Source organism: Mycobacterium sp. NGS59, assembly GCF_059812345.1.
Genome location: NZ_JCALCN010000027.1, coordinates 1 through 55,511 on the forward strand (window position 1 = coordinate 1; position 55,511 = coordinate 55,511).

The 55,511-nt window shown below is 67.0% G+C and carries 62 protein-coding genes, 1 tRNA gene and 1 pseudogene (1 of these 64 running past the window's edge); 40 read left to right on the plus strand and 24 right to left on the minus strand.

Annotated elements, in window-relative coordinates; translation table 11 throughout:
* From AC5Y46_RS22185 to AC5Y46_RS22220, 8 genes are all read left to right on the plus strand, one after another.
* Positions 1-213, plus strand: a 213-nt coding sequence (locus AC5Y46_RS22185; protein ID WP_499993066.1) for a GatB/YqeY domain-containing protein, incomplete at its 5' end; no start/stop codon positions are given.
* Positions 214-247: 34 nt separating this feature from the next.
* Entirely contained in the window at positions 248-1,738 is a 1,491-nt protein-coding gene (locus AC5Y46_RS22190; protein WP_499993068.1) for an HNH endonuclease signature motif containing protein, read from the plus strand.
* 41 nt (positions 1,739-1,779) lie between these two features.
* Positions 1,780-2,766, plus strand: coding sequence for an LLM class F420-dependent oxidoreductase (locus AC5Y46_RS22195; protein WP_499943326.1), 987 nt, complete (start codon positions 1,780-1,782; stop codon positions 2,764-2,766).
* Between the two features lie 120 nt (positions 2,767-2,886).
* Entirely contained in the window at positions 2,887-3,789 is a 903-nt protein-coding gene (locus tag AC5Y46_RS22200; RefSeq protein WP_499943327.1) for an SRPBCC family protein, read from the plus strand.
* A gap of 3 nt (positions 3,790-3,792) precedes the next feature.
* Positions 3,793-4,962: a zinc-dependent alcohol dehydrogenase gene (locus tag AC5Y46_RS22205; RefSeq protein ID WP_499943328.1), complete on the plus strand. Its 1,170-nt coding sequence runs from the start codon at positions 3,793-3,795 to the stop codon at positions 4,960-4,962.
* A gap of 29 nt (positions 4,963-4,991) precedes the next feature.
* On the plus strand, positions 4,992-5,552 hold the full coding sequence (locus AC5Y46_RS22210) for a type 1 glutamine amidotransferase domain-containing protein (protein WP_499943329.1): 561 nt from the start codon (positions 4,992-4,994) through the stop codon (positions 5,550-5,552).
* A gap of 55 nt (positions 5,553-5,607) precedes the next feature.
* Complete coding sequence (locus AC5Y46_RS22215) at positions 5,608-6,300, plus strand: HemK2/MTQ2 family protein methyltransferase (protein WP_499943330.1); 693 nt, start codon at positions 5,608-5,610, stop codon at positions 6,298-6,300.
* Positions 6,297-6,512, plus strand: coding sequence for a CDGSH iron-sulfur domain-containing protein (locus tag AC5Y46_RS22220; protein ID WP_499943331.1), 216 nt, complete (start codon positions 6,297-6,299; stop codon positions 6,510-6,512). The genes AC5Y46_RS22215 and AC5Y46_RS22220 overlap by 4 nt, the downstream gene beginning before the upstream one ends.
* Here AC5Y46_RS22220 and AC5Y46_RS22225 read toward each other — a convergent pair.
* Genes AC5Y46_RS22225 through AC5Y46_RS22250 form a run of 6 tightly spaced genes read right to left on the minus strand, consistent with a single transcriptional unit; the run spans position 6,492 to position 12,060 of the window.
* Positions 6,492-7,502 carry an iron-containing redox enzyme family protein gene (locus tag AC5Y46_RS22225; RefSeq protein WP_499993073.1) on the minus strand — a complete coding sequence of 337 codons (1,011 nt, stop codon included), beginning with the start codon at positions 7,500-7,502 and terminating at the stop codon, positions 6,492-6,494. The genes AC5Y46_RS22220 and AC5Y46_RS22225 overlap by 21 nt on opposite strands.
* Before the next feature lie 26 nt (positions 7,503-7,528).
* Complete coding sequence (locus tag AC5Y46_RS22230) at positions 7,529-9,742, minus strand: SpoIIE family protein phosphatase (protein ID WP_499993074.1); 2,214 nt, start codon at positions 9,740-9,742, stop codon at positions 7,529-7,531.
* Entirely contained in the window at positions 9,739-10,365 is a 627-nt protein-coding gene (locus AC5Y46_RS22235) for a SpoIIE family protein phosphatase (RefSeq protein WP_499993077.1), read from the minus strand. The genes AC5Y46_RS22230 and AC5Y46_RS22235 overlap by 4 nt, the downstream gene beginning before the upstream one ends.
* Entirely contained in the window at positions 10,358-10,768 is a 411-nt protein-coding gene (locus AC5Y46_RS22240; protein ID WP_499993079.1) for an anti-sigma regulatory factor, read from the minus strand. The genes AC5Y46_RS22235 and AC5Y46_RS22240 overlap by 8 nt, the downstream gene beginning before the upstream one ends.
* Positions 10,758-11,147: an STAS domain-containing protein gene (locus tag AC5Y46_RS22245; protein ID WP_499943336.1), complete on the minus strand. Its 390-nt coding sequence runs from the start codon at positions 11,145-11,147 to the stop codon at positions 10,758-10,760. Before AC5Y46_RS22245 ends, AC5Y46_RS22240 begins: the two co-directional genes overlap by 11 nt.
* A gap of 31 nt (positions 11,148-11,178) precedes the next feature.
* Complete coding sequence (locus AC5Y46_RS22250) at positions 11,179-12,060, minus strand: STAS domain-containing protein (RefSeq protein ID WP_499943337.1); 882 nt, start codon at positions 12,058-12,060, stop codon at positions 11,179-11,181.
* A gap of 147 nt (positions 12,061-12,207) precedes the next feature.
* Here AC5Y46_RS22250 and AC5Y46_RS22255 point away from each other — a divergent pair, with 147 nt between their 5' ends.
* The 4 genes from AC5Y46_RS22255 (at position 12,208) to AC5Y46_RS22270 (ending at position 15,180) form a co-directional block, all read left to right on the plus strand.
* Entirely contained in the window at positions 12,208-12,576 is a 369-nt protein-coding gene (locus tag AC5Y46_RS22255; RefSeq protein ID WP_499943338.1) for an STAS domain-containing protein, read from the plus strand.
* Between the two features lie 294 nt (positions 12,577-12,870).
* Entirely contained in the window at positions 12,871-13,269 is a 399-nt protein-coding gene (locus AC5Y46_RS22260) for a heme-binding protein (protein WP_499993082.1), read from the plus strand.
* A 141-nt stretch (positions 13,270-13,410) separates the two neighbouring features.
* The gene (locus AC5Y46_RS22265; protein ID WP_499943340.1) at positions 13,411-14,466 is read left to right on the plus strand and encodes a DNA topoisomerase IB; all 1,056 of its coding nucleotides are present in this window, start codon (positions 13,411-13,413) and stop codon (positions 14,464-14,466) included.
* Between the two features lie 117 nt (positions 14,467-14,583).
* A complete protein-coding gene (locus tag AC5Y46_RS22270; protein WP_499943341.1) occupies positions 14,584-15,180 on the plus strand; it encodes a PAS and ANTAR domain-containing protein in 597 nt (198 codons plus the stop codon).
* 6 nt (positions 15,181-15,186) lie between these two features.
* Here AC5Y46_RS22270 and AC5Y46_RS22275 read toward each other — a convergent pair whose 3' ends face one another.
* From AC5Y46_RS22275 to mbp1, 6 genes are all read right to left on the minus strand, one after another.
* Positions 15,187-16,161, minus strand: coding sequence for a helix-turn-helix transcriptional regulator (locus AC5Y46_RS22275; RefSeq protein WP_499993084.1), 975 nt, complete (start codon positions 16,159-16,161; stop codon positions 15,187-15,189).
* 11 nt (positions 16,162-16,172) lie between these two features.
* The gene (locus tag AC5Y46_RS22280) at positions 16,173-17,336 is read right to left on the minus strand and encodes a glycosyltransferase (protein ID WP_499943343.1); all 1,164 of its coding nucleotides are present in this window, start codon (positions 17,334-17,336) and stop codon (positions 16,173-16,175) included.
* A 123-nt stretch (positions 17,337-17,459) separates the two neighbouring features.
* Positions 17,460-19,301 carry a CheR family methyltransferase gene (locus tag AC5Y46_RS22285; RefSeq protein ID WP_499993146.1) on the minus strand — a complete coding sequence of 614 codons (1,842 nt, stop codon included), beginning with the start codon at positions 19,299-19,301 and terminating at the stop codon, positions 17,460-17,462.
* A 51-nt stretch (positions 19,302-19,352) separates the two neighbouring features.
* The gene (locus tag AC5Y46_RS22290; protein WP_499993085.1) at positions 19,353-20,111 is read right to left on the minus strand and encodes an STAS domain-containing protein; all 759 of its coding nucleotides are present in this window, start codon (positions 20,109-20,111) and stop codon (positions 19,353-19,355) included.
* Entirely contained in the window at positions 20,104-21,123 is a 1,020-nt protein-coding gene (locus tag AC5Y46_RS22295; RefSeq protein WP_499993149.1) for a chemotaxis protein CheB, read from the minus strand. The genes AC5Y46_RS22290 and AC5Y46_RS22295 overlap by 8 nt, the downstream gene beginning before the upstream one ends.
* 82 nt (positions 21,124-21,205) lie before the next feature.
* A complete protein-coding gene (mbp1, locus tag AC5Y46_RS22300) occupies positions 21,206-21,442 on the minus strand; it encodes a microaggregate-binding protein 1 (RefSeq protein ID WP_499943346.1) in 237 nt (78 codons plus the stop codon).
* Between the two features lie 170 nt (positions 21,443-21,612).
* On the opposite strand from mbp1, the gene AC5Y46_RS22305 reads away from it, so the two are divergent.
* Complete coding sequence (locus AC5Y46_RS22305) at positions 21,613-21,870, plus strand: DUF7218 family protein (RefSeq protein ID WP_499993086.1); 258 nt, start codon at positions 21,613-21,615, stop codon at positions 21,868-21,870.
* 4 nt (positions 21,871-21,874) lie between these two features.
* On the opposite strand, the gene AC5Y46_RS22310 is transcribed toward AC5Y46_RS22305, so the two are convergent.
* Both AC5Y46_RS22310 and AC5Y46_RS22315 read right to left on the minus strand, forming a co-directional pair.
* Complete coding sequence (locus AC5Y46_RS22310) at positions 21,875-22,015, minus strand: hypothetical protein (RefSeq protein ID WP_499943347.1); 141 nt, start codon at positions 22,013-22,015, stop codon at positions 21,875-21,877.
* Between the two features lie 44 nt (positions 22,016-22,059).
* A complete protein-coding gene (locus AC5Y46_RS22315; protein ID WP_499993088.1) occupies positions 22,060-22,599 on the minus strand; it encodes a nucleotidyltransferase family protein in 540 nt (179 codons plus the stop codon).
* Positions 22,600-22,706: 107 nt separating this feature from the next.
* Here AC5Y46_RS22315 and AC5Y46_RS22320 point away from each other — a divergent pair, with 107 nt between their 5' ends.
* Positions 22,707-23,654, plus strand: a complete 948-nt coding sequence (locus AC5Y46_RS22320; RefSeq protein ID WP_499943349.1) for an acyl-CoA dehydrogenase family protein — start codon at positions 22,707-22,709, stop codon at positions 23,652-23,654.
* Between the two features lie 31 nt (positions 23,655-23,685).
* Positions 23,686-24,447: an endonuclease/exonuclease/phosphatase family protein gene (locus AC5Y46_RS22325; RefSeq protein WP_499943350.1), complete on the plus strand. Its 762-nt coding sequence runs from the start codon at positions 23,686-23,688 to the stop codon at positions 24,445-24,447.
* 22 nt (positions 24,448-24,469) lie between these two features.
* On the opposite strand, the gene AC5Y46_RS22330 is transcribed toward AC5Y46_RS22325, so the two are convergent.
* Complete coding sequence (locus AC5Y46_RS22330; protein ID WP_499943351.1) at positions 24,470-24,640, minus strand: hypothetical protein; 171 nt, start codon at positions 24,638-24,640, stop codon at positions 24,470-24,472.
* A gap of 23 nt (positions 24,641-24,663) precedes the next feature.
* Entirely contained in the window at positions 24,664-25,203 is a 540-nt protein-coding gene (locus AC5Y46_RS22335; RefSeq protein WP_499993090.1) for a cysteine hydrolase family protein, read from the minus strand.
* Between the two features lie 158 nt (positions 25,204-25,361).
* Here AC5Y46_RS22335 and AC5Y46_RS22340 point away from each other — a divergent pair, with 158 nt between their 5' ends.
* The 4 genes from AC5Y46_RS22340 to AC5Y46_RS22355 all read left to right on the plus strand — a co-directional run bounded on the left by AC5Y46_RS22340 (position 25,362) and on the right by AC5Y46_RS22355 (position 27,736).
* Positions 25,362-25,661, plus strand: a complete 300-nt coding sequence (locus AC5Y46_RS22340; protein WP_499943353.1) for a hypothetical protein — start codon at positions 25,362-25,364, stop codon at positions 25,659-25,661.
* 140 nt (positions 25,662-25,801) lie between these two features.
* Positions 25,802-26,098, plus strand: a complete 297-nt coding sequence (locus tag AC5Y46_RS22345; protein WP_499943354.1) for a DUF4193 domain-containing protein — start codon at positions 25,802-25,804, stop codon at positions 26,096-26,098.
* Positions 26,099-26,158: 60 nt separating this feature from the next.
* Positions 26,159-27,487, plus strand: coding sequence for a cytochrome P450 (locus AC5Y46_RS22350; protein ID WP_499993093.1), 1,329 nt, complete (start codon positions 26,159-26,161; stop codon positions 27,485-27,487).
* Positions 27,488-27,580: 93 nt separating this feature from the next.
* Positions 27,581-27,736: a hypothetical protein gene (locus AC5Y46_RS22355; RefSeq protein WP_499993095.1), complete on the plus strand. Its 156-nt coding sequence runs from the start codon at positions 27,581-27,583 to the stop codon at positions 27,734-27,736.
* 104 nt (positions 27,737-27,840) lie between these two features.
* On the opposite strand, the gene AC5Y46_RS22360 is transcribed toward AC5Y46_RS22355, so the two are convergent.
* The 4 genes from AC5Y46_RS22360 to ponA2 all read right to left on the minus strand — a co-directional run bounded on the left by AC5Y46_RS22360 (position 27,841) and on the right by ponA2 (position 32,517).
* A tRNA-Pro gene (locus AC5Y46_RS22360) sits at positions 27,841-27,914 on the minus strand.
* Positions 27,915-27,975: 61 nt separating this feature from the next.
* Positions 27,976-29,076, minus strand: coding sequence for an L-cysteine desulfhydrase Cds1 (gene cds1, locus AC5Y46_RS22365; protein WP_499993098.1), 1,101 nt, complete (start codon positions 29,074-29,076; stop codon positions 27,976-27,978).
* Positions 29,073-30,032 (minus strand): metallophosphoesterase, encoded by a 960-nt coding sequence (locus AC5Y46_RS22370; protein ID WP_499993100.1) that lies wholly within the window; start codon positions 30,030-30,032, stop codon positions 29,073-29,075. The genes cds1 and AC5Y46_RS22370 overlap by 4 nt, the downstream gene beginning before the upstream one ends.
* A 55-nt stretch (positions 30,033-30,087) precedes the next feature.
* A complete protein-coding gene (gene ponA2, locus AC5Y46_RS22375) occupies positions 30,088-32,517 on the minus strand; it encodes a transglycosylase/D,D-transpeptidase PonA2 (RefSeq protein WP_499943361.1) in 2,430 nt (809 codons plus the stop codon).
* Positions 32,518-32,878: 361 nt separating this feature from the next.
* On the opposite strand from ponA2, the gene AC5Y46_RS22380 reads away from it, so the two are divergent.
* Positions 32,879-33,229, plus strand: coding sequence for a WhiB family transcriptional regulator (locus tag AC5Y46_RS22380; protein WP_499993104.1), 351 nt, complete (start codon positions 32,879-32,881; stop codon positions 33,227-33,229).
* A gap of 473 nt (positions 33,230-33,702) precedes the next feature.
* Here AC5Y46_RS22380 and bagB read toward each other — a convergent pair whose 3' ends face one another.
* Together bagB and bagA are read right to left on the minus strand one after the other, a co-directional pair.
* The gene (gene bagB, locus AC5Y46_RS22385; protein ID WP_499943363.1) at positions 33,703-34,842 is read right to left on the minus strand and encodes an ATPase BagB; all 1,140 of its coding nucleotides are present in this window, start codon (positions 34,840-34,842) and stop codon (positions 33,703-33,705) included.
* A complete protein-coding gene (gene bagA / locus AC5Y46_RS22390; RefSeq protein WP_499993105.1) occupies positions 34,839-35,864 on the minus strand; it encodes an ATPase BagA in 1,026 nt (341 codons plus the stop codon). Before bagA ends, bagB begins: the two co-directional genes overlap by 4 nt.
* 52 nt (positions 35,865-35,916) lie before the next feature.
* Between bagA and sp36 the strand changes: the two genes are divergently transcribed.
* The 11 genes from sp36 to AC5Y46_RS22445 all read left to right on the plus strand — a co-directional run bounded on the left by sp36 (position 35,917) and on the right by AC5Y46_RS22445 (position 44,598).
* Positions 35,917-36,078: a Sp36 family protein gene (gene sp36 / locus AC5Y46_RS22395; protein WP_120794267.1), complete on the plus strand. Its 162-nt coding sequence runs from the start codon at positions 35,917-35,919 to the stop codon at positions 36,076-36,078.
* On the plus strand, positions 36,075-36,530 hold the full coding sequence (locus tag AC5Y46_RS22400; RefSeq protein ID WP_499993107.1) for a RidA family protein: 456 nt from the start codon (positions 36,075-36,077) through the stop codon (positions 36,528-36,530). Before sp36 ends, AC5Y46_RS22400 begins: the two co-directional genes overlap by 4 nt.
* A 5-nt stretch (positions 36,531-36,535) precedes the next feature.
* On the plus strand, positions 36,536-37,318 hold the full coding sequence (locus tag AC5Y46_RS22405; RefSeq protein WP_499993109.1) for an MBL fold metallo-hydrolase: 783 nt from the start codon (positions 36,536-36,538) through the stop codon (positions 37,316-37,318).
* Between the two features lie 213 nt (positions 37,319-37,531).
* Positions 37,532-38,872, plus strand: coding sequence for a DUF2254 domain-containing protein (locus AC5Y46_RS22410; protein WP_499993111.1), 1,341 nt, complete (start codon positions 37,532-37,534; stop codon positions 38,870-38,872).
* Positions 38,873-38,934: 62 nt separating this feature from the next.
* Entirely contained in the window at positions 38,935-41,241 is a 2,307-nt protein-coding gene (gene mbhE / locus AC5Y46_RS22415) for a hydrogen gas-evolving membrane-bound hydrogenase subunit E (protein WP_499993112.1), read from the plus strand.
* Positions 41,241-41,720: an MnhB domain-containing protein gene (locus tag AC5Y46_RS22420; RefSeq protein ID WP_499993114.1), complete on the plus strand. Its 480-nt coding sequence runs from the start codon at positions 41,241-41,243 to the stop codon at positions 41,718-41,720. The genes mbhE and AC5Y46_RS22420 overlap by 1 nt, the downstream gene beginning before the upstream one ends.
* Positions 41,717-42,103, plus strand: a complete 387-nt coding sequence (locus AC5Y46_RS22425) for a sodium:proton antiporter (RefSeq protein WP_499943370.1) — start codon at positions 41,717-41,719, stop codon at positions 42,101-42,103. Before AC5Y46_RS22420 ends, AC5Y46_RS22425 begins: the two co-directional genes overlap by 4 nt.
* A 10-nt stretch (positions 42,104-42,113) precedes the next feature.
* Positions 42,114-43,499 (plus strand): complex I subunit 5 family protein, encoded by a 1,386-nt coding sequence (locus tag AC5Y46_RS22430; protein WP_499993115.1) that lies wholly within the window; start codon positions 42,114-42,116, stop codon positions 43,497-43,499.
* Positions 43,500-44,000 (plus strand): Na+/H+ antiporter subunit E, encoded by a 501-nt coding sequence (locus tag AC5Y46_RS22435; RefSeq protein WP_499993117.1) that lies wholly within the window; start codon positions 43,500-43,502, stop codon positions 43,998-44,000.
* Positions 44,001-44,005: 5 nt separating this feature from the next.
* Positions 44,006-44,275 (plus strand): monovalent cation/H+ antiporter complex subunit F, encoded by a 270-nt coding sequence (locus AC5Y46_RS22440; RefSeq protein ID WP_499943373.1) that lies wholly within the window; start codon positions 44,006-44,008, stop codon positions 44,273-44,275.
* Entirely contained in the window at positions 44,272-44,598 is a 327-nt protein-coding gene (locus AC5Y46_RS22445) for a cation:proton antiporter (protein WP_499993119.1), read from the plus strand. Before AC5Y46_RS22440 ends, AC5Y46_RS22445 begins: the two co-directional genes overlap by 4 nt.
* Before the next feature lie 13 nt (positions 44,599-44,611).
* Here AC5Y46_RS22445 and AC5Y46_RS22450 read toward each other — a convergent pair whose 3' ends face one another.
* Positions 44,612-45,247, minus strand: coding sequence for a DedA family protein (locus tag AC5Y46_RS22450; protein ID WP_499993121.1), 636 nt, complete (start codon positions 45,245-45,247; stop codon positions 44,612-44,614).
* A gap of 15 nt (positions 45,248-45,262) precedes the next feature.
* Positions 45,263-46,489 (minus strand): TerC family protein, encoded by a 1,227-nt coding sequence (locus tag AC5Y46_RS22455; RefSeq protein WP_499993122.1) that lies wholly within the window; start codon positions 46,487-46,489, stop codon positions 45,263-45,265.
* A 166-nt stretch (positions 46,490-46,655) separates the two neighbouring features.
* On the opposite strand from AC5Y46_RS22455, the gene AC5Y46_RS22460 reads away from it, so the two are divergent.
* From AC5Y46_RS22460 to ureG, 9 genes and pseudogenes are all read left to right on the plus strand, one after another.
* Positions 46,656-47,168: a YflT domain-containing protein gene (locus AC5Y46_RS22460; protein ID WP_499943376.1), complete on the plus strand. Its 513-nt coding sequence runs from the start codon at positions 46,656-46,658 to the stop codon at positions 47,166-47,168.
* A 27-nt stretch (positions 47,169-47,195) separates the two neighbouring features.
* Positions 47,196-48,458: pseudogene (locus AC5Y46_RS22465) on the plus strand (amidohydrolase); the annotation flags it as partial.
* A gap of 69 nt (positions 48,459-48,527) precedes the next feature.
* Positions 48,528-50,900 (plus strand): glycoside hydrolase family 65 protein, encoded by a 2,373-nt coding sequence (locus AC5Y46_RS22470; RefSeq protein WP_499993152.1) that lies wholly within the window; start codon positions 48,528-48,530, stop codon positions 50,898-50,900.
* Positions 50,901-50,980: 80 nt separating this feature from the next.
* Entirely contained in the window at positions 50,981-51,283 is a 303-nt protein-coding gene (locus tag AC5Y46_RS22475; RefSeq protein ID WP_499943380.1) for an urease subunit gamma, read from the plus strand.
* Positions 51,284-51,300: 17 nt separating this feature from the next.
* Positions 51,301-51,891, plus strand: coding sequence for an urease subunit beta (gene ureB, locus AC5Y46_RS22480; RefSeq protein WP_499993125.1), 591 nt, complete (start codon positions 51,301-51,303; stop codon positions 51,889-51,891).
* Positions 51,884-53,593 (plus strand): urease subunit alpha, encoded by a 1,710-nt coding sequence (locus AC5Y46_RS22485; protein WP_499993127.1) that lies wholly within the window; start codon positions 51,884-51,886, stop codon positions 53,591-53,593. The genes ureB and AC5Y46_RS22485 overlap by 8 nt, the downstream gene beginning before the upstream one ends.
* A gap of 1 nt (position 53,594) precedes the next feature.
* Positions 53,595-54,269, plus strand: coding sequence for an urease accessory protein UreF (locus AC5Y46_RS22490; protein WP_499993130.1), 675 nt, complete (start codon positions 53,595-53,597; stop codon positions 54,267-54,269).
* 16 nt (positions 54,270-54,285) lie between these two features.
* On the plus strand, positions 54,286-55,134 hold the full coding sequence (locus AC5Y46_RS22495; RefSeq protein WP_499993133.1) for an urease accessory protein UreD: 849 nt from the start codon (positions 54,286-54,288) through the stop codon (positions 55,132-55,134).
* Positions 55,127-55,511, plus strand: the 5' portion of a protein-coding gene (gene ureG / locus AC5Y46_RS22500) for an urease accessory protein UreG (protein WP_499993135.1). The gene runs 317 nt beyond the window's last position; 385 of the gene's 702 nt are visible here — the first part of the coding sequence; the start codon lies at positions 55,127-55,129; its stop codon lies off the right edge, out of view. The genes AC5Y46_RS22495 and ureG overlap by 8 nt, the downstream gene beginning before the upstream one ends.

Sequence of the window (55,511 nt, forward strand, 5' to 3'; positions counted from 1 at the left end):
GAGGCCAGGATCATCGACGAATATCTGCCGACACCGCTCACCGATGCCGAGGTGGCCGATGTTGTCGACACCGCGATCGCGCAGGTGGCTGAGGACATCGGGCAGCGTCCCTCCATGAAGCAGATGGGCTTGGTGATGAAGGTCGCCACCGGCATCGCCGAGGGGAAGGCCGACGGATCCCGCCTGTCAGCGGCGGTCAAAGAGCGGCTCTGACGGGTTGTCACCGCCCCGTGGCATAATCGAAAGTATGTTCGATACAGCCGCGAACGACGAGTACTGGGAGGGCAGGCACCCCTCCACCACCGCGGTGTCGACCGGATTGATCGACGGGATCCGGGCGGACGCGGTGGCCGAGAACCGGGCGGCGGCCGCGCAACTGGTCAAGATCGGGGAGTTGTTCGCGCATCGGTTGTCGCGGTGTTCGGATACCGAGCAGTGGTGTGTCGACACGATGGACGCGGTGGCGGCGGAGGTGGCGGCCGCGTTGCGGATCGGTCATGGCCTGGCGATGAGTCAGTTGCACGTCGCTCGGGCGATGCGCGAGCGGCTGCCCAGGGTTGGCGAGGTGTTCTGCGCTGGCGACATCGACGGCTCGACGTTCCGCACGATCGTGTTCCGCACCGATCTGATCGAAGACCCGGAGGTGTTGGCCCGGGTCGATGAGTTGATCGCAGTCAACGTGACGCGCTGGCCTTCGCTGAGTCGCGGGCGGCTGGCGGGTCAGGTGGATCGGATCGTGGCGCGCGCGGACGCCGACGCGGTGCGCCGACGCAAGGAGCGCCGGCAGGGCCGGGAGGTGACGATCTGGGACGACTCCGAGGGCTTGTCGCACATCGAAGGCACCCTGTCGACTCCTGATGGGCATGCCCTGGACCGGTGTTTGACGGCGCTGGCGGCCACGGTGTGCCCACACGACCCGCGTACCGCGGCTCAGCGCCGTGCCGATGCGCTGGGAGCACTGGCGGCCCGGGCAGAGCGTCTGGGCTGTCGCTGCGAACGCCCGGACTGTACGGCCGGTGCCCGTGCGCCGGTGTCGCCGGTGGTGATTCACGTGATCGCCGAACAGGCCAGCCTGCACGGCAACGGCGGTGCGCCCGGCTCCGAGGTGGCAACCAACGGGTTGATAACTCCCGATCTGATTGCCGAGCTGGCCCGCTCGGCCAAGTTGGTGCCGCTGGCAAACCCCGGCTGGGCCGCACCCGAACCCCACTACACCCCGTCCAAAGCCCTGGCTGACTTCGTCCGCTGCCGGGACCTGACGTGCCGCTGGCCGGGTTGCGATGTGCCCGCGGCGCGCTGCGATTTGGAACACACGGTTCCCTACGCGGCGGGCGGACCCACGCACGCGGCGAATATCAAGTGCTATTGCCGTACGCATCATTTGATGAAGACGTTCTGGGGCTGGACTGAAAAGCAACTGGCCGACGGCACCCTGATCCTGACCTCCCCGGCCGGAGACACCTACGTCACCACCCCTGGCAGCGCGCTGCTGTTTCCGAGTCTGTGTGCCGCGGTCGGCGGCATGCCCGCCCCCGAAACCCCACCACCGGCCGACTACTGCGCCGAGCGCAGCGCGATGATGCCCAAGCGCCGCCGCACCCGCGCTCAGGACCGTGCCCAGCGCGTCAAGGCGGAACGTCGGCACAACCGTGCAGCCCGGATGACGCGGCGAGCCGAGCCCGTCAGCTCCAGCAGCCCCGCACCGCCCAGCCCCGAGGACGAGCCCCCACCGTTCTGACGCCGTCGTTTGCGTTCAGTGGCCAGGGGTATCCGAAAGGTATGGCACGGTTCGGCTATACCTTGATGACAGAGCAATGTGGCCCCAAAGACCTTGTGCGCGACGCGGTTTCGGCCGAGCAGCGAGGCTTCGACTTCGAAGTCTGCAGTGATCACTTCTCCCCGTGGCTGGCCACGCAGGGGCACGCCCCGAATGCGTGGGCGGTGTTGGGCGCGGTCGCGCACGCCACCGAGCGAGTGGACCTCTACTCCTATGTGACGTGCCCGACGATGCGGTATCACCCGGTCATCGTGGCGCAGCAGGCCGCGACCGTGCAGATCCTGGCCGACGGACGTTTCACGCTCGGCCTCGGTAGCGGCGAGAACCTCAACGAACACGTGGTCGGCAAAGGCTGGCCGACCATCGAACGCCGGCAGGACATGCTGCGCGAAGCCATCAAGATCATCCGCGAGTTGTTCGGCGGGCAACTCGTCGACTGGCGTGGCGATTATTTCCAGGTCGACTCCGCGCGCCTGTGGGACGTGCCCGACGTCCTGCCCGGCATCGCGGTCGCGCTCACCGGGGCGCGAGGTGTCGAGAAGCTCGGCAAGCTGGCCGACCACCTGGTAGCGGTGCAACCCGACAACGAGCTGGTCGACGCCTGGCACGTGGCGCGCCAGAGCGGCGGGTGGCCCGGTGCGGGCCGGGTGATCGGCCAGATACCGATCTGCTGGGATCCCGACCGCGACACCGCCGTCGAGCGTGCGCACGATCAGTTCCGCTGGTTCGCCGGCGGCTGGTCGGTCAACGCCGACCTGCCGACACCGGCAGGTTTCGCCGGCGCGACGCAGTTCGTCCGACCCGAAGACGTGGCCGACAGCATTGCGTGTGGTCCCGACCTGGATGCCATTGTCGAAGCCGTCAAGCCCTACTGGGAAGCCGGCTTCAGTGACATCGCGCTCATCCAGATCGGGGGCGAAACTCAGCAGCAATTCCTCGAACAAGCAGCCGAACCGCTCCTCGAGGCGTTGCGCGCGGCTTCCGCCTGAGCCGCGTGCGTGCAGGTTTGGGTGCTAACTGCCGGGGTATGGCTGCGATAGCGGGTCGGATCCGCTACCGGATCTGGACGAGGGGTTGTTGCGATGAGTGAGTCCGAGGCAAACACAACTATGACTCTGGTGAAAGGCCTCGGCGTAGCCAGCCTGGGACTGGGTCTTTCGGAGATTGTGGCGCCCGGCGGGGTCGCCGCGCTGGCCGGTGTCGATGAGACGCAACGCTCCCGCACCGTCATTCGCGCCCTGGGTCTGCGCGAATGCGCCCACGGCGCAGCGCTTTTGCTCGGTTCGGAGAAATTGGTGTGGACCCGGGTGGCCGGTGACGTGCTGGACGTCGCCGCGCTCGCTGTCGGTGTCGCGAAGCGCGGGCCGGGCCGACGCCGGCGTGGGCTCATTTCGGCTGCCGCACTTACGGTTATCGGCGGACTCGACCTCTACGCCGCGCTGCGCACCACCGGCGGCGCAGGACCGCGGCACGCCAGCGCGCAGCGGAACGAAACGTTGCGTGCGGCCGTGACCATTCAGCGGCCGCCGGACGACGTCTACAACTACTGGCGGGATCTGGAGAAGCTACCCAGCTTCATGCATCACCTGCAGTCCGTTGTCGTCGACGGAAACGGCCGGTCGCGCTGGACCGCCAACGCCCCTGTGGGACAACCTATTCGCTGGGACGCGCAGATTGTCGAGGACGAGCCCGGCAGGCGGATCGCGTGGCAGTCGTTGCCGGGCTCGGGAATTGCCAACAGCGGACGCGTCGAGTTCACCCCGGACAACACCGGCAAGGGCACCGAAGTCCGGGTCACCATCGGTTATCAGATCCCGGGCGGGGCCGTGGCGAAAGCGGCGGCGACCCTGCTGGGGGAGTCTCCCGACCAGCAGGTCAACGACGACCTGCGCCGCTTCAAGCAGATCATGGAAACCGGCCAGGTGATGCGTTCGGACGGCTCGCCGGACGGTGTAGTCGCCTTCCGGCAGATGCATCAGCAATCCGCGCAACCGGCAGGCCAAGGAGGCTGAACGATGAAGGCAACTGTCTGGGCCGGCCGCAACAGCGTTGAGGTGCAATCGGTCCCGGATCCGAAGATCCTCAACGACCGTGACGCGATCGTCAAAGTCACCTCGACCGCGATCTGTGGCTCCGACCTGCACCTCTACGACGGATACATTCCCACCGTCAAGCACGGTGACGTGCTGGGCCACGAATTCATGGGCGAGGTCGTCGAAGTCGGCAAAAACGTGCACAACCTGGCCGTGGGTGACCGCGTGGTGGTGCCGTTCCCGATCGCGTGCGGATCCTGCTCGGCCTGTGACCGCGACCTGTACTCGCTGTGCGAGAACTCCAACCCCAACGCCGGCATGGTCGAAAAGCTGATGGGCCATTCTCCCGCCGGGCTGTTCGGCTACTCGCACATGATGGGCGGATTCGCCGGCGGGCAGGCCGAATACGCCCGGGTGCCGTTCGCCGACGTGGGACCGTTGAAGATCGAGGACGACCTGACCGACGACCAGGTGCTGTTCCTTTCCGACATCTTGCCCACGGGCTACATGGGCGCCGAGATGTGCGACATCAAGTCCACCGACGTGGTGGCGGTATGGGGCGCCGGGCCGGTGGGCCTGTTCGCGGTGGTCAGCGCGCTGCTGCTCGGAGCGTCGAAAGTCATTGCCATCGACCAGGTTCCGTACCGGCTCGAGCTGGCCCGGAAGCTGGGCGCCAGCACCCTCAATTTCGCCGAGACATCGGTACTCGACGAGTTGCGCGACATCACGGCCGGCCGCGGACCCGACCACTGCATCGACGCGGTCGGCCTGGAAGCGCGCAACGGCTCCACCCTGGTGGACGCCTACGACCGGGTCAAGCAGGCGGCGCGGCTGGAAACCGAACGGCCGCACGCACTTCGGGAAGCTGCCTTGAGTTGCCGTAACGGCGGAACGATCTCCATCGTCGGGGTGTACGGCGGGTTGATGGACAAGTTCCCGATCGGCGCCATCATGAACCGGTCGCTGACCATCAAGGCCGGGCAATGCCACGTGCACCGGTACATGCGACCGTTGCTGGAGCGGATCCGCAGTGGCGAGATCGACCCGACGATGATCATCAGCCACCACCTTCCGCTCGACCAGTCGTCCCATGGATACGAGATCTTCAAGCACAAGCAGGACGGCTGCACCAAGGTTGTCCTCAATCCGTAGCGGAAAATCCCCGAAGAGGAGTAGTGACGATGTCAAATGAGTTGGACGGCAAGCGGATTGCGTTTCTGGCCGCCGACGGGGTGGAGAAGGTCGAGCTCGAAGAACCCCGCAAGGCTCTGCAGGACGCCGGCGCCCAGACCGACCTGCTGTCGCTGAAGGACGGTGAGATCGAGGCCCGCAATCACGACCTCGAGCCGGCCGGGACTTTCGAAGTGGACCGAAAGGTAGCCGAGGTGTCGGTGGACGAGTATGACGGGCTGATCCTGCCCGGTGGCACGGTCAACCCCGACAAGCTGCGCCTGGACAAGGACGCCGTGGCGTTCGTCCGTGATTTCGTCGATTCCGGGAAACTGGTCGCCGCGATCTGTCACGGTCCCTGGACGCTGGTGGAAGCCGGCGTGGTCGCCGGACGCAAGCTGACGTCGTATCCCAGCATTCGTACCGATCTGCGCAACGCCGGTGCCCGGGTGGTCGACGAAGAAGTGGTGGTGGACGGCAATATCGTCACCAGCCGCTCGCCCAAGGACCTTTCGGCGTTTTGTGAGACGGTCGTCCAGAAGCTGGGTCAAGCAGCGGCGCGCACCTCTTAACCCAGCAGATAGGCCAAGAGGTTTAACATAATCGTCTGCGGGCATTAATCAGGCCATGACAAGCACGTTGCCGGCTTCGGATGCGGATCCGATCGCAGAACGCGTTTACCAGCCACAACACGATTCTCACTTGCTCGTCGACACCATGCGGTGGACAGGTCTGATCCGGCATCGCCGAGTGCTGGACCTGTGCACCGGATCCGGGTTCGTCGCCATATCGGCAGCCGAAATGGGTTGCGCAAGTGTCACAGCATTCGACATCTGCCCGCACGCCGTCAGCTGTTCCCAGGACAACGCCGCCGGCGCCGGGGTCGAGGTGGATGTGCGCCACGGCTCGTGGATCGACGCACTCGAGTGCGGCTCGTTCGACGTCGTGGTCTCCAATCCTCCTTACGTGCCAACGCCGCCCGTCGACGACACCGAACACATCCCGGCCGCGGCCGGCCCGTCCTGGGCGTGGAACGCCGGGATAGACGGTCGGCAGACTCTCGATCCGCTGTGTGAATCGGCGTCAAAGTTGTTGTGCAACGGCGGATCTCTGTTGTTGGTGCACTCGGCGCTGGCTGGAGTGCAGCGGTCGCTGGACCAGCTGCGCGCCAGCGGCATGGACGCCGACGTCGTTGCCAGTCAACTGATCCCGTTCGGGCCGGTGCTCACGGCACGGGCAGAATGGCTCGAGGAGATCGGCCTGATCCCCCCGGGTCGTCGGGAAGAGGAAATCGTCGTGATCCGAGCAGACAAGCCGTGAGTACCACCCGGGTGCAGGTGATTCCCAATGGCCCGGTGCTGGTTTCCGGGCCGGTGCGCATCGAGATGCCCGACGGCGAGGTCGTGGAGTCGGACCGGTTCATGGTGGCGGTCTGCACGTGTCGCCGCAGCCAGGACTATCCGCTGTGCGACACCAGTCACCGCCGGTGCCGGCCGGCCAAAGTCAAGCAGCTAACCGAGCGGCCGGCGTAGCGACGACTCGCCCCGTTGCCACGCCGCCATGATGGCGTCGGCCAGGCGGTCTTCCACAGCGGCGTTGGCGCGCATGCCGAAGACGACGTCGCAGTCCAGATGTGGCTCGCGGGCAACCAGGTCCCCGACGACATCCAAGCGCACCACGTGCTCGTGCACGGCGTCGGCTTCCACATGCTCGCGGTAGAACTCCACGCACGCGGCCGGGGCCTGCATGCGGCGCAGCGCATCGACCATGCGCTTGGAACCCGGTGGTGAGGTGATCTCGGTCGCCGCGAAATGTCCCACCGCCGCGCCCCGCAACCGCCGGTGCAGACCGAACATGGACATCAGGTTCACCACCGCCAGCGATTCGGCGGGCACCGCATCCAGATAGCCCAGATACGTCGAGTCCAGATCGGCGGCATCCAACAGGTCGGCAAACAGTTGCTGGTGCATCGCCGGACCCCGCCCGGCGCCGTACTCGTCGAACTCGACGGCGACGAACGCGGCCTTGGCGGTCCCCGTCAACCGAGGAATGGCGAAGGCGTGCGGGTCGCCCTCCTTGAGGTGGTAGAGCGAGCGGTGCACGAAGTACTCGCGCATCTGCTCCCACGTCCCGCCGTCACGCAGGTGATACGACAACCCGGTGCCGTCCTTGGGTTCGATTGCGAGCGCGTCCATTTCGGCGTCGGCGGTGTCACCGGGCTCGATGGGACCCACATCGCGGCGGACTCCTGCCAGAAAGGCCCGCTCTAACTCGGCACGAAATCCCAGCAGCCCCGGATTCCACTCCCAGCCCGGGTCCACCGAGGCGAAACCGCGGTAGTGCAGCTCGTAGCACATGTACAGCGCCAGCTGCAGGTCCAGGCCGAACGGGTCGGAATCGCGCACCGACGCGCTGATCCGCCCGGTCTGCTCGCGCGAGGGCGGCGCCGTCAGCGTACGGCGCACCGCCGTCGACAACGGTCCGTGGGCCGCCGGCAGGGCAGGCTCGACGGATATCGACATGTGAGTCACACCGATGTTTTACCCCGCTATCGATCCGGCAAACGGAAGACGATGTCGATGCTGGTCCCGGCGGGGCTCTCGTCGACGTCCATCGACTCGCTCATGGCCCTCATCAGCAGCAGGCCACGCCCGCCGTTGCCCGGGTCGGCGGCCGGGGGCTTCCAGCGTCCGGAGTCGGCGATATGCGCCCGGATCACGCCCTCGTCGGCCTGCATGTGCAGCCGCATCGTCCCCGCCTGTTGTCCGGCGTAGGCGTGCTCGACGCAGTTGGTGCATGCCTCGCTCACCACCAGCACGATGTCGGTGGCCAGGTCCGCCGGGACCTGCGCGGCCCGCAGCCAGGAAGTCAGCTGCCGCCGCAGCGGGGCCAGTTTGTCCGGGGTGGCTTCGGATTCGACGTGCAGCGGGGCCAACTGGTGGCGGTACACCACCATCGCGACGTCGTCGTCGTAACCCGCTTGCGGGGCAAGCCTTTCCAGCACGGTGTCGGCGACCACGCCGATCGGCAGATGCGCCGACTCGGTCAGCACGTCGGCGACCCGCCCCAGTCCCTCGTCGATCGACTCGTGCCGGCGCTCGACCAAGCCGTCGGTGAACAGCATCAACGTCGAGCCCGGCGGCAGCACCTCGGCGGCCTGCGGACGAGTAGTGTTGCGGCGCACCGCCAATGGCACCGACCGCGCGTCGGTCAGCATCTTCGGCACCGAATCGGGCTGGGTGTTGACCAGGACGGCGGGCATGTGGCCGGCGTTGCTGTACTCCAGCACACCGGATTCGGTGTCCAGAATCGCCAGGAAAACCGTCGTGCAGTAGGCATCCGGAATCATCGACGCGGCCGCGTCGAGTTGTTCGAGCAACACGGCCGGTCTGGCGCCGGTGATCAGCAGGGCCCGCGAAGAACTGCGCAGTTGGCCCATGATCGCGGCGGCCGGCAAACCGCGGCCCACGCAGTCGCCCACGACGATCCCGATGCGGCGGTCGTCGATCGGGATGACGTCGTACCAGTCGCCGCTGATCTCCAGCGGTTCGACGGCGGGTTCGTACCGCACCGCGAAACCCGGTGGCGGCTGCATCGGCGGCAACATGGCGCGCTGCAGGGTCAGCGACGTTTCGCGGGCGTTCTCGAACTGGCGGACATGCTGGATGGCCAGGCTGAGATGACCGATCAAGACGGTCACCAGCAGCCGATCCTCGGCGCTGACCCAGCGTGGGGTCCGCAGCTCCAGCCACAGCGCGACGTCGCCGGTGCCGGAGAGCATCACCACCAGTCCGCGCGCCTTGCCCGGGGCGTCCGGCCACTCGACCGTCTTCGCGGTCAGCGGCAGCTGGTGACGGGCGTCGGTGAACGTGCGGCGAAGCGTCGGATCCATTGCGCGCCAGCTGGTTTCGGTGGGCTCGCCAGCCACCTGGACGGTTGGCTCGCCATCTCCGGACGGCCACATCACCGCCACCACACGCTGCACGTCGACCGCCGTACGGCACTCGTGGAGGGTGATCGCCAATACCTCGGCCACGCTCTTGGCCACCGCCACCGATGTGGCCAGCCGCAGCACCGCACCTTCCCGCGCCGCGAAGGCACGCTCGGCGGTGACGTCGCGGACGGTGCCCACATAGACGTCACCTTCGCCGACGGGACCGCGAACGGCATTGATACTGACCGCGATCCAAGCCAGATGACCGTCGGAATGGCGGACCGGAATCTCGTAGTCGGCGCTGCCTTCCCGGCGGACCCGCTGTTGCTCCTCGTAGGTGCCCTGCTTGTCGACCAGCCAGGGCTGCGGCCACCGATACGGCAGACCCTCGGCGCCGTAGCCGAGGATCTCGGCGAAGGCGTTGTTGACCTCGATCACCGCGCCGTCCTGGTCGGCGACGAAGAAGCCCTCCTGCAGCGAGTTGACCAGCGCGGTACGAAACTTGTCGCGGTCGGCCAGGTCCTGCGCGCGGGCCCGCTCCTGCGCGTATTTCCTGGTGCCGTCCAGGAACCCGCGAGTTGCGACATCCAGCGGAGCCAGCGTCTGCAGCAAGAATTCCAGGGCAGGCGCCCGGTCGGCGGTCGCGTCCCCGGGCAGTTCGTCGAGCAGCCAGAACGTGTTCTCGATGATGTCGAGCATGCTGATCTGTTCCTGCAGCGCCCGGCGGCCGAGTTCGTGCCCCACGGCCAGGACGTCCTCGTCTCGCGCGTCGACGTAGCGGCGCAGCGCGGCCAGGTATTGGGATTGGAAGTCGTTCGGCGAGCTCATGACAGCATGCCCCGGTGGCGGGCGGCGAGCACCATCGCGTCGTCGGATTCCTTGGCGTGCTTGGTCAGGATCTGCTCGGCGATGTCCTTGGCCGAGGCGGCGAAGTCGATGTGGTCCAGGTGATCTTTGGCGATGCCGTCGCTGCTGATCACCAGCAGATCCCCGGTGCGGATCGAAACCACTTGCGCGGGCCGGGTTTCCGGTATCCGGTAGCCGACGATGCCGCCGGTCAGGCGTGCGCTGCACCGGATCTGGATGCCGCTGGCGCTCTTGGCGACCAGGTTGGCGACGACGTTGCCGATCCCCGTCCAGCTCAGTTTGCCGGTCTGGAAGTCGATCCGGGCCAGGGTCATCGCGACGCCGCGGCTTCCGCTCAGCACCCGGTGGCAGAGCTGGACCAGAACCTCGAGGCGTTCGCCCCGCGCGCCCTGCAGCGCGTCGACGGCGGCCAGTGCGGCACTTGCGGCGTCGGGGCCGTGACCCAGGCCGTCCAACACCCCGAACAAGGCATGGTCACCGTCGATGCCGACGGCCAGGGCCTGATCGCCGCAGAGTTGTTCGCCCGGACGTGAGCGACTCGCCGTCGCCCACTCGATCGGCCCGAGCCGGCCGTTCTCACGCACGAGCGGGAACCCATTTCCACATCTCGATGACCGTGCCGCGGCCGAGCGCGGACTCCACAATCAACCGATCCATCAACCGGCGGGCACCCGGCAGGCCCATCCCCAGGCCGCGTCCGGTGGTGTAGCCGTCCTCCATGGCGCGGTCGATGTCGGCGATACCGGGCCCGTCGTCCTCGGCACGGACCACCAGCGCCCGGCGGCCCTCGCGGTCGTCGACACCGACCTGGACCTCGCCGCGACCGGCGTAGCTGGTGATGTTGCGGGCGATCTCGGAGATCGCGGTGGCGATCATGGTGACGTCGGTCAGCGAGAATCCGAGGTCGATGGCGAGCTGGTGACCGGCTTTGCGGGCGGCGACGATGTCGTCGGATGTGTTGATGGCGACCACGGTCTCACCCGCCACCGTCGCGCCCGATCGTTGATCTGTGCAGACCCAACTGTCTATGCAGCAGCGCGATGCCCTCTTCGAGGTCGAGCGCGGTGCTCATATCGTCGAAGGCCAGCCCGAGCTGCACCATGGCGAAGGCGACCTCGGGCTGCAGGCCCACGATCACGGTGGTGGCTCCACGCAGCCGGGTCATGTGGGCGATCGTCCGCAGCGAGCGTGCCGCGAACGAGTCCATCACGTCGATGGCGGTGACGTCGACGACGATCCCCTGGGCGCGGAAACGGCTGACCCGCTCCATCAGGTCTTCGCGCAGGCGCTCGGTATCGGAGTCGGTCAGGGCGGCCTGAACGGTCGCGATCAGAATCGCGCCCTGTTTCAGAATCGGTACTGGCATGGGTTGGTCTTGGTCCTAGTAGCGCTCGGCCTCAGTCGCCGGTGCGGGTCACTTCGTAGCCGAGCAGCCGCTCGGCTTCCTCGATACCGCCCTGCAGGTCGCCGACCGCGTTCATCTTGGACAGGTCCAAGCCGATCGTCACCAGCGTCAGGGCGATCTCCGACGACAGTCCGGTGATGATGACGCTGGCGCCCATCAAGCCGGACGCGTCGACCGTCTGCACCAGGTGGTTGGCCACGGTCGAGTCGATGGTGGGGACACCGGTGATGTCGATCACGACGACCTTGGCGCGATTGGCGCGGATGGCCCGCAACAGCTGCTCGGTGACCTGCCGGGCGCGTTGACTGTCCAGCACACCGATGATCGGCAGAATCAGCAGCTGCTCCCGCACCTGCAGCACCGGCGTGGACAGCTCCCGGATCGCTTCCTGCTGCTGGCGGATGATGCGCTCGCGCTCCTGGACGAAGCTGACGCCCACGGTGTTGGCAATGCGGTTGGCCGCCGGTTCGTAGGCGTCCAGCACCCGGTTCAGCATGTCGAACTCGGCCTGGTACTTCTCGAACAGCGAGCGTGCCAGCACGTCGCGCAGCAGCAGCACGATGCCGAGCACCTCGTCGGTCTCCACCCCCCGCGGAATGATGCGCTCGGAGAGGTCGCGGGCGTAATCCTGCAGCGCTTCGACGCTACCGGTCTCGAGCACCTCGACGTAGTTGTCGTAGACGGCGGTCGCCTCGGAGAAGATCTCCTCCGGCGTCATCGCGGTCAACAGTTCGGCCTCGGTGATCCGGCGCGCCCATTCCTCGCGCAGCGCGGTCCGGTTTCGCCTCAGATGCTGCACCAGCTGCGGCAGCAAACCTTCACTCGAGACGCTCCCGGTGGCGTTGCCGGTGGAATCTGTCGACAAATCGGACATCTGTCCCTCCAAGGCCAGCCGAGCGCGGGTGCTATGGGGAGACTAGCTTGGGGGGTCAGGTAGAGCGTGTTGAGGTCTTCATCTTCTCGCGGTAAGCGCAGCGGGTTAGGCTTGCACCACACCGAAGGCCCGGACAAAGGATCGCCATTGTCAGCTCCTGATTCGATCACTGCCACGGTCTCCGACCACGACGGGGTAGTCGTGCTCAGCATCGGCGGCGAAATCGACTTGGTTACTGCGCCGGCCCTGGAGGAAGCAATCGGCGGCGTGGTCGCCGACGGTCCGGCAGCGCTGGTCATCGACCTTTCCTCAGTCGACTTCCTGGGTTCGGTGGGCTTGAAGATCCTGGCCTCGACCTACGAGAAACTCGGCGACGCCGCGGAGTTCGGTGTGGTGGCCCACGGCCCGGCGACCAGACGGCCGATCCACCTGACCGGCCTGGACAAGACGTTCCCGCTGTACCCCACCCTCGACGACGCCTTGACCGGCGCGCGGGACGGCAAGCTCAACCGGTAGCTACCGCATTCGGGCCAGCTGAGATAACGGTTGTGTCACGAATTCAGGTCACGATCTCTTAAGAAGACGCGGCCGTTTCTGAGAGTTCTCATCGTTTCTCAGCCGAGTTGTATGTTTGCTTAGCTAAATAGTTGACTCGAGTTGCACTGATCACACCTTTACCGGCGCATCCCCCGATTGCCGCGTTCGTCGTCGGCGAACATGCCCGGGTCACCGATTTCGGTTTCGCTACTTTGGATTTCGGGGCCTCGGGCGCCCCAGCGAAGGTTCGCGAATTCGGAGGAACACAGCAACATGAAATTCAGCAGTATCGTCGCGCCTCGGCGGGTTGCCGGTATCAGCGCCGGTTGTCTGCTCGGGGGATTTGTCGTCGGCCTCGTCGGCGCGCCGTCGGCGGCGGCCGCACCTGACTGCAGTCCGGAAGGTGTCAATGCCACCGTCTCGTCGGTCACCGGCGCGGCGCAGCAGTACCTTTCCAGCCACCCGGGTGCCAATCAGGTGGTCATGGCCGCCTATGGCCAGGACCGTGGTGTCGCAGCGTCGAACATCCGGGGCTACTTCACCGCGCACCCCAACGAGTACTACGACCTGCGCGGGATCCTGGCGCCGATCGGCGAAACCGAGCGGCAGTGCAACGTGAGCGCATTGCCGGGGCATCTGGAGTCGGCCTACCACGAGTTCATGGCCGGCTGATCCCTGAGTCGATAAACGAACGACCCGCCACGGCGCCGTGGCGGGTCGTTCGGCATTGCACGCAGGTGTAAGGGCTGGCCGCACGGGCAATTCAGGCTGCAGCCGACCGGAGATCGAAGTCGGGGACAGCGGAGGACTGACATGCGGCTGCGCCGCAGTGTGCTGAGCAAGCCCGGTATCACGCGTAAGCGTCGCGGCAAGGGTTTCGCCTATTACGGCGCGGACGGCGACTTGCTCGCCGACGAGACCACGGTGCAGCGGATCAAGGACCTGGTGATCCCGCCGGCCTGGAAGAAGGTGTGGATCGCTCCGTATCCCAACGGGCACATCCAGGCGGTGGGCACCGACGCCGCCGGACGCCGTCAGTATCTCTACCACCAGAACTGGCAGCAGGAGCGCGCCGAAGAGAAGTTCGACCGGGTGCTGGAAATGTCGACGAAGTTGCCGGCCTGGCGCGAGCAGATCGCGCGCGACCTCGACACCCGCGGCCTGAACCGGGAGCGGGTACTCGCGCTGGGACTGCACCTGCTCGACCTGGGGTACTTCCGTGCCGGCGGCGAGCAATATGCCGAGGAAAACGAGTCCTACGGGCTGGCCACCCTGCTCTGTGAGCACGTGACCGTGCGCCGAGACGCGGTGGCGTTCGACTACCCCGCCAAGAGCGGGGTGCAACGCCAATACGAGATCGAGGACGCCGAAGTCGTCCGGGCGGTGCGCGCTATGCTGCGCAGAACCGACTGCTCGGGGCGATTCTTGATGTGCCGCAACGCTTCCGGCTGGACAGAGGTCAAGGCCGACGACCTCAACGCACGGTTCAAGGAACTGGTCGGAGCCGACTACTCGGTCAAGGACCTGCGGACCTGGCATGGCACGGTGCTGGCCGCGGCGGCGTTCGCCGGTGCCGACCCCGCCGTGTCGGAGCGGCAGGCCAAGAAGATCGAAGCAGCGGTCATGCGGGAGGTTTCCGAAGAGTTGGGCAACACACCGGCGGTGGCGCGGAGCTCCTATGTCGATCCGCGGGTGGTCAGCGGCTACCGCCAGGGTCTGACCATCGTCTCCGCGACGGAGCGCGCGGCCCGGACGCGGCGCCGAAGCGACGCACAACAGATGGTGGAGAAGGCCACCCGCTCACTGATCCGCAAAGTGAGCAGGAGCGAAAGCCGATCCCCGACGGCGGTGCTGGCCAAGACCGCCTGAGCTCCCAGCAAGATTGCGAAGTCATGATGCCGCTTTGGTACAGGCGGACGGGCCAGCCGAAATATAGTTGGGCTGGTGTGCGCAGATTCGCGGCGAAAGAAGGGCCGCAGGTGGCCCATGGTCGGGAGATTCCGTTACCTGACCCGTGAAGATCGCTGGGAATGGTCTGAAGAGGTCGCCCGAATGCACGGCTACGAACCGGGCACCGTCACTCCGACCAACCAATTGCTGCTCAAGCACAGGCATCCCGACGACAAACCCACCGTGCCCGAACTCATCGAGCAGGTGCGCAGGCACGGTGCCGCGTTCAGCAGCCGCCACCGCATCATCGACACCCGGGGTGAGACGCACGTCGTCGTGGTGGTCGGCGACCGGTTCTCCGGACCCGACGGCCGGCTGCTCGGCATCGGCGGCTTCTACATCGACATCACCGATCAGTTCGACGCTGACCTGCAGAAACATCTGAGCGAGGCGTTGCTGGCCGTGGATTCTCGACGCGCGGTGATCAATCAGGCGATGGGAATCCTGATGCTGCGGTACGGCGTCGACTCCGAGTCCGCATTCGATTTGCTGGTGAAGCTGTCGCAGGAATCCAATGTGAAGCTGCGCAACATCGCCGAGCGGGTGGTCTCCGAAATCACCGCCCAGGACGACGAAGACGACGCGGCCTACCGGGTCGATCAGGTGCTGCGAGCCCCGCGCACCATGCTCTGAGAGCGGTCACTGGTGCAGCGTGGTGTGCGGGCTCTGTCCGTAGGTGCCGCGGTAGAGCGCGGCGAACCGACCCGTGTGACAGAAACCCCAGCGTTGTGCGACCTCGGCGACGGTGGTGCTGGCCCGGTCGCTGCTGCTGAGATCCTGATGAGCGCGCTGCAACCGAACGCGGCGCAAATACTCGGTAGGCGTCGTATCCAGGTGGTGCCGGAACAGATATTGCACCGCGCGCGGTGTCATCCGAAGCGCGTCCGCGACGTCGTTGACGCCGATCCCGTCACCGCAGTGGCGGTGGATGAAGGAAACCGCGCCCTTCAGGCTGGGCGGCAGCGACGGGTTGCTCAGCAACTCACGGTCGGCGTGCAGGTTGGACGGAAAGCACTCGAGCAGCGCCGCTCCCAGCAGGCGGGCGGCCGCGGCGACGAGCAACGGCTGATGCGCCGTTTCCGCGCATCCGAAGCTGGCGATCACATAGTCCAGCGCCTGACTCCACGTCTGGGTGACCGCGTCGGTGTGCGGGCGGCAATCCAGGAACTGAAGCCGGTGCGGTAGCGGACCGCCTTTCTCGACGGCGACGTAACTCACCAACTGCAGATCCATGCTCACCACATGGAACCGCGCGGTGTTGGCCTGCAGCACGCATGGCAATCCGTCCGCGGCCAGCACCGCCGTCGCGATGTTCGTCCCAGGGTCGCCGGCGACGGTGAGAGAACCTGCCCGCGGCTGGATCACCACGACCGATTCGGCCGGATTGATCTCGCAGCCCACCCGCCCCTCGATCAGCAACTCGTCGACGGTGATCCAGTCTGTCTCGAAGCGCCGGTGGGTGACGACCGACTCCTTGCCCAGACTGCTGAGCTGCCAGCCCGGCTTGTAGGCGTTGGCAAAGAAGCGGTGCGCCGACCCGGAATCGCCAGTGCGGAACTGTCCGTATCGGATTGCGGCGGTGTCGCTGCCGTTCCCGGTCGCGGCGGGTAACACGCTGCTTTTACCTACGCCGTGGCGTTGACGTGACCGCGGCCGGCAGTAACCCGTTGCTGGGACAGGGTCTGGTGATAGATGCTCACTGCGTCCATCGCGATCCGGTCCCAGCTGAACCGCGACATCACTCGGGACCGGCCTGCCGAACCCATACTCACCCGCTGGAAAGTGTGATGCTGCAGCGTTTTCAGCGCCGAAGCCAACTCATGCGGACTGGTCGGCGACACCAACACCCCGGTGACGCCGTTGATCACGGTGTCGACCAGGGCGCCGACCGGTACGCCCACCACGACCACTCCGCTGGCCATCGCCTGCAACGCCGCCGTGGCCCGTGGTGCGTGCCACGGCGTGCAGGTGAGCACGTCAGCGGATTGCAGCAACGACGAAATCGCCTCTTGGTCGACGGCGTCGACGAAGCGGACCCGGTCGCTGACCCCGAGTTCGGCGGCGAGCTGCTGCAGTGCCGGTTTGCCGTCGTCCGAGGACGTCGTCTGGGCGATCACCAGTTCCGTGCCGGACAGCCTGGGCAGCGCCCGGATAGTCAGCTCGAAACCATTGTGCCGCAACAGATTCGGCGCCAATTGCAGGATACGGAACGAGCCGGAGTTGGTGTCCGGGGGACCGGTGGGCACGTAGCGCGTGACGTCGATTCCGGTCGACAGGACCGACACTTGCGCGCGACGGCGGCGCAACCGGGCCAGCGCGGCGATCTCGTCGGTGCTGCCCCCGGTCACCCAGGTCGCGCCACGGACCAGCAGCGGTAGCAGCCGAGACTTCTCGACGTCGGCGGTCCCGGCTGCTATGCCGTGGAAACTCTGCACGACGGGCAGTCCACCCCGGCGCGCGGCCAATTGGGCCGCCAAGCCGCCCAGCCAGCCGTACGCGTGCACCATGTCGGGCGGGTCCGCCGCCCACTGCCGGCCCAGTTCGGCGGCCCATTCACCCACGAACGGCAATACCTCGGCCGGTGACACCGTAGTGGCAGGGCCGATGCCGGCGGACTCCTGCCGATAACCCGGCTCGACCGGCGAGTCTTCGTCGCGTCGGCGCCGGCAGGCCGTCACGGTCAATCCCTGGCGCGCCAGTGCAGCGCAGAGTTGACCGTCGTCGTCGGCGATCCCGTACCCGCCATGCTCGGAGTACGCGTCGTCGCCGCGGACGATCGCTACTTTCACAATGACTTCATTTCGGTGCTCCTTTTGACCCCCATGCGAAGTTGGGCTACCCGGGCTTCTACATGGGTCAAACGGCACTGGCCGAGCAGTTCGCTTTTCGGACAGCGGTTCGCCGGCCTCGAGCTAGCCGACCACCTCCATCAGCAGCAGCGCGCCGCCGACGGTTCCTTCACGGGTGCGGAACGAGGTGCAGGTCAGGCGCACCTGGGCCGGCCGTCCGCGCCGATTGACCGCATCCACCACGGCCTCACCGGCAGTCTCCGTGTCCGCGAAAGCGTTGCCGATCAGAGGCCGCACGCTGTCCATCGGCAGACCGATGTCCAGCGAAATCAGTTGCGCGCCGGTGGTCTCGTCGGCGCGCAACCCCCACAGTTCCTCGCAACCGTGGTTCCACACCACCACCCGCATCTCACGGTCCACCACGACCAAGCCCAGCTGGACGGAGTTGATCAGTGAATCGAGGAAGTTCTTCGCGTCGTCCAGTTCGACGCCGCGTTCTCGCAGCGTGTCGTTGATGGTGTGCAGTTCGTCGTTGGTCGACTGCAGTTCCTCGTTCATCGTCTCGAGTTCTTCGTTGGTGGACTGCAGTTCTTCGTTGGTGGTTTCCAGTTCCTCGACGGTGGACTGCAGTTCCTCGTTGGTGGTCTCGAGTTCTTCGTTGGTCGACTGCAACTCCTCGTAGGCCGCCTCGAGTTGCCGGTTCGTCTGTACCACCTTGTCGAGCAGCGCCCGCGTGGCAGTGACGTCGAAGAACACGATCGACACGCCCAACAGGCCGTTCTCGGCGTCGATCAACGGATTGACGTGGATCTCGAACCACACCGTGTCCGCGCCCGGCCGTTGCCATTTGACGTCCTGGATGCGCGCCGAGCGCCGCTCCACCTTGGCCTGCTCGAGGTACGCCCGCAACTCGACCGGTCGGTAGGACACTTCGAGGTCACGCAACAACCGGCCGATGTCGCGGGCGGAGAGTCCGAAGATGGTCTCCGCCTGCTGGTTGATCATCGCGACGGTGTCTTCGCCGGTGACGACGATCTGCGCCACCGGACTGACACGAAATGCCAAGTCGCGCACCGTCATCAGGCCCACCGATTCGCCGTGCCGATCGTAGAAGGCTGTCGCCGGGTCGTAACGCTCGACACCGTCGCGGGACCCGCGCAACTTTCGGAAGATCCGGTTCTTCAAGTTCAGCGGGACGAACCTGTCACCGTGGCTCAACAACATCTCGGCATGCCCGAGGAACAGTGTCCCCTGCGGGGCCAACGCGAAGTTCAAGCGGCCTAACACGTTTCGCTGGGTTTCGGCGTTCAGATACATCAGGGTGTTACGGCACACCAGCAGGTCCACCCGGGAGATCGGCGCATCCTTGACCAGGTCGTTGCGACCGAAGATGACCGCGCGGCGCAGGTCCTTGTGAAACAGGTAGCGCCCGTTGACTTGTTCGAAGTAGCGCCCCAGCAGCTCCGGCGGCACCGACTCGACCGCCCGGGCGTCGTAGGACGCGGCACGCGCTTCGGCGAGTGCCTCCTCGTCGATGTCGGTGGCGTAGATCTTCACACGCTGCCGGAAGGCGTCTGCTCCCATCGCCTCCGACAACAGCATTGCCAGCGTGTAGGCCTCCTGCCCGGACGCGCTTCCCGCGCTCCACACCCGGATGGGATCGTCGGGACCGCGCTCGGCCAGCAGCCGGGGAATGACGTCGCTGCTGACGAACTCCCATGCTTCGGGGTCACGGAAGAAGGCGGTGACGTTGATCAGGATAGTGTTGAACAACGCCGCGAATTCGTCCGAGCTGGCCTGCAGGACGTCGAGGTATTCCTCATAGGTGGTGTATCCGGCGTGATCCATCCTGTGACGGACCCTGCGCATCAGCGACGTGCGTTTGTAACCGGTGAAGTCGAACCCGCGGGAATCCCGCATGTAACGCAACAAGGCTTCGAAAGCCTCGTCGGAGGTGCCGTTCATCGAGTTGCCGTTCGCCGAGATTGCCGGAGTACCTGACATTACTCGCGAACGTCAGAGCTGATTTTCGGAGCCGATCACGGCCCATACCGTCTTGCCCGAGGACGTCGGGGTGCTGCCCCATACCCGCGACAGAGCGGAGACGATCGCCAGCCCGGAAACGATCTCGGGACCGCAGCGACCGCGTTCGTGTCGGACCGCGGGCTGGTCGCTGCAATCCTGCACGGCGACGGTGACGATGTCCTTGAGTTTCTCCACGATCAACACGGGAGCCGATTCGGTATGCCGGAGGACGTTGTCGACGAACACCGTGGCGACCGTGCTGGCGACGGGAATGAGGGGGCTCTCTGACCAGGTGGTCAACCATTCGTGGACCCTGACCCGGCACAGTCGCAGACTGACCAGGTCAGCGGGAAGTTGCGTGCGCGCACGACGGCGGCCGGTGACGGCCGATTCGTCGGCTGCTGCCAGGGCCGTCTTACGGGTACGGAACAGCGGAACGTACCGCGTTACACCACTGGCCATTATCTCTCGCCTGTTGTGTATATCGCTGCACACCAGAAGAACTGGGACATCCGGCCAGACACTCACGTGCCAACGGGCGCTGGTGAACACCGACCAGGCCGACGGCGACGGGACACTCAGCCGGTTCACGTCCACGATCACCGCGCGAGGCTCCTCGAGCGCGGTCTTGATCACGGCGTCGCGGAGGTTGCGATAAGTGGAACTGTCCAGTACCCCCGCGGCGCTCAATATCGACGCGTCGTGATGGCCTGCGACATCAACGCGGATCGCTGTGCTCGAGTCAGGCACCTTGTTCTCCGGGACGGGGAACCCCTTCGGCCAGTCGCTCGCTGAGTACCGCGAGGGCCCGCTCGGCTTCCTGGGCGACGGCGCTGTACCGACCGAATAGCGGACCCTGCCCGGCCCTGCTGGCCAATTGCCTGGACAGCTTCGCCTTCTCCTGCAGGCTGCGCAACGCGATCCAAAGCGCATTTTCCACTTCGTCGTCGTGGGAGGCGAGCAGCGAGTCGGGCGTCCACGCATGACCGACGTGGCAGCGAAAGTTGCCTTCGCCCACCGCTATCAGCGATCCGTTACAGTCCGGGCAGGTGAATCCCGAGGGCGGGCCGAGCTCCTGGGTGTCGAAGTCGGTGGCGAAACGGGATGCCATGGCTATGCGGTTTTTCATCTCCATCGCGACGTCGCGCTCCATGTCGCACTCCTCGATCTCGCGCTGAGCCAATTCTTTCAACACGGCTCCGATATTCCCGGCAGCCGCTTGGCGGTCCAGAACGCCGGCGTTGTAAGCATTGAGCGGCATTGCGGGAAACAACGCGTCCTCGGGGTCCTGACCGATCGCGTAGCCGCCCCGGGATCGGATCGCTCCCAGCCCGAGCACGCCGTCCTCCAACACGCCCGAGAGTAGGATCCCGATGGCGCGCGGCCCGAAATCCAGTGCGACGGAACGGAACAGCGCGTTGATAGCCGGCCGGTGCCCGTTTTCGGTCGGCCCCTGCGAAAGCACCACGCGATGGTCTGCGACCAACAGATGGTGATCCGGGACGGCGACGTAGATGAGTCCCGGTTGCAACTCTGCGCCGTGCTGAGCGTTGACGGCGCGCACCGGACCGTGCCGGTCGACGATGCGCGCCAACATGCTGGGTGCGAATGCGGGTAGGTGCAAGGTGACCAGGTAGGCGTAGGGGAGGTCGGCTGAGAGTCCCGCGGCCAACTGCGAGAGCGCCTCAACACCCCCCGCGGACGCGCCGATCGCCACCACGCCGCGGAGGTCGCCTCGCCCCTTGCCTGCCTGCATCACCACTTCCAATGTTGGGTGACCGTATCGCCGGCGGAAAGCTCAGCAAGTGGCGAGCACACCGGAATTCGGGTCGACTGCTGGTCGACTACTGGTTGGACTTCTGCCGTTCCTCGGCTGCCTCCGCGCCGCCCCGGGCGGATTCGGCTTCGGCCTCTTTCTTGGCGGCATCGCGTTGCGCGTCGGCCTTGTCCTGTTGGGCTTCGCCCTCGTTCTTCAGATCGTCGCTGCCGGTCACCGCACCGACGGCCTCCTTGGCCTTGCCCTTGGCGCCTTCAACGACACCCTTGATGCCTTCTTGGGGACCGCTGTTCTCGTCACTCATCTTTAGTCCTTCGGGTAATGTGCCGAACCCTTGTTGGTCCGTCGCGCCCTGTGTTCCCGGTCAGCACTGCCCCAAACAAGTCGGGGCAGTCTTCGGGCAGGCCGTTTTGAGGTTGCCCAACGCGGGCACTCTGCCAGCGGTTTCGCAGCAACGCACAGGAGGTGGCGACGGTGCCGAACTCGTCGATCAAAAACGAGAAGCTGTACAAGGACCTACGCAAGAAGGGCGATTCCAAGGAGAAGGCGGCCCGGATCTCCAATGCGGCTGCCGGCCAGGGCAAATCCAAGGTCGGCCGCAAGGGCGGCAAGTCCGGGTCCTACGACGACTGGACCGTCACGGACCTGAAGAAGCGCGCCAAAGAGCTTGGCCTGTCAGGGTATTCGAGCATGACCAAAGACAAACTGATCGCCAAGCTGCGTAACCACTGACCTCTCAATCGGGCGGCTCCTGTTCGGTGCCCGCACTGGGAGTCTGTTCCTCCTCGGGTACACCGTCGGCTTCGTCGGTGACATTCTCCTCGAGGTCGTCGACCACCTTCGCCAGGTCTTCGTCCCGGTCAGGATGAGATTCCATAGTTCGAGAAGATACCCAGCGCGACGAGTTTTACGCGCTCCGCCTCAGTTTCGGAGGCCGAGTCGATCGGCCAGCACCAGGAACGCGACCGCGAAATCGTTGTCGGAAGTCTCGGATTCGATGCGGTCCCAGTCCAGCTTTTCCCGGATCGCTCGCGCGGCCGGGATCAGCCTGGCGAAATCGCAGTAGTGCTCGGTCAGGGCGCGTAAGCGCTGGATGAACACCACGGTCGGAGGCAGAACCGGCATCGAAACCGCCAACACCACGCGGTCTTCCGCAAGCTCCATGTCCTCGGGCTCCACCCGGACACCGTTGACGCGGTGCAGCACGTCGACCAGCGCGTCGCCCAGGCGCACCTTGAACAACCAGTCCTCGGGCGGACGTTCGATGACGAAGCCGGCCTTTTCGAGCGTGGCGACCGCCCCAGGCACATCGCACTCGGCGACCACGAAATCGACGTCGTGGACGGGTTCGGGTGCACCGTAAGCCCACAACGCGTAGCCGCCCGCCAAGGCAAACGGCGGGCCGTATTCCTTCAGCGCCGAAGCGGCGGCGCGCAGAGCTTCACGCAACTGGTTGGTCATAGCGCGAAAAGACATACCCGATGTGCGCGGTTAACAACCTGACCAGGGTCGTTTAAGGGAAATCCAAACGGGAACTAGCAACCCATGTCAGTCGCCGGAGACCGCTCATGACGGCGGGTCTGGTTGCGCACTGGTTGGAATCGGGGCGACTCGAATTGCCGTTGCCCGCTTCGGGATACACCAGCGAGCGCTGGCAGCGGCTGGCGCAACTGGCCGAGGACGACATCGCCGCGGCACGCATCGCCGAAGCGCACGTCGACGCCGTCGCGATCCTGCACGAATTGGGCGGCAAACCGCCGGAACCGCGCCAGTTGTGGGGGGTTTGGGCCTCCGAATCCGCCGACGCCGTCCTGACCGCGACCAACATCGCCGGGGACGAGTACGTGCTCAACGGCATCAAGGTGTGGTGCTCGGGCGCGGGCTTCTGCACGAAAGCACTCGTGACCGCGGTGCTGGAAGAGGGCGGACGGGGTCTGTTCGCGGTGACCCTCACCGATGCCGGCGTGAAACCGCTGCCCAGCACCTGGTGGAATCCCGGCATGGCCGGCAGCGACACGCGCTCCGTGCAGTTCAGCAATGTGCACGCGATCCTGGTGGGCGGGCCGGACGAGTACTCGACGCGCCCGGGCTTCTGGCACGGCGCAATCGGGGTCGCCGCCTGTTGGCTCGGCGGCGCCCGCCGGGTCGCCGAGCCGCTGTACCGGTGCGCCCGCAGCGGGTCGGCCGACGCCTACGCGCTGGCGCATCTGGGTGCCGTCGACGCCGCGCTCGCCGCGGGGGATGCGATGCTGGCGACGGCGGCCGCTCAGATCGATGCCGACCCGTTCGACCGGGATGGTGCGGCGCAGCTGCTGGCCCGCCGCGTCCGCGCGGTCGCCGAACACGCGGTGGACGAGGCGATCACCCGCACCGGGCGTGCCCTGGGGCCGGGTCCGCTGTGTGAGGACGGACGGCACGCCCAGCGGGTCGCGGACCTGAGCATCTACATCCGGCAGAGCCACGCCGAGCGCGATCTCGCCGAGTTGGGCCGGGTGGCCGGGCGGCCCGCCCGTTGATCGCAGACGTGCCCGGAACGCAGGCTTAGCCATGCGGGTGGCGACCTTCAACATCCTGCACGGCCGCACTGTGGGCGACGGTGTCGACCCGCAGCGGTTGCGCGACTGCGTGCGGCGGCTGAATCCCGACGTGCTCGCACTGCAGGAAGTCGACGTCGACCAGCCCCGGTCCGGACGAGCCGACCTGACCGCCGCCGCGGCCGAAGCGATGGGCGCCGTGGAGCAGCGGTTCGTCGCGGCCATCTCCGGCACCCCCGGCGCGACCTGGATCGCCGCCACCGGTCAGGAACAACCCGGGACCGCCGCCTACGGCATCGCGCTGCTGTCCCGGTTTCCGGCGTCGAGTTGGCAGGTGGTGCGAATGTCGCGGATCCCGATGCGCTTCCCGATGTATCTGCCAGGCCCCAACCAGGTGGTGGTGGTCGACGAGGAGCCGCGGGCGGCGGTGATCGCACGACTGGAGACTCCGCTGGGACCGCTGACCGTGGCCAATACCCATCTGTCCTTCGTGCCGGGCTGGAACCGGCGGCAGTTGCGCCGGCTGGTTCGTGACCTGCGCGGCCTACCCGGTCCCCGGCTGCTGCTCGGCGATCTCAACCTCGCGCCCGCCGCGGCGCAGCGCTGGACGGGCATGCGGCCACTGGCGGCGGCGGCGACGTTTCCCGCGCCCGAACCCACCCGCCAGATCGATCACATCCTGACCGACGACCCCAGTCTGCGGGGGCGTGCCGCGGCCGCGGAGCAAATGCCCATCTCCGACCACCGGCCGCTGGTCGTCGAGTTGTACCGCTAAGTCATCGAGTTGTACCGCTAAGTCACCCGTCGTTGCTGCGGGCTTCCGCGCCCGTTTCGCCGGCGTCGAAGTCGTCGTCGGTGCCGGTACGTCCCACGTAGTCGCCGTCGTCGTCGCGACCGGCGCGTGATTCGGCGACGTGGTCGTCGGGTTCGGCCTCAGAGTCGGAGTTCTGCGGCTTGTGTTCGGTCACGGAAGAGCCTTCCCTCAAAGGTGTTACGGCAGGCAGCGGGCGGCGGGCAGCAGTTCGGCACTGATGTTGCGTTCCATCATCTTCAGCGCCGCGGAGCCGAGTTCGGAGTCTATGTGGGCGACCGCATCGGAGGGCACCACCACGTCGTAGTGGCGCAAATAACCGTCCAGCGCGCTGTACAGGATGCACTGCTCGGTCACTTGGCCGGTCAGCACGATGCGTTTGACTTCGAGGCGGTGCAGCAGATAGTCGAGCGCGGTGGAGTAGAAGACGCTGTGGCGGACCTTCGTCACGACCGGCGTCTCGCGGGCCGGAATCAGCGGCTTGACCAGGTCGGGCCGCTTGCCGTCGAGTGCGCTGGCGACGATCGAGCGGCGGTCGGCGGTGAAGTCGCCGTGATTGTCGTTCACATAGATCAGGTCGACGTCGTCGCGCCCGTCGGCGACCGAGATCAGGCCCACCAACGGATCGATGATGTCGGAGACATTGTCGGCCAGTTGCTCGGCGTCGGGATGGCTGTAGTCGTTGAACATGTCGATGACCAGGACGGCGGTATTACTCACGCCCCCTTAGTACCCGCGGATCAGGCGCCGTACCAGGTTTAGCTGCGCCGTTTCGCGGGGTAGCCCTGACCCAACCGCGCAGCAAATTTAAGTAATTCGGAAACAGTATCCGTGGGTTATAGTAGCCAAGATATTGTTTCGCGTTCTTGGGAGTACGGATGGTCTACATCGGCACCGACACATACGGGCCTGGCTCCGCCACGTCCGGCACCGCCGAGCAGACCGTCAGCGTGCCCGGCTTGGTGGCGGCAGGCAGTTGGGCGCTCGGCCTGGTGGTCGGGTTGGTGGCGCTCGCGACCGGGCACCAACTGCTGGCCGTCGTGGTGCTGGCGCTCGCCGTCGCGTCGCCGTGGGTCGGACTGGCCTGGGTATCCCACAGTCAGCGTCGAGAAGCCCACGCGCGCCTGATGAATCGGCACGAGATCGCGCCGTGCGCCGGCGGCTGGCCCGCGCTCTGAGACCGGATCCGAACGGTTATTAGCACACGCGCAATTTGTTGGTCACCTTGGGTGTGAGCCGTATCTGAACGGGGTACTGCCTGAGCCAACGGGCGACCACGTAAGGTGCCGAGCCCGGTCACTCAGCAGGAAGGACCGCCATGCCTACCGTCAGCGATTACGACGCACGCCGCGTGACTGATGCCGACACCGCCGACAAAAATGCGTTGCGCGAACTCGGAACCATGCCCAAGCTCGCCACGGCAGTCGTCGACGACGACCCCAACGACTCCTTCTTCGAACTACCGGGCGCGGATCTGTCCGGCGAGGAATTGTCGGTGGTGGTGATTCCGCAGCAATCCGACGAATTCACTTGCTCCTGCTGCTTTTTGGTGCAGCACCGCAACCGCCTCCGGGTCTCCGGCGGTGGGCGCCAGATCTGCGCCGACTGCGCTTGATCTGCTCGCCGGTGCGTTGCGTGCGGTCCGCTAGACGGTAACTGCAGTAGCGTCATCGACGTGGGGCCTCCTCCGCCCGGCCTGCCCGCTCCGCGCCGATTCCGCAGTGCGTTCGCGGCCGCGTATGCAGTGGCTTACCTGGTGGGTGGCGAGCGGCGGATGCTGCGGCTGATCCGCCGGTACGGACCGATCATGACCATGCCCATTCTCAGCTTGGGCGACGTCGCCATCGTGTCCGATCCCGCGCTGGTCAAGGAGGTTTTCACGGCACCCACCGACGAACTGCTCGGAGGTGAGGGGGTTGGGCCCGCGGCCGCCATCTACGGGTCCGGGTCGATGTTCGTGCAGGAGGAACCCGAGCACCTGCGACGACGCAAGCTGCTGACGCCGCCCCTGCACGGTGCCGTGCTCGCCGGTTACGTGCCGGTCATCGAAGCATCCACGCGCGCGGCGATGCGGGACTGGCCGGTCGACCGGCCCTTCGAGATGCTGCACGCCGCGCGGGCGCTGATGCTGGACGTGATCGTCCGGGTGATCTTCGGGGTCGACGACCCCGATGAAGTGCGCCGGCTGGGTCGGCCCTTCGAACGGTTGCTGAACCTCGGTGTCTCAGAACAATTGACGGTCCGCTACGCGCTGCGCCGGCTCGGGACGTTGCGGGTGTGGCCGTCGCGTGCCCGGGCCAACCGCGAGATCGACGACGTCGTCATGCCGCTGATCGCCGCCCGCCGCGCCGACCCGGGACTGGCGCAGCAGCACGACATCCTGGCCTTGCTGATCCGGGCGCGCGGAGACGACGGGGAAGCGCTGTCGGACAGCGAGATTCGCGACGACCTGATCACGCTGATGTTGGCTGGTCACGAGACGACCGCGACCACCCTGGCATGGGTTTTCGATCTGCTGCTGCATCATCCCGAGGCGCTGCGGCGGGTGCGCAAGGAGGCGGTCAACGGCGGCGAAGCCTTCACGACGGCGGTGATCGACGAAACACTGCGGGTACGTCCGCCCGCCCCGCTGACCGCGCGGGTGGCCGCCAAACCCGTTGTCATCGGCGGCTATACGGTTCCGGCGGGGACCCGGATCGTGGTGCACATCATCGCGATCAACCGGAACCCGGCCGTCTACGACCAGCCGCACGAGTTCCGGCCCGAGCGCTTCCTCGGAACCCGGCCGCAGACGTATGCCTGGGTCCCGTTCGGCGGCGGCGTCAAACGGTGTCTGGGCGCGGCGTTCTCGATGCGAGAGCTGATCACCGTGCTGCAGCTGCTGCTGCGCGAAGGCGAATTCACCGCGGTGGACAGCCGTCCCGAACGGATTGTGCGGCGCTCCATCATGCTGGCGCCGCGCTACGGCACCAGGGTGCGGTTCCGTCCCCGGGATTCAGGCTAAAACTCTTGCCCGGCATCGCGATTGAACTTCGTCCAGAAGGGTATTCCACAACTTGTCAGTTAATTAGACAGCGTTCAACAGAAGGGGCGCGACGTGATTATTCTGGGGATCGTTCTACTGGTGGTCGGGTACTTCACCGGCCTCAGCATTCTGTACACGATCGGCGGGATCTTGCTGCTCGTCGGCGTGGTCTTGTGGATTCTAGGCGCGGTCGGTCGCCCGGTGGGTGGCCGCAGGGTCTGGTACTAGCGCTCATCGGTGCTTGACCCGATGCGGCCGTGGGCAATAGCCGTCGAAGCCTGCGGTCGCATCGGGTTTCCGCATTTCCGCTGGTCACAGACATGTGACATGGGTCGGGGTGGCGGGATTCGAACCCACGGCCTCTTCGTCCCGAACGAAGCGCGCTACCAAGCTGCGCCACACCCCGCTTCAAGCTTCGACAGCCTATCGCACCCAACCAGCCACTTCCCAAACGGCAGGTAGGTGCCTCAGTTCCACGTGCACGACCGTTCGAACTCGCCCAGCGCCCGACCGGCGGTGGCGAGATCCAGCCCTTGGGCGACCACCCATCCGTCGTCGAAGTAGGTGTCCGCGTACCGGTCACCGCTGTCGGCGAGCAGGGTGACCACCGAACCGGCACGGCCGGCGGCGACCATCTCGGCGAGCAGCCCGAACGCCCCCCACACATTGGTGCCCGTCGAGGGCCCCACCCGGCGTCCCAGGACCGCGCTGACGTGACGGGAGGCCGCGATCGAGGCGGCGTCGGGCACCGAGACCATCCGGTCGACCACCGACGGCAGAAACGACGGCTCGACCCGCGGTCGGCCGATCCCCTCGATGCGCGACGAGGCGCCCGTCGTGATGTCGTAGCGCTGCTCGGCGAAGGCCGGAAAGAACGCGGAGTTCTCCGGATCGACGACGCACAACCGCGTCGCGTGCCGTCGGTACCGGATGTAGCGCCCAATCGTCGCGCTGGTGCCGCCGGTGCCGGCTCCGACCACGATCCACGCCGGAATGGGATGGGTTTCCTCGCGCATCTGCAGGTAGATCGACTCGGCGATGTTGTTGTTGCCCCGCCAGTCGGTGGCCCGCTCGGCGTTGGTGAACTGGTCGAGGTAGTGGCCGCCGGTCTCTGCGGCGACGCGCGCCGCCTCGGCGTAGACCTCGCTCGATTTCTGCACGAAATGGCAACGGCCGCCTTGGGATTCGATCAGAGCGATCTTGGCCGCACTGGTGGCCGCGGGCATCACCGCGACGAAGGGCAGACCCAGCAGGGCGGCGAAGTAGGCCTCGGAGACCGCCGTGGAACCCGAGGAGGCCTCGACCACGGTGGTGCCCTCGTCGATCCAGCCGTTGCACAACGCGTAGAGGAACAACGACCGGGCGAGCCGGTGCTTGAGGCTGCCGGTGATGTGGGTCGTCTCGTCTTTGAGGTACAGGGCCACCCCGGTGTCGGCACCCCACGCCGACGGCAGTGGATAACGCAGTAGGTGGGTGTCGGCGCTGCGCCGGGCGTCGGCTTCGATCAACCGGATCGCGTTGTCGGTCCAGGCGCGGGAGTGGTCGCGGAGCGCGACGCGATCCGTCAACGCACGGACGACACAGTTGGCTGTCGGCCCAGATTGCTGGTCGTGTCGCGGCCACCCATCGGGGTGGCGATCAACGTGAGCAGCGTCGCCTCGGGCCGGCAGCAGAACCGCACCGGCGCGAACGGTGAGGTGCCGATGCCCGCCGAGACGTGCAGGCGCATGTTCGCGCCCCACTGCGACGGTCCCTTGGCCCGGGACCGATCCAACCCGCAGTTGGTCACGATGGCCCCGTAGAACGGCAGGCAGAGCTGTCCGCCGTGGGTGTGGCCGGCCATCACGAGTTGGTAGCCGTCGGCGGCGAAGCGGTCCAGCACCCGCGGTTCGGGCGAGTGCACCAGCCCGAGCTTGAGGTTGGCGGCCGGGCTGGCGGGTCCGGCGATGGTGTCGTAGCGATCGCGGTCGATGTGCGGGTCGTCGACGCCCGCGGCCGCGACGTGCAGGCCGGTCACCTCGAACTCGCGCCGGGTGTGGGTGAGGTCGAGCCAGCCGCGCTCGGTGAACGCCGCCCGCAGATCCTGCCAGGGCAGCGGCTCGCCTTTGACGCGGTGGTCGGGGTTGGTCAGGTAGTTCGCCGGGTTCTTCGGCCGAGGCCCGAAGTAGTCGTTGCTGCCGAAGACGAACACGCCCGGCCGCGACAGCAGGTCACCCAGCGCCTGCACGACCGCCGGCACCGCCTTGGGGTGCGCGAGGTTGTCGCCGGTGTTGACCACCAGGTCGGGTTCCCAGCTGGCCAGCTCGCGCAGCCAGGCCTGCTTACGGCGCTGGTTGGGCGTCATGTGCAGATCGCTGATGTGCAGCACCCGCAGCGGTGTCGAGCCCGGGCTCAGCACCGGGATCGTCACCTCACGCAGCACGAACGCGTTGCGCTCGACGAGCGAGGCGTAACCGACTCCGGCGATCGCCGACGCGAGCGCCGCAGCTCCGGTCCGTAACACGACGGGGAGTACGTCAGCCATGCCAGGCAGTTTACTGCCGGCCGACCGGCGCACGGGTGTCTCTTAGCGCACAGCTTTACGGCGGCGGCGGCGCCGCGGGCGGCGGCGGTGCCATCAGCGGAATGGTGATGGGCGGCAGGCCGGGGATCTCCACGACCTGGGATCCGACCACCTCCGGCGGCAGTCCCTCGGGCGGCGGCGGCGGCGGCGGCGGGATGCCGTTACTGATTTGGATCGTGATGATCGAACCCGGGATCGTCTGCCCGCTCGGCGACGTCCCGACCACCTCGCCGTACTTGGCGCCGCTGTTGACCGAGTTGGGTTGGTCGGCGACCTGGAAACCGGCGTCCTTCAGGCGCTGGCGCGCCTGGTCGACGTCGAGGCCGGCCACGCTGGGCACCCGCCCGGCGGGGGATCCGTCCATGTACCGCGGGTCGGTGGGCGGCAGGTGCACCTCACCGAAGTTGTTGGCGATCGGCTGCATCGCGGTGAACCAGGTGCGGGCGGGTTCGTTGCCCCCGTACAGATCGCCACTGCCGCAATGCCGCAGCGGACCCGAACACAGGTCGGTGGGGGAGGGGGAGTCGTCGTAGATGTAGTTCGCCGCTGCGTAACGGTTGGTGAATCCGACGAATCCCGAGGACCGGTGCGCCTCGGTGGTGCCCGTCTTGCCCGACATCGGCAGATTCCACCCGGCCGCACCGGCCGAGCCCGCCGCCGTGCCGCTACCGGTGGAGTCCTTGCTCATCGCGTTGGCCAGCGTGTTGGCCAGCCCTTCGGGCACCACCTGTTCGCAGGTCTCGGTGGTGACGGAGACCTCGTTGCCGTTGCGGTCGATCAGCTTGTCGATCGGGTTGGGCGGGCACCACATGCCACCGGAAGCCAGCGTCGCCGCGACGTTGGACAACTCCAGCGCATTGACCTCGATGGGGCCCAGCGTGAACGAGCCGATGTTCTGGCGTTTGACGAAGTCGGCCAGGCTCTCGTTGCTGTCGGGGTTGTAGTCGCGGGCCGTCCCCGGATTGGCGTAGGAACGCAGGCCGAGCTTGATCGCCATGTCGACGGCGCGGGACACCCCGATCTGCGAGATCAACTTGGCGAACGCGGTGTTGGGTGAGGTGGCCAGCGCGTCGGTCACGTTCATCGAGCCGCGGTAATTGCCGGCGTTGACCACACACCAGGTGTCCTTGGGACAGCCCTTGGCGCCGCCGCTACCGAGGCCCTTGGCCTGGAACCGGGGCGGGACGTCGAGGTTGGCGTTGATGCCCATGCCCATGTCCAGCGCGGCCGCGGTGGTGAAGAGCTTGAAGATCGACCCGGCGCCGTCACCGACCAGCGAAAACGGCTGCGGACGCATGGTCTCACCCGCCTCGGTGTCCAGCCCGTACTTGTGGTTGCTGGCCATCGCCACCACTTTGTGCGACGTCTTTCCCGGCAGGATCACGCTCATCACGCTGGAGATGCCGCTCAGCGTCGGGGGAGCGAATTTGTCGATGGACGCCTTCACCGGGATCTGCACGTCGGGATCCAGCGTGGTGCGGATCAGGTAGCCACCCCGGGCCACCTGTTCCTTGCTGATGCCGGCGCGCGACAGGTACTCCTGCACGTAGTCGCAGAAGAACCCCCGGTCGCCCGCGGCGATGCAGCCGCGCGGCAACTCGTTGGGTTGCGGCAGGATCCCCAGCGGCTGCGCCTTGGCCGCGCGCAGAGCGTCGGCCTCGTTGGGGATGTTCTCGATCATGGTGTCCAGCACCAGGTTTCGCCGGGCCAGCGCGCCCTCGGGGTTGGTGTAGGGGTTGAGTGCGCTGGTCGACTGCACCATGCCTGCCAGCAGTGCGGCCTGCTGCCAGTTCAGGTCGATGGCGTTGATGCCGAAGTAGGTCTGCGCGGCGTCCTGGATGCCGAACGAGTTGTTGCCGAACGACACCAGGTTCAGGTAGCGGGTCAGGATCTCGGGTTTGGTGAAGGTCTTGTCGAGCGTCAGCGCCATCCGGATCTCGCGCAGCTTGCGCGCCGGGGTGGTTTCCACGGCGGCGCGCTTCTCCGCATCGGTCTGCGCCGTGACCAGCAGTTGGTAGTTCTTGATGTATTGCTGCTCGATGGTCGAACCGCCGCGGGTCTCCACATCACCGGAGGCGTAGCCGGCCAGGCCGGTGAGCGTGCCTTTCCAGTCCACGCCGTTGTGGTCGGCGAACCGCTTGTCCTCGATGGACACGATCGCCAGCTTCATCGGGTTGGAGATCTTGTCCGAGGGCACTTCGAAGCGGCGCTGCGAATACAGCCAGGCGATGACGTTGCCTTTGGCGTCGACCATCGTCGAGACAGCCGGGACCTGACCCTCGAGCAGCTGCGCGGAGCCGTTGGCGACGACCTCGGAAGCCCGGTTGGACATCAACCCGACACCGCCGGCGAACGGGAACATCAGTGCGGTGGCCACCACGCTGGCGAGCACACAGAACCCAGCGAGCTTCAACAGCGTCAGTGGGACCGGGGGACGCTCGGACATGCGTACTACAGTAGCGACCTTCTGTCACGGCTCCGCGCCGCGCGGGCGGAAAAAGATTCTTTAGCAGGTGTTGAACAAGATTGCCACCCTTGGCGGCATCGAATTTGCGGCGACGTCACTGGTCAGAGGGCCATTACGGGACGGAGCCCAATCGTTCGGCCCGGCCCCTGGAAGGAAGACGGCACGGCCGTCCCAGAAAAAGCGTTATCGGACTGTTGCGTAATTGGCACCCGACCACCTAACTTATATACGCAGTGAGATTCAGGTAACAGCTGTAGGCGCAGTGTGGTTCAGACCGCATCATCGGCTGGTACCCGAGGAGGGCGGTCGGCAGCGACGGCCGGGAGGAAGGGATCAGCTCGTGTCAGGAACACGTCCGGGCGCTCGGCAGACGGGCCTCACGTCGACAGGGAACCTGCTGCGCAGCGTGGAAGCCGAGGACCGGATCGCCTGGGTCTCGCAGGCGTTGTGCCGGGCGACCGACCCCGACGAACTGTTCGTGCGCGGAGCCGCCCAACGCAAGGCCGCGGTGATCTGCCGGCACTGCCCGGTGATGCAGGAATGCGGCGCGGATGCGCTGGACAACAAGGTCGAGTTCGGCGTGTGGGGCGGAATGACCGAGCGTCAGCGCCGGGCTCTGCTCAAGCAGCACCCCGAGGTGGTGTCCTGGTCGGACTACTTCGACAAGCGCAAGCGCCGCGGGGCCATCTGATCCGCCCGCAGGCTGGCGCTGTGCGCCTTCCTCATTGCATTATTGTTACAGCTTAGCTGCCCAAACTACCGGGCCGTCGTTGTTTGTCCTGGTCAGGGGCGTTTTGGCGGTTCAGGCCCGGAGTGTGGGGCCCGTCATTCGTTGAACCGGCGTCGAATAAGCCCCGTAGCCCCCGTATCGCCGCAGGTGGCACCGATATCCGATCGCCCTGGCGCCAAGATCTGCCGGGCGGCGGAGTCGGGCGGTTGAGCGCGCTCCCGGTGGGGTGCGAACGTCCGTCAAAGCCGACGTGAAGCACCGGTCGGGCCTCGGATACATCATTACTTTTTTGTTACAGCTTAGCCGAGCGTACAATGGCGCCGGTTTCGTTTGCGCAGGTCAAGCGCGTATTGAGGGTTACGCGTGGGACAGATGATCACTGCCGCCATTGAATCAGCGTCAAATAACGGGCAACGCGGGGGTGAACCAGGTGGTTACGCGACCGACGTGATCTGGTCGGCGAGGGCACGGAGCGCCTCGAGGTCGGAGACGTCGAAGGGCAGCGACGGCACCCCGATGACCGGCACGTGCGGGTTGGCGCCGGTGAACCGGGACAGCAGCCGGACCTCCCGTTTGGCCGTCTGCGCCCGATCGGCGTGAATCTGCAGCACGGCCGCCGCCAACGACGCTTCCTCGGATCCGTCGCCGTCCAGTTTCTCCACGGCGTCGATCGCCCGTTCCGCCGGCAACGAGCACAGCGTGGGGTGGGTGCGGTTCAGCACCAGACCCGCCAACGGCATCCCCTCCTGGGACAGCCGGTCGACGAAGAAGGACGCTTCGCGCAGCGCGTCGGGTTCGGCGGCCGAGACCACCACGAACTGGGTGCCGCGCCGCTTCAACAATGCGTAGGTACGGTCGGCCTTCTCACGGAAGCCGCCGAACGTCGCGTCCAGGGACTGCACGAACGCGGCCGCGTCCCCCAACATCTGCGAGCCCAGAATGGTGGACATCGCTTTCATCGCCAGGCCCATAGCCCCGGTCACCAGCCGGCCCAGACCCCGGCCGGGCGCGAGCAGCAACCGCCACAGGCGACTGTCCATAAAACTGCCCAGACGTTTGGGCGCGTCCAGGAAGTCCAGTGCGTTGCGCGACGGTGGGGTGTCCACCACCACCAGATCCCAACGGTCCTGGGCCAACAGCTGCCCCAGTTTCTCCATGGCCATGTACTCTTGCGTGCCGGCCAGCGAGGTGGCGACCGTCTGGTAGAACTGGTTGTCCAAAATCGACTGTGCCCGAGCCGATCCCGAGTACTGGATCACCATTTCGTCGAACGTGCGACGCATGTCGAGCATCATCGCGTGCAACTCGCCGGGCACCTCCGGTGCCAGCGGCACGCGCTGCGGCGTATTGCCAAGATCGTTGACGCCCAACGCCTGCGCGAGCCGCTTCGCCGGGTCGATCGTCAAAACGACTACGGTGCGGCCATATTCGGCCGCGCGCAGTGCGATGGCCGCCGCCGTGGTGGTCTTGCCGACGCCGCCGGCGCCGCAACACACCACCACCCGATTGGACGTATCGGCCAGAATCGCCGACATGTCAAGGGTTTCCGGCTTATGCGGGTGTGGCGTGGTCATCGAACCCCTTGCTGTGCAAGCGCTTCCGAGAGCTCGTACAAACTGCCCAGGTCGACGCCGTCGGAAATGGTCGGCAATTCCAGTCTCGGCACCTGCAACGCGTCGAGTTGCTGCGCGGTCTCGCTGCGCGCGGCGATGCGGGTGGCGTGTTCGATCGTCTCGGTCAGCAGCCCCGCGAAGTCGGCGTCCTCGAGCTCGATGCCGGCGGCCGTCAGACCGGAGCGCACCGAGTCCGCGTCCACCACGCCCTCGGCGGCCTTGGCCAGGTCACCCGGATCGAGGTAAGCCGGGATGTTGCGGTTCACGATCACGCTGCCGATCGGCAGTTGCATCTCGGCGAGTTCCTCGATGGCTTCCAGGGTTTCCTGCACCGGCAACGCCTCTAGCAGCGTGACCAGGTGGATCGCGGTCTGGTCGGAGTGCAGGATCTTCACCACGCCTTCGGCCTGCGAGTGCACCGGCCCACCCTTGGCCAGATCCGACACCGCCTTCGTGACGTCGAGAAAGCGCGCGATGCGCCCGGTGGGGGGCGCGTCGACGACGATGGCGTCATAGACGAAGTTCTTGGCCCCTTTGTCCGTGCGGATCACCGTCTCCTTGATCTTGCCGGTGAGCAGCACGTCGCGCAGGCCCGGCGCGATCGTCGTCGCGAACTCGATGGCTCCGATCCGGCGCATCGCCCGCCCGGCGATGCCGAGGTTGTAGAACATGTCCAGGTATTCCAGGAATGCGGCCTCGAGCTCGATCGCCAAGGCATTGACCTGCCCGCCGCGCTCGGCGGTAGCGATCTTGACTTCCTGGTAGGGCAGCGGGGGAACGTCGAACAGTTGCGCAATCCCTTGGCGCCCTTCGACTTCCACCAGCAAAACCTTGCGACCGCCCGCGGCCAGCGTCAGCGCCAGCGCCGCCGCGATCGTCGATTTCCCGGTGCCGCCCTTGCCGGTGACGAAATGCAGGCGGGCCTTCGACAGCCGCGACGGCCACCCGACGGAGCTACCGCCGCTCGATGTGTTTGCCACCATCGCATGCTAGCCCGACCGGTTCCACCCCAGTCCGACGGATAAGCTCGCGATCATGACCCAACCCACCACATGGGAATACGCGACGATTCCGCTGCTCACCCACGCCACCAAGCAGATCCTCGACCAGTGGGGCGCCGACGGTTGGGAGTTGGTAGCGGTGCTGCCCGGACCCACCGGCGAGCAGCACGTCGCCTACCTCAAACGCCCGAAGTGAGCGTCCGGGCCCGGTTGGAGGAACTGGGCATAACGCTGCCGCAGGTGGTCGCGCCGCTGGCGGCCTACGTGCCCGCGGTGCGCACCGGCAACCTCGTCTACACCGCGGGCCAGCTGCCGTTGGTGGACGGCAAATTGGCCGTCACCGGCCAGGTCGGCGCCGGCGTCGCCCCGGACGTGGCCAAGTCGCTGGCACGGATCTGCGCGCTCAACGCGCTGGCCGCGGTGGATTCGCTGGTCGGGCTGGATTCGGTGACCCAGGTGGTCAAGGTGGTGGGGTTCGTTGCCTCCGCCCCGGAATTCCGCGGACAGCCGGGAGTGGTCAACGGGGCCTCCGAACTACTCGGAGAAGTGTTCGGCGACAACGGAAAACACGCACGCTCGGCCGTCGGCGTGGCCGAGTTGCCGCTGGGCGCTCCGGTGGAGGTGGAGCTGATCGTGGAGGTCGGTTAGCGGCCGTGCCCGAGGGTCTGACGCATCCCGCCTACGGTGAACTACGACCGGTCACCGAGACCGTGTCGGTCCTGCTGGCCGACAACCCCGGCCTGATGACGCTGGAAGGCACCAACACCTGGGTGTTGCGCGGCCCGCGCAGTGACGAACTGGTGATCGTCGACCCCGGACCCGACGACGACGAACACATCGCGCGGGTGGCCGCACTGGGGCGGATCTGTCTGGTGTTGATCAGTCACCGGCACCCGGACCACACCGACGGCATCGACAAGCTGGTCGAGCTGACCGGGGCGACGGTGCGCTCGGCGGGCAGCGGATTCTTGCGCGGCCTCGGTGGCCACCTGATCGACGGCGAGGTGATCGACGCCGCCGGCCTGAAGATCAAGGTGATGGCCACGCCCGGGCACACCGCCGACTCGCTGTCGTTCGTCCTGGACGATGCGGTGTTGACCGCCGACACGGTGCTGGGTCGCGGCACCACGGTGATGGACCACGAAGACGGCAACCTGACCGACTATCTGGAGTCGCTGCACCGGCTGCGCGGACTCGGGCACCGGGCGGTGCTGCCCGGGCACGGACCGGAACTGCCGGATCTGGACGCGGTCACCGACGAATACCTGGCGCACCGCCACGAGCGGTTGGAACAGGTGCGTTCGGCGCTGCGTGAGCTCGGCGACGACGCTGGCGCCCGTCAGATCGTCGAACACGTCTATACCGACGTCGACGAGAAGCTGTGGGACGCCGCCGAATGGTCGGTGCAGGTGCAGCTCGACTATCTGCGCGGCTAGAGCGAGACCGCTCAGGTTTCGCCGCACCACGGCTTCGGTGTGAATGGTGGGCGTTGGTTGTGAAGCGACGGCTTTCGGCGTGAGCCCACGGTGGGAAAATCGGCGAAATCCCGCCCAGGCGTCACGCGCAAAGCCCAGGATTCACGCGCAAAGCCCAGGATTCACGCAAGAGTCCAGCGGCCGGACTCGCCGACGAGGCCATAGGGTTCTGCCATGAGGCGACGTGTCGAACCCACACCGGCGCTGCGAATCGCCACCGGGCGGTATCACTTCCGGGAGAGTTTGTTCGCGTTGCCCACGCTGGTGGTGCTGGCCGGCGGCGTCGCAGCCGAGACGGTCGCATACGTCGACGGGGCGCTGGGCGTCGGCACGCGACTGCCGTTGACGGTCGAGATGAACACCAACGCCGCGACCTGGCTGCTCAGTACGGTCGCCGGCGCGATGATCACCACCGCCGGGGTGGTGTTCTCGTTGACGGTGGTGAGCCTGCAACTGGCCAGCAGCCAGTTCTCCCCGCGCGTGATGCGGTCGTTCATCCGAAACCGCCTCAGCCAGACGGTGATCGGCATGCTGGTCGCGACGTTCGTGTTCTGCGTGCTGGTGCTGCGTCACGTCAACGGGGACGCCAACGCCAGCGCCCCGCGGATCTCCATGACGATCGCGATCGTGTTGACCGTGACGACGGTGCTGCTGATCATCGCCTACCTGAACCGGCTGGCCCACGGGTTGCAGGTCGGCGAGGTGGTCCGGTCGATCGCCGCCGAAGCCGACGACATCATCGAAGCGATCAAGCGCCAGACCCGCGGCGAGACGATCCTGCAGACCCCGCATCCGCCCGCACCCGAAGAACGGCTGTACGTGCGGGCGCTGTCGGACGGCTGGGTCACACAGGCGCCGAGCAAACACATCCTGAGCGCAATCCCGCCGTCGACGGTGGTGCGGCTGGAGACCCGCACCGGCGCCTACATCCACCGCGGCGAGATCCTCATGACGGTGTGGCCGATGCCGGACGTTCCGGAGCGGGTGACGAGCAAGCTCTTGGCGACCGTGGAGATCGCAGACGTGCGGACGATGCAGCAGGACATCGACTTCGGGATCCGGCAGCTGGTCGACATAGCACTGCGGGCGCTCAGTTCGGCGATCAACGACCCGACGACGGCAACCGAGGTGGTACTGCGGCTGGGCAGCATGATGCGCACGTTGTTGGGTTCGGACCTGCCGTCGGCGGCGGTGTGCGGGTCCGACGAGCGCGTCCTGCTACGCCCCTGGGACCTGTCCCCGGACGAGTACATCGCGCACGCTTTCACCCAGATCCGCCAGACCGGGACGACTCAACCCCGTGTCGTGGCCACCCTGTTGCGGGTCTTGCGCATGCTGATCGACCACGCCCAGACGATCGGGCGCGAGCAGCACCTTCCCGCGCTGCGCCGACAGATCGAACTGCTGATGGAGTCGATGGCGGGCGCGCCGGGCCTGCTCCCGGCCGACCTGGACCGCCTGCGCGCCATCGCCGACGAGTCGCGCGCCGACCCTGCCGAACACGGCACCAACTGAAGGTGCGCCGGTGCCGGGGCATACGTTGGTGTGCGGACACAGCACGCCGATGAGGAGTCTTAGTGGCCGAATCCCCCAACGTCGAAGCGCTCGGCGTCGAGTCGTGCCGACCGTTGCGGACGGATTGGCAGGGCTGGGCGTCGGCCGCGTTTGCGCTGGTCGGCTTCGGGGTGTGTCTGGCGGCATGGCTCGCCGGCGGCGGGTCGGTCACCCTGCCCTGGGTGCCCAGCCTGCACATGCAGCTGAGCTTCTCCTACGACGGCCTGGCCGCGCTGTACTCGCTGCTGGCCTGCGGGGTCGGCGCCCTGGTGTTCTGCTACGGCACCGGCTACCTGTCCCTGCACCTGGAACATCATCACCGTCCGGCGCGGGAGCGGTGGCGGTTCTGGCCCTGGATGGTGCTCTTCGCGGTGTCGATGGTGGGGGTCGCGACGGCGCAGGACCTGGTGCTGCTGTTCGTGTTCTTCGACATCACCGCCGTCTGCTCCTATTTCCTGATCGGCTTCGACAAAGACGAGCAGACCGCCCGCCGGGCGGCGCTGATGGCGCTGCTGGTGACCGTGGCCAGCGCGGTGGCCCTGCTGATCGCCGCCGTGCTGCTGTACGCGCGCTACCAGACGTTCTCGCTGCCTGAGTTGCTCGAACGGATCGACTCGGGACCGACGACGACGGCTGCCGCGGCGCTGCTCGCGGTGGCGGCGCTGGCCAAGAGCGCGCAGGTGCCGCTGCATTTCTGGCTGCCCAAGGCGATGGCCGCGCCGACGCCGGTCTCGGCGTACCTGCATTCGGCGGCCATGGTCGCTGCCGGTGTGCTGGTGCTGGGCCGGGTGCACCCGCTGCTGGCCCACAGCCGGGCCGTGCTCGATGCCGTGCTCGTCGTCGGAATCGCCTCCATCGTCATCGGCGGGATCGGCGCACTGGGCCAGGACGTGCTCAAACAGGTGCTGGCCTACTCGACGATCTCCCAGTACGGCTACGTGGTGATGCTGTACGGCATCGGTGGCGGGGCAGCGGCGGGCGCCGCGGCGTTCTACGTGCTGGCGCACGGTGTGGCCAAGAGCGCCCTGTTCATGACCGCGGGCGCGGCGACGATGGCGACCGGGGAGGACAGGTTGTCCCGCCTCGGTGGGCTGGGCCGACGCAGGCCGGTGCTGGCGGTGGCTGCCGCGCTGGCCGCGGCCAACCTGGCCGGACTGCCGCTGACCGCCGGATTCTTCAAAGACGAGCTGTACTTCGAGGCGGCCGCGGGTGCCGGACGGGTGCTGACCGGGTGCGCGGTGCTGGCCGCCGCCCTGACGCTGGCCTATATCGGACGTTTCTGGGTGCTGCTGTTCCTGGGGACGACGCGTGCGCAGACCCGTCCGACTCCACACACCCTGACCTGGCCGATCGTGGTGCTGGCCGGAGTCGGCGTCGCCGCGGGTCTGATTCCGGGGCTGTTCAGTGGTCTCGCGGCCGACGCGGCAAGCGTGACCAGCGCGACGAAAGTGAGTCTGGCGCCGGGCTACCACTTCGACGCCCGTCCGGGAAACCTGATGGCGCTGAGCGCCTGGACGCTGGCTGCGGGCCTGCTGGCGCTGCCGCGCCTTCGGGAGGCGCTGGCCCGCACGTGGACGCGGGTGGGCGGGCGCCTCGGGCCGCTGCGGATCTATACCCGCAGCCTGCGCGCCTTGTCCCGGCTTTCCTCGGCGATACACAGCCTGGAAGTTCGTGACCTGCGTACCAGCGTCGCGGCGGTGCTCGTCCCGGCGGGGGTCTTGACCGGGATCGCCTTCGCCGTCACCCCGATCAAGGGTGCCTACGACATCGGCCGGGTGGGCGACGTGGACTGGCTGATCCTGCCGCTGCTGGCTCTGGTCATCATCGCGACGCTGGCTGTCGCACGGGCCTCGGCCCGGGTCGGCATGGTGTTGGCGCTGTCGGTGGTCGGTTTCGGGCTGGCCGCGGTGTACGCGCTGTTCGGTGCGCCCGATATCGCCTTGGTGGCCGTGGTGGTCGAGACGATGATCACCCTCGTCTTCATCGGCGCCCTGGCACGGTTGCCGCGCTCGGGGACTGCCGAGGAACTCGAAGTGCGCGCAGGTGGACAGCACGCGGGCGAGACCCGGCGACGCCAGCGCAACGTGGCCGCCGGTGGCCTGGCCGGCCTGGCGGCGTTCGTCACCATCTGGGGTTTCCTGTCCGCGCCCAGCGCGGCACCGAGCGTGTCCGAGGAATACCTGCGTCGAACGCCCAGTGCCCACGGCCAGGACGCTGTAACGGTGATCATCACTGACTTCCGCGGCCTGGACACGCTGGCCGAAATCACCGTGCTGCTGGTCGCCGTCGTCGGCGTGGCCGCGCTGCTACGCAGGGGCAAGCTGTGGTGATGCGACGGGACCTGGTGTTGCGGGTCGTGTCGGGCGTGCTGCTGGGGCCGAGCCTGATGGTGGCCGGCGCGCTGATCGTCAAGGGATATCGGGACACCGGCGACGGATTCGGTGCCGGCGTCGTCGTCGCGCTCGCGCTCGCGCTGCGCTACATCAGTCTGGGCGCGCGGGCCGCCGAGCGGACCTTGCCGATTCTGCGGTACTCGCCGTGGCTGGCCGTCGGCGGTCTGTTGTTGTCGCTGGCCGTCGGTTTCTTTCCGTTGCTGTACGGCGAGCCGCTGTTCAGCCACCTACCTCCGCCGGGTGAGCCCGTGGTGCACTTCGGCTCGCTCGAATTGTTCACCCCGCTGCTGTTCGACGTGGGGATATTTCTGCTGGTCATCGGTGTGCTGACGATGTTGCTGCATCAACTCGCCGACCCGGAGAACCAGATCGACGATGCCCCCGAGGGGCGCACCGAGAACGGGGAAACCGCGTGAACCTCGCGTTTGCGGTCACCGCCGCAGTGTTGTTCGGTGCGGGCGCCTATCTGCTGCTGCAGCACGACCTGATCCGCATCGCGGTGGGCGTCGCCCTCATCTCGCAGTGCGCCGTCGTCGCGCTGATCGGATCCAGCATGTCGCGGGGACGGGCACCGATCGGGCCGGGATCCGGCGGGCCGGTCAGTGACCCGGTGCCCCAGGCGCTGGTGCTGACCGCACTGGTCATCGGCCTGGCCACGCTGGCGCTGCTGCTGGCGTTGGTGCACCGCGTCGTGGAGGTCTTCGGCACCGCGCAGCGCAGCGAGCTCGCGGCCCAGGAGACCGAACACGAGCAAAGCCTGCGGCGTGACGAGCAGCTGGATCGAAACGAGATGACGTGATGGCCTCGTGATGGCCTTGTCTCTGGCGCTGCTGATCCCGTGGGCGGCCGGCGCGCTGCTGATCGCGCTCGACGGTCGACGTCCCCTCGTTGCCTGGTCGAGCGTGGCGGTGCTGGGCGCGTCGCTGGCGGCGGTCGCCGTCCTCACCGCGCAAGTGGTGTCCCGGGGTCCCCAGCAAGTGGTCACCGGGGGGTGGCCGGCCGGCATCGGCATCGTGCTGCGCGCCGACGCGCTGGGCGTCGTCTTCGCGCTGGTGTCGATCGTGGTGCTGCTCGCGGCGATGACCAACGAAGCCGTCAAGGGGGTGCGGACGCGAATGTTCCCCGGCCTGGTGGTGCTGCTCACCGCCGGGTTGAACGGGCTGTTTCTCACCGCGGACGTGTTCAACTTCTACGTTTTCTTCGAGATCGCGATGACGGCGTCGTACGCGCTGACCACCTACGGTCAACGTCCGCGACAGTTGCGGGCGGCGCTGATCTTCGCCTCCGTCAACCTGCTGGGCTCATTCGTGTTCTTGGTGTCGGTGGCCGGCACCTACCGGATCACCGGCGCGCTGGCTATGGCCGATGTCGCCGCGCGGATCCACGCGGTCGGGGCCAACGCCGCAATGCTGGTCGCAGTCGGGTTCTTCGTCGCGTTCAGTGTCAAACTCGGCCTGTTCCCGTTCCATTTCTGGCTGCCGACGGTCTATGCCGGCACCCGTCCCGTCGTCGCCGCCATCCTCAGTGGCGCGGTGGCCAACATCGGCAGCTATGGCCTGCTGCGATTCGGCGCCGGATTGTTCGCCGACGAGCTACGGTTCGCCGCGACCGCGCTGGTGCTGCTCGGCGTCGCCTCGATCCTGTACGGCGGTGTGCTCGCGGTATCCCGCGGCGACGACGCCGAGACGCTGGCGTACTCGGCCATCGGGCAGGTTGGGTACGTGCTCGTCGCGCTGAGTGTCGGAGGTCCGATCGGACTGTCCGCGGCCGTGGTGTACAGCGTCGTCAACGCGCTGAACAAAGGTCTGCTGTTCCTGGCGGCGGAGCTACGCGGACCCCTGGTGGCAGGCGCCTTCGCGATCGGTGCGTTCAGCGTCGCCGGCGTGCCCCCGGCCGCCGGCTTCATCGGCAAGCTGGAGCTGTTCCGGGCCGCGATCGCGGTGCACAACCCCGCGCTGGTGGTGGTGTTGGTGGTCGGCAGCGTGTTGTCGCTGATCTACATGTTCCAGATCTATCAGCGCAAGTTCTGGTGCGCTCCGGAAACCGTCGACGTCGACACCCCCGACGTCAGCCCGCTGGCGCCGCGGGTAATCGTGACGGTGTTCGCGGGGCTGGTCCTGTCCATCGGGTTGTGGGCTGAGCCTTTACTGGTGCTCAGCCAGGACGCCGCCAACGTGCTCACCGGGAGGTTGTAGATGATTGCGGTCTTGGGCCGGGTGGCGACGTTGACCACCGTCTACCTGCTGGCACTGACCAGCCTCAAACCGGCCGACATCATCGTCGCGCTGGTGTTCTCGGCACTGATCGTCGGACTCAGTGCCGCCTTCCGGCGCGGCGAAACTCACCCCGAACCGCCACCGGGCACGTCGGCCGTGGGCCGCCTCGCCGGACTGCCCGCACTCATCTTCTTCACACTGATCGACATGTGCCGCGGCAGTTGGCAGGTGGCCGGATGTTGCCTGGGACTGCGGTCGATGGCGCCCGGCGTGGTGTCCATACCGATCGAACCGACCACCGCGAGCTCGGCTGCGGTCTGGGCGATCCGGGTCGGGTTGGCGCCGGACAGCGTCGTCGTCGACGTCGACGCGCGGAAAGGTGAATTGCTGCTGCATGTCCTGGACGCAAGCGACCCGGACGCCGTCCGAGGCGCCCAACTCGACTCCTACCGGCGCGCTCAGCGCCGCGTGTTCCCGTAACCGCCATGATGAAATTGCTATTGATCGTCGCGCTGGCATGGAACACCCTGCTGCTCGTGGCTGGCGGGTTGGTGCTGCTGCGGGCCCGCGACGTGGTCCAGCGGGTCCTGGCGCTGGATCTGCTGGCCGCGCTGGTGGTGTCGCTGCTCGCGTTGCTGTGCTACTACCACCACCAGCCCTTTTATCTGGACGCGGCGGTGGCGCTGGCGCTGCTGTCCTTCGTCGCGACCGTCGCGGCGGCCCGCTACCTGGGTTCGGGAGGGCCGTTCGAGTGATCTCTGTGGTGTTGGACGTCCTGGGCGTGGTGTTGCTGATCACCGGTCTGGTGCTGCTTACCATCAGCGTCGTCGGCGTGCTGCGCCTGCCCGACACGAACAGTCAGCTGCACGCACAGGGACTGGCCACCGGTCCCGGGGTGATCGCCGTACTGGCGTCTTCCATCGGCACCGAGAACGCCACCATCATCACCTTCGCGGTGCTGGGCATCGCCTTCATGGTGTTGAGCTCGCCGTCATCCGGCCACGCCATCGCCAAGACGGTGCGCCGCAGAAATGACGACGCCCGCGGCGCGCACGACGACCCGGCAGCAGACGAGTGATCGGGACGCGAGGCTAGGAGCCGACACGGCCGTCGGCGCCGGGCACCTGCTGCTCGCGGCGCGAATGGCGTTGGTGCAACCATCTGAGCAGCTCGGCCAGCCCCGCCACGGCCAGCGCCACGGCGAACGACATCGCGAACGCCAACAGCGGTCGGTCGTCGAATGCGTGCCCGCCGGCGAAACCGATCATCGTGTTCACCGTCGCCCACAGCACCGAGCCGATCGCGTCGAACACCAGGAACTGTCGATAAGGGAAACCCAGCACCCCGCAGGCGACGGTGGTCGCGGTGCGGCCGCCGGGGATGAACCGCGCGGCGATCACCAGCGGTCCGCCGTGCCGCTCCAGTTCGCGGTGCGCCCAGTCCAGGCGGCGCCGTCCCCGCTCGCCGCCGGCGAGCCAGCGGCGGGCCCGATCCTCGGCGGAGTGACCGATCCAGTAGGCGATGTTGTCGCCGGCAAAGCCGCCCAGGGCCGCCATCACGATCACCCAGCCCAGCATCATCGACCCGTCCGCGGCCAGGATCCCGCCGGTGAGCAGCACGGTCTCGCTCGGCAGGATCGGCAGTACCGCGTCGAACGTGCAGAAGCCGAAAATCAGGGGATAGGCCCACCAGGAGTGACCGAGCGCCTCGAGCAACGAATCAAGCAAGGTCGGCTGCCTTCATCAGGTCAAGCCTTTGCGGGTGAACTGCTGGGCTTCGCCGCGTTCGACGGCCTCGTCGTGTCGAGCCGCGGCCCGGTCCAGCAGCTCGATCAGCGCCGGCTCGCCGCGGACCTGTTCGCGGTACTTCGGTCCGAGTGCCAGGATCTGATCGCGCTCGCCGAGCAACTTGCCGAAGATCCGTTCGCGTTCGGCGGGATCGTGGGTGTATTCGGAATCGAGATAGGCCGTGGCGTGCCGCCGGGCGTTGGCGATCGCGGTCGTCGCCTTACCGTCGCGGCTGAGCAACGAGGCCACCACGGTGACGATTAGAACACCGATGATCACCGTCAGCGAGGTGGAGGTGCTGAATTCCACGACCGGCACCGGCTCGCCGTCGTTGACGAACGGGACATTGTTTTCGTGCAGGGCGTGCAGGATCAGTTTGACCCCGATGAAGCCGAGGATCGCCGCCAGCCCGTAGGAGAGGTAGACCAGCCGGTCCAGCAGACCGTCGAGCAGGAAGTACAACTGACGCAGGCCGAGCAGCGAAAACGCCGTGGCGGTGAATACGATGTACACGTCCTGGGTGAGGCCGAAGATGGCGGGGATCGAGTCGAGCGCGAAGAGGATGTCGGTGCCGCCGATGGCCACCATGACCAGCAACATCGGGGTCATCGCGCGCTTGCCGTCAACCACGGTGAACAATCTGTCGCCGTCGTAGTGCTCGGTGGTGTGCATCACCTTCTTGGCCAACCGCACCACGAAGTTGTCGGCCCGGCGGGAATCGTCGTCGTCGTCCGACCTCAGCACCCCGCCGGCGGTGAGCAACAGGATCAACCCGAACAGGTAGAAGACCCACGCGAACGCGTTGATCAGCGCGGCACCGACGAAGATGAAGCCGGTACGAGCGATGAGCGCGAAGACGATCCCGAAGAGCAGCACTTTCTGCTGGTCCTCCCGGGGGACGCGGAAGCTGGCGATGATCACCAGGAAGACGAAGAGGTTGTCCACGGACAACGCCTTCTCGGTCAGATAACCCGCGAAGTACTCCGAGCCGGGCCGGCTACCGCCGGACATCAGCACCCCAACCCCGAACAGCAAGGCGATGCCGACGTAGGCGGCCGACCAGATCGCCGCCTCCCGCAGCGTCGGGACATGTGCTTTGCGGACGTGGAAGACGAAGTCGAAAGCCAGCAGACCCGCGATAGCGACGACGGTCAGGGCCCACACCCAATCCGGGACGTTCATTTGATATCCATCGCCCTTCTCCGATCGAACTTCCTCGCCTCCTGTACCCGCTCTCGGCCACCAGTGACCCCTGCCGGGCGTGCGGGGCAGGAGTTTGGCAGACCCGATTCGGTCAATACGTCCCTGCGACCACATGAAGAATCCAGATTCGACGCGGGAGACAAAGATGGCCAATCCCACCCATGTGAGCGATGAGCAAACGTCGGGCGACCCGTCCGGCGGGCGTCAGGTGATCGCGACATTCGAGAACTACATCGATGCCCAGCTACTGGTGGACCGGATGTCCGACGGCGGCTTCCCGGTGCAGTATGTGCGCATCATCGGCGACGGCGTCCGCACCGTCGAACACGTGACCGGGCGGATGACCAAGGGCAAAGCCGCACTCTACGGCGCGGGCAGCGGGGCCTGGTTCGGGGTGCTGATCGGTCTGCTGTTCGCGATCTTCACGGTCGGGCCGCTGTGGCTCTGGGTGCTGCTGACCGCGATGATCATCGGCGCGTTCTGGGGTGCGGTGTTCGGATTCGTGGCGCACTGGTCGACGCGGGGCCGACGCGACTTCTCCAGCATTCAGACGTTGGAAGCGCAGCGCTACGACGTGTGCGTGACCGGGAACCACGCCGCCGAGGCGGCGCGCTACGTCCAGAGCGTGCCTGCGGTGCCGGGCAACGCCGGCCGCTGAGACTCAGGGCACGCGACGGGAGCCGGCATGTCCGGATGGTCGCGGCGTCGGGTGCTCGGCGGCGCGGGCCTGCTCGCCGCGGCCACGGTGCTGCCCGGCTGCGGAACGCGGCACGGCGACCCGGGCAGCAGTCCGGGCCGGGGCGGTGCGCCGACCGGGCAGCCGTCGCTGTCCCCGGCCAAGCTCGGCGCCGCGACGAACGGGATCACCGAGGTCCAGGGCTGGCAGGAGGAGTTCTTTAAGGACCTGCACCGCCATCCTGATCTCTGGGGTCAAGAGGCCAGGACCGCGGCAAAGGTCACCGGCAAACTGCACGAGATCGGCGTCGACGACGTCCTGCAGATCGGCGGGGGTGTCGTCGGCGTCATCCGCAACGGCACAGGCCGACGCGTGTTGTTCCGCGCCGACATGGATGCGCTGCCCGTGACGGAGGCCACGGGGCTGGACTACGCATCGCTGGAGCCGGGAAAGATGCACGCCTGCGGCCACGACGCGCACGTGGCGTCGGCGCTCGGCGCGGCGGCCCTGCTGGTCAGGAACAAGCGCGAATGGTCCGGCACCTACCTGGCGCTGTTCCAGCCCGGAGAAGAGGCCGGTAAAGGCGCCCAGGCGATGGTCGACGACGGCCTGGTGGACAAGCTCGACGCGGTCCGGCCCGACGTCTGCCTGGCCCAGCACGTGTTGACCGCACCCGAAGCGGGGCACGTCGCCACCCGCTCCGGTATCGCCCTGTCGGCCGGGGAGAGTCTCAAGGTGACCGTCTTCGGTGAGGGATCCCACGGCTCGATGCCGGAACTGGGGGTCGATCCGGCGGTGCTGGCCTCGGCGATCGTGTTGAGGTTGCAAGGCATCGTGTCGCGGGAGATCGCGCCGAGTGAGTTCGGTGTCGTCACCGTCGGCTCGGTCAAGGTCGGCGACTCGCCCAACGTCATCAGCGACCGTGCCGAGCTGTTGCTCAATGTCCGCGCCTACGACAACGCGGTGCGAGACAAGATCATGGCGGCCATCGAGCGCATCGTCCGCGGTGAGTGCCAGGCGTCCGGCTCGCCGACCGAACCGGTATTCGAAACGCTGGCCACCTTCCCGCCGACGGTGAACGACCCGAAGGTCACCGAGACGGTGACCAACGCTTTCACCCAGGCGTTCGGGACCGACCGGGTGCACGAGCTCCAACCCGTCCCCGCCTCAGAGGATTTCAGTCGCATCCCGGATGCGTTCGGCGTGCCCTATACGTTCTGGGGCAACGGCGGATTCCTGCCCGGGATGACGATCGTGGGCAATCACAATCCGCGCTTCGCGCCGGCGCTGCAACCGACGCTCGCACCGGCACCGAAGCGGCCATCGCGGCCACGCTGGCCTATGTCGCATAAGATCGTTGTGGTGAGCCCGAATTTGGAAGAACACGGATTTCACGTCGCTCCGTGGGAATTGCGTTGGTGCGGACTGGATTTGGAGCGTCTGGCCGACACCGAGTCCATCTTTGCGCTGTCCAACGGCAACATAGGCCTGCGTGCCACCCTGGATGAGGGAGAGCCGGTCGGTACACCGGGAACCTATCTGAACGGCTTCTACGAGAAGCGTGAATTGCCTTATCCCGAAGGCGGATACGGGTATCCCGAGGACGGGCAGACCGTGGTCAACGTGACCGACGGGAAGATCATCAGGTTGTTCGTCCAGGACTCACCGATGGACATGCGGTACAGCCGGGCAGTCGAGCACGAGCATGTCCTGGACTTCCGCACCGGAACCCTGCGGCGCAATACGGTCTGGACGTCTCCGACGGGACGCTCGGTGCGGATCCGCTCCGAGCGTCTGGTGTCGTTCACCCAGCGCGCCGTCGCCGCAATCCGGTACGAGGTGGAGCCGCTGGACGCCGACCTGGACCTGGTCGTGCAGTCCGACCTGCTGGCCAACGAGACGGTGCCCACCGGCGGCCGGGACCCGCGCCTGGCCGCGGCGCTGGACAATCCGCTGGTCGCCGATTTCGCGACGGCACAAGACCTTTCGGCGGTCCTGGTGCACCACACCCGGCGCTCTGGGCTCGGGGTGGCCGCGGGGATGGACCATGAACTCGCCACGAGGTCCGGCGCCGACTGCAGCATCCGCGCGGAGCAAGATCTGGCCCGGTTGACCATCGCCGTCGACGTGGCCAAAGGCGACGTGCTGCGGTTGACGAAATTCGTCGCCTACGGATGGTCGAGCCGGCGTTCCGTGCCCGCGCTCCGGGCGCAGGTGGACGCCGCGCTGGCCCAAGCCCGAGAGACGGGCTGGGACAACCTGGTTGCCCGCCAGCGCGACTACCTCGATGCGTTCTGGTCGCACGCCGACATCGAAATCGACGGGAATCCCGAACTGCAGCAAGCGATCCGGTTCGCACTCTTTCAGGTACTGCAAGCCGGCGCGCGTGGTGAGAGCCGGCCGATTCCGGCGAAGGGTCTGACCGGGCCGGGGTACGACGGGCACTCTTTCTGGGACACGGAGATGTTCGTGCTGCCCATGCTGACCCACACGATGCCCGACGCGGCGGCCGACGCGCTGCACTGGCGGCACTCCACCCTGGCCAAGGCCAAGCGGCGCGCCCGGGAACTGAGTCAGGACGGGGCGATGTTCCCGTGGCGGACCATCGACGGAGAGGAGTGCTCGGCGTATTGGCCCGCCGGCACGGCGGGTGTGCACGTCAACGCCGACATCGCCTATGCCACAGCGCAATACCTCGCGGCTACGGCCGACACCGAATTCGAGGAAGACTGCGGTGTGGAGCTTCTGGTGGAAACCGCCCGGCTGTGGGCGAGCCTGGGCCACCGCAACGCAGACGGCCAGTTCCGCATCGACGGTGTCACCGGACCGTGCGAATACTCCGCGCTGGCCGACAACAATCTGTTCACCAATCTGATGGCGCAGCAGAATCTTCGCGATGCCGCCGCGGCTTGTCGGCGTCGTCCCGATGTGGCCGCACGGCTCGAGGTTGCCGACGCCGAGACCGCCGACTGGCGGGACTACGCCGACCACATGACACTGCCGTACAACCCTGAGCTGGGCGTGCACGAGCAAGCCGAAAACTTCACCCACCAAGCGGTTTGGGACTTTGCGGGGACACCGCCCGCGGACTATCCGCTGCTGTTGCGCTATCCGTACTTCGAGTTGTACCGCAAGCAGGTCGTCAAGCAGGCCGACGTCACGCTGGCCATGTACGTGCGTGGCGACGCGTTCACCGCAGCGGAGAAGTCACGCAACTTTCACTACTACGAGGCGTTGACCGTCCGGGATTCGTCGCTGTCGGCCTGCGCCCAGGCGATACTGGCCGCCGAAGTCGGTCACTTGCAGCTTGCCTTCGACTATCTGGCCGAGACGGCGTTCATCGACCTGCACAATCTGCATGACAACGTGTCGAGCGGCTTGCACATCGCCGCGCTCGGCGGGGCGTGGCTGGCCTGTGTGGCCGGTTTCGGCGGGATGCGCCGGCACGGTGAAGAATTGGCGTTCGCGCCGCGGCTGCTCCCGGCCCTGAGCCGGTTGGCGTTCCGCATCTTGTGGCGTGGCCGCTGCATCGCGGTGGAGGCGACCGCTGGGCACGCCACCTACCGGCTGCGCTCGGGTGAGCCGGTCTCACTCACCCATCACGGGGAGCCGTTCACCCTCGGTGACCAGGACGTGACCCTGCCCGTCCCGCCGCCACCGGATGTGGCGCAGGTGCGGTTCCCCGAGGGTCGCGCACCGCACCGACACGGCTAACTCGAGCCGCATTTCCGGGGGTTTGGGCGACGGATCGGCGGGTAAGCCTCGGACACCGCTGCCGACCAAGGGTGGATCCGATGTTCTTGACGGTCAAAGAGAAGGAACGCCTCCTCATTCACACCGCTGCAGAAGTGGCGCACAAGCGTCGCGAGCGCGGCCTGAAATTGAATCTGCCGGAAGCCACCGCGGTGCTCACCCAGTTCGTGCTCGAGGGCGCGCGCGACGGCCGCACCAAAGCGGACCTGCAGGATGCCGCGCGCAGCGTGTTGAAACGCGAAGACGTGATGGACGGAGTCGCCGAGATGCTGCAGGAACTCGACATCGAGGCGACCTTTCCCGACGGCACCAAGTTGATCACGGTCCCCCAACCGATTCACTGACCTCGGAAGGTCGCATCATGAGCCGGCTCACCGACAAGATCAAAGACACCGTCACCAACCGGATGCAGCGGGCCGGTGACTCCACCGGGCTGTTGGGTGCGGCCAGCAAAGCCTTCGCCGTCGGGCAGCGGGTGTCTGCGCGGAACCCCAAGCTGGAGACGGCGGTCGGTTCGGTGCAGCGGCACGCGCCACCGTTGAGTCGCAAGCGCGCCGGATCGGGCGAGACGTTCCCGATGGGGTCGGGCAAGGGGCCGCTTGGCAGGGTGCAGCTGGGGCCGGATGCGAGCATGACGCCGTCGGCTCCCGGCGCCATCCTGTTCGCCGACGACCCGGTGGCGATCAACGTCGGCTGCGAGGTGACGACGGTGAAGGTGGTCAACACCGGCGACCGGCCGATATCGGTGGGATCGCACTTCCACTTCGCCGAGGCCAACCCCGCGCTGGAGTTCGACCGTCAGGCGGCCTGGGGCAAGCGGCAGAACATCATCTCCGGCGGGTTGACCCGGTTCGACCCGGGCATCACCCAGAAAATCGAGTTGATTCCCTTCGGGGGCCAGCGCATCGCGGCCGGTTTCCGCGGCGAGTGCAAGGGGCCCCTCGATGGCTGACATCCAGCGCCAGCTGTATGTGTCGATGCTCGGCCCCACCACGGGTGACCGGTTACGGCTGGCCGATACCGACCTGTTCATCGAGATCGAAGAGGACCGCTGCGTCGGGGGCGACGAGGTGGTGTTCGGAGGCGGTAAATCCGGGCGCGAGTCCCAGGGCCAATCGCACACTCCGCGGGCACAGGGCACGCCTGACCTGGTGATCACCAACGTGGTCGTGCTGGACCACTGGGGCATCGTCAAGGCCGACGTCGGGATCCGCGACGGGCGGTTCGCCGCCATCGGCAAGTCCGGAAACCCCGACATCATGGACGGCGTCCACCCCGACCTGGTGATCGGCCCGTCCACCGAGATCATGAACGGTACCGGGCTGATCATGACGGCCGGTGCGATCGACACCCACGTGCACTTCGTGTCCCCGGACATGTGCGAGGTGGCGCTGCAGGCCGGCATCACCACGCTGGTGGGCGGCGGGACCGGACCGACCGACGGCGGCAAGGCGACCCTGGCCACCCCCGGCGCCTGGTGGCTGGCGCGAATGCTGGAGGGGTTCGACCCGTGGCCGGTCAACGTGTTGTTCCTGGGCCGTGGCACCACGATCTCCGAGGAAGCGCTGTGGGAGCAGCTGCGCGGCGGCGCGGCGGGGTTCAAGGTGCACGAGGACTGGGGCGCCACCCCCGCGGTGATCGACACCGCGCTGCGCGTCGCCGATGCGGCGGGGGTGCAGGTCGCGATTCACAGTGACACGCTCAACGAGGCGGGCTTCGTCGAGGACCTGATGCGCACCGTGGCGGGACGAAGCTTCCACAGCTACCACACCGAGGGCGCCGGCGGGGGTCACGCCCCCGACATCATCCGGATCGCCGGCGAGCCCAATGTGTTGCCGGCATCGACCACCCCGACCCGCCCGTTCACCGTCAACACCGTCGACGAGCAACTCGACATGGTGCTGGTGGCCCACCAACTGAATCCGAAGGTCCCTGCGGAGTTGCAGTTCGCCGAGAGCCGGGTACGTGCCGGAACCATCGCTGCCGAGGACATCCTGCAAGACCTGGGCGCCATCTCGGCGATGTCCTCGGACGCACAGGCCATGGGCCGCCTCGGCGAGACCGTGATACGCACCTGGCAGACCGCCCACGCCATGAAGAATCTTCGTGGCCCGCTCAGTTCCGGCGAACGCGCGGACAACGACCGGGTCCGGCGCTATGTCGCCAAGTACACCATCTGTCCGGCGCTGATTCACGGCCTCGACGACGAGATCGGGTCCATAGCGCCGGGAAAATTGGCCGATTTCGTGTTGTGGGTACCGGCCATGTTCGGGGTCAAACCCACCGCGGTCTTCAAGGGCGGTATGGCGGCGCTGGCGATGCTGGGCGATCCCAGCGCGTCGGTGCCTACGCCGCAGCCGGAGTTGCCGCGGCTCGGCTACAACGCGTTCACCAAGGCGGCGGCAGCCACCAGCGTCGCGTTCGTCTCAGCCGCGGCCGTGGAGGACGGACTGGCCGACCGGCTCAACGTGGACCGCCCGCTTGTGGCGGTGAAGAACATGCGCGATTTGAGTAAAGCGGACCTACCGCTCAACGACGCGCTGCCGCGCATCGAGGTCAACCCCGACACGTTCGAAGTGCGGATCGACGGTGAACCGGCGGATCATCCGCCGCTGACCGAATTGCCCATGACCCAGCGCTACTTCCTGTACTGACATGCCCGGGATGCCGGTTGCGCTGTTGCTGCTCTCCGACGGGCGGTTGCCGGCCGGCGGTTACGCGCACTCCGGCGGGATCGAAGCCACCGTGCGGGCCGGACGCGTCTTCGACCCGGGTAGCCTGCGGGACTTCCTGCGGGGCCGCGCTGCGACGTCGGGAGCCGTCGCCGCCGCGTTCGCGGCCGCGGCATGCCGGGCCGCTGCGTCGGACGACGAAGAGCTTTTGGCTGCCCTGGATGTCGAACTCGACGCCCGGACACCGTCCCCGGCCTTGCGGACGGTCTCTCGTACCCTCGGGCGTCAATTGCAGCGCGCGATGGGCACGATCCGCCCGGACCCTCGCCTGGACGGTCTGGGTCGACGGCCGCATCAACCGATCGTGTTGGGCGTTGCCGCAACGGTATTCGAGCTCGACGCGCGGCAGGCCGCCATGGCCGCACTCTACGAGAGCGTCGCCGGGCCTGCCACGGCCGCCGTCCGGCTGGTCAGCCTCGACCCACTCGAAGTCCATGCCGTGCTGGCCGGCCTGATGCCCGAACTCGACGTCCTGGCCGTCGCCGCGGCCGAGCACGCCGAAACCCCCGTCGAGGAGTTACCGGCATATGCGGCGCCGTTGCTCGACGTGGCCGCCGAACAGCACACTCGGCAGGAGGCACGGTTGTTTGCCTCCTGAAACCACACCCGGTGAGATGCGTGCGCACGCACGGCTGGCCACCGCGGCCACGGCCGGAAGCGACGGCCGGCCCGTCAGCCACGTGACGGCGTTGCGCTCGCAGGCTCCGCTGCTGCTGCGGCTCACCAACCCGAAAGAGCCGGATCCGTGGGCCGATGCCCTACGGGCGCCGGCTCGGGTCAGCATGGCGGCCGGTGCCGCGGGACCCGTTGGCGGCGACCAACTCACGCTCGACGTCGACGTCGGCGCCGACAGTGCCCTGGTGCTGTGCGACATATCTCCCACGTTGCTGCTGCCCGGACCGCGTGGCCACCCGTCGCGCACCACCGCCCGGGTCCGGGTGGGCGAGGGCGCGACGCTGGTCTGGCTGCCCGAACCGTTGATCGCCGCCGCGAACTGCAGGCACCACAACGACATTCGAGTCGAACTTGCGTCCACCGCTCGACTGCTGATGCGCGAAGAACTCATCCTCGGCCGCCACGGTGAACAACCCGGCACCATCGGTCAACGGCTGAGCATCCGGCGCGACGGCCGGCCGCTGTATCGGCAGGACCTGCACATCGGCCCGGACGCGGCGGGCTGGAACAGCGCGGCCGTCGCCGCCACGCATCGAGCGGTCGGGTCCGTCGTTCTGGTTGAGCCGCAACGGATCTGGTCAGACAGAGGCTCTGTGCTGACCGATGCTGCCGCCGCGCTGCCGCTGGCCGGTCCGGGGATGCTCATCACCGCACTCGCCGACGACAACCTCGAGCTGAGGGAGGCGATGACCGCAGGGCTCTCCGAACTCGGAACTTGGTGGTGCGGCACCGCACTCGAAGCCGAAAGTCGTATCCCCACCACCGAACAGGAGCCCAGAAGTGCATGAACACCAACATCTTTCGCAGCACGGACGACGAGCGCTGCGGTTGGGGGTGGCCGGACCCGTCGGGACCGGCAAGAGTTCGCTGATCGCCACCCTGTGCCGAAACCTGTCCAGCGAATACCGTTTCGGGGTCGTCACCAACGACATCTACACCGATGAGGACGCGCGTTTCCTACGCGCGCAAGGCATCCTGCCGGCCGAACGCATCCGCGCGGTGGAGACCGGGGCCTGCCCGCACACCGCCATCCGAGACGACATCACCATGAACCTGCTCGCCGTCGAAGATCTCGAGCACGACTTCGGCCCGCTCGACATGGTGCTGATCGAGAGCGGCGGCGACAATCTCACCGCCACCTTCTCACCCGGCCTCGTCGACGCTC

Excerpts from the sequence above, each read along its gene's own strand:
- AC5Y46_RS22190 (WP_499993068.1), top strand. The coding sequence starts at position 248 with ATGTTCGATACAGCCGCGAACGACGAGTACTGGGAGGGCAGGCACCCC.
- AC5Y46_RS22195 (WP_499943326.1), top strand. The coding sequence starts at position 1,780 with ATGGCACGGTTCGGCTATACCTTGATGACAGAGCAATGTGGCCCCAAA.
- AC5Y46_RS22200 (WP_499943327.1), top strand. The coding sequence starts at position 2,887 with ATGACTCTGGTGAAAGGCCTCGGCGTAGCCAGCCTGGGACTGGGTCTT.
- AC5Y46_RS22205 (WP_499943328.1), top strand. The coding sequence starts at position 3,793 with ATGAAGGCAACTGTCTGGGCCGGCCGCAACAGCGTTGAGGTGCAATCG.
- AC5Y46_RS22210 (WP_499943329.1), top strand. The coding sequence starts at position 4,992 with ATGTCAAATGAGTTGGACGGCAAGCGGATTGCGTTTCTGGCCGCCGAC.
- AC5Y46_RS22215 (WP_499943330.1), top strand. The coding sequence starts at position 5,608 with ATGACAAGCACGTTGCCGGCTTCGGATGCGGATCCGATCGCAGAACGC.
- AC5Y46_RS22225 (WP_499993073.1), bottom strand. The coding sequence starts at position 7,502 with ATGTCGATATCCGTCGAGCCTGCCCTGCCGGCGGCCCACGGACCGTTG.
- AC5Y46_RS22230 (WP_499993074.1), bottom strand. The coding sequence starts at position 9,742 with ATGAGCTCGCCGAACGACTTCCAATCCCAATACCTGGCCGCGCTGCGC.
- AC5Y46_RS22245 (WP_499943336.1), bottom strand. The coding sequence starts at position 11,147 with ATGCCAGTACCGATTCTGAAACAGGGCGCGATTCTGATCGCGACCGTT.
- AC5Y46_RS22250 (WP_499943337.1), bottom strand. The coding sequence starts at position 12,060 with ATGTCCGATTTGTCGACAGATTCCACCGGCAACGCCACCGGGAGCGTC.
- AC5Y46_RS22260 (WP_499993082.1), top strand. The coding sequence starts at position 12,871 with ATGAAATTCAGCAGTATCGTCGCGCCTCGGCGGGTTGCCGGTATCAGC.
- AC5Y46_RS22265 (WP_499943340.1), top strand. The coding sequence starts at position 13,411 with ATGCGGCTGCGCCGCAGTGTGCTGAGCAAGCCCGGTATCACGCGTAAG.
- AC5Y46_RS22270 (WP_499943341.1), top strand. The coding sequence starts at position 14,584 with ATGGTCGGGAGATTCCGTTACCTGACCCGTGAAGATCGCTGGGAATGG.
- AC5Y46_RS22285 (WP_499993146.1), bottom strand. The coding sequence starts at position 19,301 with ATGAACGGCACCTCCGACGAGGCTTTCGAAGCCTTGTTGCGTTACATG.
- mbp1 (WP_499943346.1), bottom strand. The coding sequence starts at position 21,442 with ATGAGTGACGAGAACAGCGGTCCCCAAGAAGGCATCAAGGGTGTCGTT.
- AC5Y46_RS22310 (WP_499943347.1), bottom strand. The coding sequence starts at position 22,015 with ATGGAATCTCATCCTGACCGGGACGAAGACCTGGCGAAGGTGGTCGAC.
- AC5Y46_RS22315 (WP_499993088.1), bottom strand. The coding sequence starts at position 22,599 with ATGACCAACCAGTTGCGTGAAGCTCTGCGCGCCGCCGCTTCGGCGCTG.
- AC5Y46_RS22320 (WP_499943349.1), top strand. The coding sequence starts at position 22,707 with ATGACGGCGGGTCTGGTTGCGCACTGGTTGGAATCGGGGCGACTCGAA.
- AC5Y46_RS22325 (WP_499943350.1), top strand. The coding sequence starts at position 23,686 with ATGCGGGTGGCGACCTTCAACATCCTGCACGGCCGCACTGTGGGCGAC.
- AC5Y46_RS22340 (WP_499943353.1), top strand. The coding sequence starts at position 25,362 with ATGGTCTACATCGGCACCGACACATACGGGCCTGGCTCCGCCACGTCC.
- AC5Y46_RS22345 (WP_499943354.1), top strand. The coding sequence starts at position 25,802 with ATGCCTACCGTCAGCGATTACGACGCACGCCGCGTGACTGATGCCGAC.
- AC5Y46_RS22370 (WP_499993100.1), bottom strand. The coding sequence starts at position 30,032 with ATGGCTGACGTACTCCCCGTCGTGTTACGGACCGGAGCTGCGGCGCTC.
- ponA2 (WP_499943361.1), bottom strand. The coding sequence starts at position 32,517 with ATGTCCGAGCGTCCCCCGGTCCCACTGACGCTGTTGAAGCTCGCTGGG.
- bagB (WP_499943363.1), bottom strand. The coding sequence starts at position 34,842 with ATGACCACGCCACACCCGCATAAGCCGGAAACCCTTGACATGTCGGCG.
- bagA (WP_499993105.1), bottom strand. The coding sequence starts at position 35,864 with ATGGTGGCAAACACATCGAGCGGCGGTAGCTCCGTCGGGTGGCCGTCG.
- sp36 (WP_120794267.1), top strand. The coding sequence starts at position 35,917 with ATGACCCAACCCACCACATGGGAATACGCGACGATTCCGCTGCTCACC.
- AC5Y46_RS22410 (WP_499993111.1), top strand. The coding sequence starts at position 37,532 with ATGAGGCGACGTGTCGAACCCACACCGGCGCTGCGAATCGCCACCGGG.
- AC5Y46_RS22420 (WP_499993114.1), top strand. The coding sequence starts at position 41,241 with ATGCGACGGGACCTGGTGTTGCGGGTCGTGTCGGGCGTGCTGCTGGGG.
- AC5Y46_RS22430 (WP_499993115.1), top strand. The coding sequence starts at position 42,114 with ATGGCCTTGTCTCTGGCGCTGCTGATCCCGTGGGCGGCCGGCGCGCTG.
- AC5Y46_RS22435 (WP_499993117.1), top strand. The coding sequence starts at position 43,500 with ATGATTGCGGTCTTGGGCCGGGTGGCGACGTTGACCACCGTCTACCTG.
- AC5Y46_RS22440 (WP_499943373.1), top strand. The coding sequence starts at position 44,006 with ATGATGAAATTGCTATTGATCGTCGCGCTGGCATGGAACACCCTGCTG.
- AC5Y46_RS22455 (WP_499993122.1), bottom strand. The coding sequence starts at position 46,489 with ATGAACGTCCCGGATTGGGTGTGGGCCCTGACCGTCGTCGCTATCGCG.
- AC5Y46_RS22460 (WP_499943376.1), top strand. The coding sequence starts at position 46,656 with ATGGCCAATCCCACCCATGTGAGCGATGAGCAAACGTCGGGCGACCCG.
- AC5Y46_RS22470 (WP_499993152.1), top strand. The coding sequence starts at position 48,528 with ATGTCGCATAAGATCGTTGTGGTGAGCCCGAATTTGGAAGAACACGGA.
- AC5Y46_RS22475 (WP_499943380.1), top strand. The coding sequence starts at position 50,981 with ATGTTCTTGACGGTCAAAGAGAAGGAACGCCTCCTCATTCACACCGCT.
- ureB (WP_499993125.1), top strand. The coding sequence starts at position 51,301 with ATGAGCCGGCTCACCGACAAGATCAAAGACACCGTCACCAACCGGATG.
- AC5Y46_RS22485 (WP_499993127.1), top strand. The coding sequence starts at position 51,884 with ATGGCTGACATCCAGCGCCAGCTGTATGTGTCGATGCTCGGCCCCACC.
- AC5Y46_RS22490 (WP_499993130.1), top strand. The coding sequence starts at position 53,595 with ATGCCCGGGATGCCGGTTGCGCTGTTGCTGCTCTCCGACGGGCGGTTG.
- AC5Y46_RS22495 (WP_499993133.1), top strand. The coding sequence starts at position 54,286 with ATGCGTGCGCACGCACGGCTGGCCACCGCGGCCACGGCCGGAAGCGAC.